This is a genomic window from Mycobacterium genavense ATCC 51234, from assembly GCF_000526915.1.
Classification (GTDB): Bacteria; Actinomycetota; Actinomycetes; order Mycobacteriales; family Mycobacteriaceae; genus Mycobacterium; species Mycobacterium genavense.
In genome coordinates, this window is the sequence record NZ_JAGZ01000009.1 from 115344 (window position 1) to 173014 (window position 57671).

Here is a 57671-nt window from a genome sequence, read left to right on the forward strand (position 1 = left end):
ACGATGGGCCGGGCCTGGCGCAACGGCCAGATCGACGCCGCGATCGGCGCGGCGGGTCTGGCTGTGCTGCACGGCTATTCGGACGCCCTGGACGAGCACGGCAACGAGTTGGTGGTCACCGAGATCGCCGTGGCCGACGAAGTGGCCGCCGCGGCCGATCTGGTCAAGGGCAAGCTGACCGCGCTGCCGGTGGCCGTCGTGCGTGGCCTGCGCGTGGTCGACGACGGCAGCACCGCCCGGAACCTGCTGCGGCCCGGCCCCGAAGACCTGTTCTGGCTCGGCACCGCCGAAGCCGTCGAGCTGGGACGCCGGCAGGCCCAGCTGCTGCGCCGGTCGGTGCGCCGGTTTAGCGACGACCCGGTGCGGCCCGAGCTGATCGAGGCGGCCGTCGCCGAGGCCCTGACCGCGCCGGCCCCGCACCACACCCGCCCGGTGCGGTTCGTGTGGCTGCGCAGCGCGGCCACGCGGACCCGGCTGCTCGATCGGATGAAGAACAAGTGGCGTGCCGACCTGGCCGGCGACGGCAAGCCGGCCGACACGATCGATCGGCGGGTGGCGCGCGGCCAGATCCTCTACGACGCACCCGAGGTCGTCATCCCGATGCTGGTGCCCGACGGCGCACACACCTATTCCGACGTCCAGCGCACCGCCGCGGAGCACACCATGTTCACCGTCGCGGTTGGCGCGGCCGTGCAGGCGTTGTTGGTCGCGCTGGCCGTGCGCGGAGTGGGCAGCTGCTGGATCGGCTCGACGATCTTCGCCGCCGATCTGGTCCGCGCCGAGCTCGAACTGCCCGACGACTGGGAGCCGTTGGGCGGCATCGCGATCGGTTATGCCGCCGAACCGGCGGGGCCGCGCGACCCCGTGAATCCCGGAGATCTGCTGATCGACAAGTGATACTGACCCGGTGACGACGTTCGCCGGCAAGGCGGCCGCATCCGCCGAGAAGGTTCGCGGCGGCTACTACACACCGGCCGCGATGGCGCGATTCCTGGCCCGCTGGGTGCGCGCGGCCGGCCCTCATCGTCGAACCGTCGTGCGGCGACGGCCGGATCCTGCGCGAGCTGGCCGCGCTGAGCGATCAGGTGCGGGGTATCGAACTCGTGCCCCAAGAGGCGCTGAAGGCACGACGATTCGCCGCGGTGGAGACCGCGAACCTGTTCACCTGGATGACCGAGTGTGGGGCCACCGGCTGGGACGGGGTGGCCGGCAACCCGCCGTACATCCGGTTCGGCAACTGGGCCCGCGAGCAGCGCGAGCCGGCGCTGGAGCTGATGCGACGCGAGGGCCTGCGCCCCAGCCGGCTGACCAACGCGTGGGTCCCGTTCGTCGTCGCCAGCACGGTAATGGTGCGCGACGGCGGGCGGGTGGGTTTGGTATTGCCCGCCGAATTGCTGCAAGTCAGTTATGCCGCCCAATTGCGCGAATTTCTGCTCACCCGGTACCGAGAAATCACTCTGGTCACCTTCCGGCGATTGGTCTTCGACGGCATCCTGCAGGAAGTCGTGTTGTTCTGCGGGGTCGTTGGTGCGGGTCCCGCGCGCATTCGCACGGTCAATCTCTCCGACGCCGACGCGCTTCAGCGCGCGGACCTCGACGTCGCATCGGCGCCCGCGCTGCTGCACGAGAAGGAGAAGTGGACCAAGTACTTCCTGGACCCCGCCGCGATCGCACTGCTGCGCAGGCTGAAACAGTCCGACACGCTGACACGGGTCGGGGCGATCGCCGACGTGGATGTCGGCATCGTGACGGGCCGCAACAGCTTCTTCACCTTCACCGATGCCCAGGCCGGCGAGCTGGGCCTGCGGGCGCACTGCGTGCCGCTCGTCTCGCGCAGCAGCCAGCTGTGCGGCCTGGTGTACGACGCCGATTGCCGGACAAGCGATATCGCGGCCGGGCACCGGACCTGGCTGCTCGACGCCCCGGACCGGCCGGTCGACGCCGCCCTGGCCGACCACCTCCACGCCGGCGAGGCGGCCGGTGTCCACCTGGGCTTCAAGTGCTCGATCCGTAAGCCGTGGTGGCGCACCCCGTCGCTGTGGGTGCCCGATCTGTTCCTGCTGCGCCAGATTCATCTGGCCCCGCGGCTCACCGTCAACGCCGCGGGGCGACGAGCACCGACACCGTGCACCGGATGCGAACCGGCCCCGGCGTCGACCCGGCGGCGTTTGCTGCCGTGTTCCACAACAGCGCGACGTTCGCGTTCGCCGAGATCATGGGCCGCAGTTACGGTGGAGGCATCTTGGAACTCGAGCCGACCGAAGCCGAGCAACTGCCCATTCCCGCCCCGGCGCTGGCCGGCGAACTCGCCGCGGATGTCGATCTGCTGTTGAAGGTCAACGAGATCGAGAAGGCGCTGGACACCGTCGACCGGTACGTGCTGATCGACGGGCTCGGCTGGTCGCCGGGGGTCGTCGCGCAGTGCCGAGCGGCGTAGCACACCCTGCGCGACCGCCGGACCCGGCGCGGCGCCCGATGAGCATCCGCGACTCGGCCATCTCGCTGCTCACCGACTGGCAGGCACCCGACCCGGCGCAGGAGTCGCTGCGGCACGCCGTGCTGGCGTTCGTGCACGGCCGCGACGATGCCTGCCGGCGCGAGTGCGCACCCGGCCACGTCACGGCCTCGACGATCGTGCTGGATGACACTGCCACCCAGGTGCTGCTGACCCTGCATGCCCGGCTGGGAAAGTGGATGCAGCTAGGTGGTCACTGCGACGAGGAGGACCCCGACATCGTGGCCGCGGCGCTGCGCGAAGCCGTCGAGGAGTCCGGCGTGCCCGATCTGCGCATCAGGCCGGAGCTGGCCGCGGTTCACGTCCACCCCGTGACCTGCTCGCTGGGTGTCCCGACCCGACACCTGGATCTGCAATTCGTCGCCCACGCCCCGGCGGGTGCGCAGATCGCGATCAGCGAGGAATCCGAGGACCTGCGGTGGTGGCCGGCCGACGCGCTGCCGCCCGGCGCGGATCACGCCCTCGCGCATCTGGTTTCACGCGCGTTGGCGCTGTAGCGCCGAGATCCCGGCCAGCTGCGCGTTGGACGCCGAGCGCTCGGCCAGCCGCGCGTTCGGCGGGCAGACGACGCTAAACGTCGCTGGAGTAGCGGATTCCGCCGTCGGGAATGGACACACCGGGCCACACCCGGGCGCCGCGCAACAGCTCGCAGCGCGCGCCGATATCGGCGCCGTCTCCGATCACCCCGTCGCGGATCAGCGCCCGCGGACCGATGCGGGCCCCGAAGCCGACGATCGAACGCTCGATGACGCTGCCGGCCTCGATCTTGACGCCGTCGAAAATCACCGCGCCGTCCAGCCGCACGCCGGGCCCGATCTCCGCGCCGCGCCCGACGACCGTGCCACCGATCAGCACCGCACCGGGCGACACCGCCGCGCCGTCGTGCACCAGCTTCTCGCCGTGATGACCCCGCAGCGCCGGCGACGTCACGATGCCGCGCACCAGGTCCGAGGAGCCGCGGACGAAGTCTTCCGGGGTCCCCATGTCGCGCCAATAGGTGGCATCCACGTAGCCGCAGACCTTGACTCCCGCGTCCGCCAGCAGCGACGGGAACACCTCGCGTTCGACGGACACCGGCCGGCCGCGGGGGATCCGGTCGATGATGCTGCGCTCGAAAACATAGGTGCCGGCGTTGATCTGGTCGGTCGGCGGATCCTCGGTCTTCTCCAAGAAGGCCAGCACCCGATCGTCCTCGTCGGTGGGCACGCAGCCGAAGGCACGCGGATCGCCCACCCGCACCAGGTGCAGCGTCACGTCGGCCGCATTCGCCCGGTGCGACTCCAGCAGCTGGGAAAGATCGGCGCCGGAGAGCACGTCGCCGTTGAACACCAGCGCGGTGTCATGGCGCAGCTTGTCGGCGATGTTGGCGATGCCGCCCCCGGTTCCCAGCGGATCGGATTCGGTGACGTAGTCGATCTCGACACCGAGCGCCGAGCCGTCACCGAACTCCGCCTCGAACACCCCGGCCTTGTAGGAGGTGCTCAGGATGACGCGCCGGACGCCCGCCGCAGCGATGCGCGACAACATGTGGGTGAGAAACGGCACTCCGGCCGTCGGCAGCATCGGCTTGGGCGCCGACAGCGTCAGCGGCCGCAGGCGAGTGCCCTTGCCGCCCACCAGAATCACCGCATCCACTGGGGTCGTCGTCAACTCAGTGCCGCCCTTCTGCCCGCTTCGCCGAACGCTGGCGGCGCGAGCTGCGCACCATCAGGGCCGAACGCAGCGCCAACGAGACCCGCAACGTCCAGCGCAGCGGAGCCAGCCACCAACCGGTATGCCGGTCGGCCAGAAAGATATAGGTACTGCGATGGTGCGCCGCGAGGTGATTGGCCGGATCGTCGCCGGTGGAGTGGCCCTTGTGGTGCAGCACCTCGGCCGACGGCACGTAGACGTTGAGCCAGCCGGCCTTGCCGAGCCGGTCGCCGAGGTCGACGTCCTCCATGTACATGAAGTAGCGCTCGTCGAACCCGCCGATCTGCCCGAAGGCCGAACGACGCAGCAACAGACACGATCCCGACAGCCAGCCCACCGGCCGTTCGCTGGGCTCGAGCCGCTCCTGGCGGTAGGCCGCCGTCCAGGGATTGCGCTTCCAGAACGGCCCGATCATCGCGTGCATGCCGCCGCGGATCAGGCTGGGCAGCAGCCGCGCCGACGGATACACCGAGCCGTCGGGGTCGTGGATCAGCGGGCCCAGCGCGCCGGCCTGCGGCCAGCGGGCGGCCGCCTCGAGCAGCGCGTCGATGCTGTTGGGACCCCACTGCACGTCCGGGTTGGCCACCAGCACCCAGTCGTCGATCTCCCCGCGCTCACCCAGGTGCTCGATCGCGCGATTGACCGCGGTGCCGTAGCCGAGGTTGCCTCCGGTGCTGAACAATCGCACATTCGGGTAGCGCTCCACGGCCGCCTCCGGGGCGCCGTCGGTGGACCCGTTGTCGGCCATCAGGACGCTGACCGGGCAGTCGGTCGCCAGCGACAGCGAAGCCAGAAAACGTTCGAGGTGGTGGCCCGGCGAATAGGTCACCGTCACGACCGGCAGGACGTCAGTCACGCGTAGAGGTTATCGGTCGGTGCACCGGGACCGGCCCCTGCGACGCGGCCAGCGCGGCGACGAGTGCGGGGCGCCAGGGCCGTAGCGGCGTCAGGCCCGCCGCCGCCGACTCCCGGCTCGACAGCGCGGAGTAGGTCGGGCGCGGTGCGGGACGGGGAAATTCCGCGGTGCTCACCGGCTTCACCCGCTCGGGGTCGGCGCCGCACTCCTCAAACACCGCACGGGCCAGGCCGAACCGCGAGACGACGCCCTCGTTGGCGGCGTGCAGGATCGGCCCGGGCACACCGTCGTCGGCCACCTGGAACAGGGCGGCGGCCAAGTCGGCGACGTAGGTCGGCGACCCGACCTGGTCGTCGACGACCTTGATCGGGCCGTCACCGGCCGCCAGCCTGCGCATGACCGCGACGAAGTCCTTGCCGGTGCCGCCGGTGTAGACCCAGGCGGTCCGCACCACGACGGCTTCCGGCAGCGCCGCCAGCACGGCGACCTCACCGGCGCGCTTGCTGCACGCGTAGACCCCGCGGGGCGTGGTCTCGTCGCTGGGTTCGAACGGGCGGGGATCGGCGTAATCCCCGGCGAACACGAAGTCGGTCGAGACGTGGATCAGCCGGGCGCCCGCCCGCGCGCAGGCCTTCGCGATGTGCGCCGGCGCGGCCTCATTGACCACGTACGCCCGCGCCTCGTCACTCTCGGCGCCGTCGACATCGGTGTAGGCGGCGCAATTGATCACGACATCGCCGCTTGTCACGATTGCCTCGGCGGCGGCCGGGTCGGTGATGTCCCACTGGGCGGAGGTCAGCGCGAGGATGTCGCGGCCCTGATCGGCGCCCTGTGCTGCCAGACAACCACCCAGCTGCCCGCCGGCCCCGGTGATCACGATCCTGCCCGACATGGTTCGAGTCTGGCATGTCTGCAAAAGGGCCGGAAAGGACGGGCCACGCCGCCGTCGGCTACTAGGGAAGCGACTGTGCCGCAAGTAGCCTAGTGTGATGTCTGTGCAACGTGTGGTTCGTGTTGTTGCCACTGTGCTAGCCGTCGCCGTCGTACTCGGCACCGGCGTCGCGTGGAACAATGTCCGAGCGTTCGAGGACGGCATCTTCCACATGTCGGCCCCGTCGTTGGGCAAGGGGGGCGACGACGGCGCGATCGACATCCTGCTGGTCGGCATGGACAGCCGCACCGATGCCCACGGCAACCCGCTGACCCCCGAGGAGCTGGCCGCGCTGAAGGCCGGTGACGAAGAAGCCACCAACACCGACACCATCATCCTGGTCCGGATACCGAACAACGGGAAATCGGCGACCGCCATCTCCATTCCGCGCGACTCCTATGTCACCGCGCCCGGTCTGGGCAAGACGAAGATCAACGGCGTCTACGGCCAAACCCGGGAAGCCAAGCGCACCGCCCTGGTCAAGGCGGGCGATTCGGCCGAGGACGCCGCCACCCAGGGCACCGAGGCCGGGCGGGAGGCCTTGATCAAGACCGTCGCCGACCTGACCGGCGTCACCGTCGACCACTATGCCGAGATCGGGCTGCTCGGTTTCGCGTTGATCACCGACGCCCTCGGTGGTGTCGATGTGTGTCTGAAAGACGCTGTGTACGAACCACTTTCGGGTGCCGACTTCCCGGCCGGCCCGCAAAAGCTGGACGGTGCCGAGGCGCTCAGCTTCGTGCGTCAGCGCCACGACCTGCCGCGCGGCGATCTCGACCGGGTGGTGCGCCAGCAGGTCGTGATGGCCTCGCTCGCCCACCGGGTGATCTCCGGTCAGACGCTGTCCAGCCCCAGCACGCTCAAGCGGCTGCAGGCGGCGGTGCAGCGCTCGGTGGTCATCTCCCAGGGCTGGGACGTGATGGATTTCGTCAAGCAGCTGCAGAAGCTGTCCGGCGGTAACGTCGCCTTCGCCACCATCCCGGTGCTCGACGGCGCCGGCTGGAGCGACGACGGCATGCAAAGCGTGGTCCGGGTGGACCCGCACCAGGTGCAGGACTGGGTCGCCGGCCTGCTGCACGACCAGGACGAGGGCAAGACCGAGCAACTGGCCTACACCCCCGCCAAGACCACCGCGAGCGTGGTGAACGACACCGATATCAACGGATTGGCCGCCGCGGTGTCAGACGTGTTGAGCTCCAAGGGATTTACCACCGGAGCCGTCGGCAACAACGACGGCGGCCACGTCAAGGCCAGCCAGGTGCGGGCCAGCAAGCCCGACGACATGGGAGCCCAGGAGGTCGCCAAGGAGCTGGGCGGGCTGCCCGTCGTACCCGATGCGTCGCTGGCGCCGGGATCGGTCCGAGTGGTGCTGGCCAACGACTACACCGGACCGGGCTCCGGCCTGTCCGGCAGCACGACGGCACCGGCCCGGGTGACAAACCAGTCGGCCACCGACCCGAATGTGCCGGCGCCCTCGCCGATCCTGACCGCCGGCAGCGACAAGCCGGAGTGCATCAACTGACCACGCTGTCCGGGGCGATCCTCGATCCGAAGCTGCGGGCCGACCCGGTCGGTCCGCGGATCACCTACTACGACGATGCCAGCGGCGAGCGCATCGAACTGTCCGCGGTGACCCTGGCCAACTGGGCCGCCAAGACCGGCAACCTGTTACGCGACGAGCTGGGTGCGGGCCCGACCAGCCGGGTGGCGATCCTGCTGCCGGCGCACTGGCAGACCGCGGCGGTGTTGTTCGGGGTGTGGTGGATCGGTGCCGAGGCCGTCCTCGCCGGGCCGGCCGACCTGGCGCTGTGCGCGGCCGAACGCCTGGACGAGGCCGACGCTGTAGTGGAACCCGGCGGAGAGGTGGCGGTGCTGTCGCTGGATCCGTTCGGCCGCCCGGCACCCGACCTGCCGATCGGCGTCACCGATTACGCCACCGCGGTGCGGGTGCACGGCGACCAGATCGTCCCCGAACTCCATCCCGGTGCCGCCCTGGCCGGCCGCTCCGTCGACGAAATCCTGGCCGACTGCGAAAACTCCGCGGCAGCAAGGGGTCTGACGGCCCGAGATCGGGTGCTGTCCACCGCCTCGTGGGCCGGCCCGACCGCGTTGGTCGACGGCCTGCTGGCGATCCTGGCCGTCGGCGCGTCGCTGGTGCAGGTGGCCAACCCCGATCCGTCGACACTGGCGCGCCGGGTCGAGACCGAGAAGGTCACCCGCGTCCTCGACGCATATTGATATAGCAATACATCAATGTTAACTTCGTGAAAGCATGGGGTGGACGGCGCGACAACTCGGCCGGTGCCGGGGAACGATCTGATAATGGTTGTTATTAATAACTAGGCGACGGGGAAGGATCCGGCAATGGCGGTATACGGGCTACTGGCAAAGGCGGCGGGAACGGTATTCACCGGTCTGGTCGGGGTGACGGCCTACGAGGTCGTGCGCAAGGCCGTGGCCAAGGTGCCGCTGCACCAGACCGCCGTGGCGACCGCGGAACTCGGATTGCGCGGCACCCGCAAAGCCGAGACGGCCGCGGAGTCGGCGCGCCTGCGGCTCGCCGATGTGATGGCCGAAGCCCGCGAACGCATCGGCGAGGAGGCACCCACCCCGTCGCTGGGCGACACCCACGATCACGACCACTGATCGCTCACCATGAGCCTCGCGATCGTTGAAGACATCGCAACCGCCAAAGACTCACCCCTCGAAGTACTTTCGGATGCCGCCGGGCGCATGCGGGTTGCCGTGCCCTGGGTGCGCTGCAGCGCCCGGCGGGCCGTCGCAGTCGAAGAGGCCGTCGCCAAGCAGACGGGCGTACGCGCCGTGCACGCCTACCCGCGCACCGGTTCGGTCGTCGTCTGGTATTCGCCGCGCCGCTGCGACCGCGCCGGGGTGCTGGCCGCGATCGACAGCGCCGAACACGTTGCCGCCGAACTGATTCCGTCACGCGCGCCACATTCGTCGGAAATCCGCAACTCCGACGTGTTGCGCATGGTGATCGGCGGGCTGGCCCTGAGCCTGCTCGGGGTGCGCCGCTACGTGTTCGCCCGGCCACCACTGCTCGGGGCGAGCGGGCGGGTGGTGGCCACCGGCGTCACGATCTTCACCGGCTATCCGTTTCTGCGCGGCGCGTTGCGCTCACTGCGATCCGGCAAGGCCGGCACGGATGCGCTGGTCTCGGCCGCCACCGTCGCGAGCCTGATCCTGCGCGAGAACGTGGTCGCCCTGACCGTGCTGTGGCTGCTCAATATCGGTGAGTACCTTCAAGATCTGACCTTGCGACGGACCCGACGGGCCATTTCGGAACTGCTGCGTGGCAGCCAGGACACGGCGTGGATCCGGCTCGTCGACGGGTCAGAAGTCCAGGTGCCGATCGACAGCGTCGAGATCGGCGACGAGGTGGTGGTGCACGACCACGTCGCGATCCCGGTGGACGGCGAAGTCGTCGACGGCGAGGCCGTCGTCAACCAATCCGCGATCACCGGCGAGAACCTGCCGGTCAGCGTCGGCGTGGGAACCCACGTGCACGCCGGCTCGGTCGTGGTGCGGGGGCGCGTCGTGGTGCGCGCACAGGCCGTCGGCAATCAGACCGCCATCGGGCGCATCATCACCCGCGTGGAGGAGGCGCAGCACGACCGGGCGCCCATCCAGACGGTCGGCGAAAACTTCTCGCGCCGTTTCGTTCCCACCTCGTTCGTCGTGTCGGCCATCACGCTGGCGATCACCGGAGACTTCCGGCGTGCGATGACCATGCTGTTGATCGCCTGCCCCTGCGCGGTGGGCCTGGCCACCCCGACCGCGATCAGCGCCGCGATCGGCAACGGCGCGCGCCGCGGCATCCTGATCAAGGGTGGATCGCACCTCGAGCAGGCGGGCCGGATCGACGCGATCGTGTTTGACAAGACCGGCACGCTGACCGTCGGGCGGCCGATTGTCACCAATATCGTTGCCATGCACTCCGATTGGCAACCCGAGCAGGTACTGGCGTATGCGGCCAGCTCGGAGATCCACTCCCGGCATCCGCTGGCCGAAGCCGTGATCCGCTCCACCGAGGAGCGCCACATCAGCATCCCGCCGCACGAGGAGTGCGAGGCGCTGGTCGGATTGGGCATGCGGACCAGGGCCGACGGCCGCACCCTGCTGCTGGGCAGCCCGTCGCTGTTGCAGTCCGAGCGGGTCAAGGTCTCCAAGAAGGCCAAGGCCTGGGTCGACAAGCTGCGCCGGCAGGCCGATACGCCGCTGCTGCTGGCGGTGGACGGCACCCTGGTCGGGTTGATCAGCCTGCGCGACGAAGTCCGCCCCGAGGCCGCCGAGGTGCTGAACAAGTTGCGGGCCGATGGAATTCGCCGCATCGTAATGCTCACCGGCGACCACCCGGACATCGCGCAGGTGGTCGCGGGCGAACTGGGCATCGACGAATGGCGCGCCGAGGTGATGCCGGAGGACAAGCTCGAGGTGGTGCGCGGGCTACAGGGCGAGGGCTTCGTCGTCGGCATGGTCGGCGACGGCATCAACGACGCCCCGGCGCTGGCGGCCGCCGACATCGGCATCGCGATGGGGCTGGCCGGAACCGACGTCGCGGTCGAGACCGCCGACGTGGCGCTGGCCAACGACGATCTGCATCGTTTGCTCGACATCCGCGATCTGGGCGCCCGGGCGGTCGACGTGATCCGGGAGAACTACGGCATGTCGATCGCCGTCAACGCCGTCGGGCTGATCATCGGCGCCGGCGGGGCCCTGTCCCCCGTGCTGGCCGCGATCCTGCACAACGCGTCGTCGGTTGCGGTGGTGGCCAACAGCTCTCGGCTGATCCGCTACCGCCTGGACTGAGCGGTCCCGGAGCCGGGGACGCCGAACGATCGCGAGACCGTATCGTTAATGTGTCTAACCAGTAATCGGCGGAAGGGGCGCATCCATGGCGCGCAGCGACAACGACACCTGGGACTTGGCGACGAGCGTGGGAGCCACCGCCACCATGGTGGCCGCCGGACGGGCCCGGGCCACCAAGGACGGACTGATCGACGACCCGTTCGCCGAACCGCTGGTGCGTGCCGTGGGCATCGACTTCTTCACCCGGTGGGCCAACGGCGAGCTCGACGCCTCCGACGTCGACGAGCCCGACGCGCCCTGGGGTATGCAGCGGATGACCGACCTGCTGGCCGCGCGCACGCGCTACATCGACGCGTTCTTCGCCGATGCCGCGGCGGCGGGTCTGCGCCAGGTCGTCATCCTGGCCTCCGGCCTGGACGCACGCGGGTACCGGCTGCCGTGGGCGCCGGGAACGACGGTGTTCGAGATCGACCAGCCGGAGGTCATCGAGTTCAAGACCACCACGATCGACGCGCTCGGCGCCAAGCCCACCGCCGAGATCCGCGCCGTCGCGGTCGACCTGCGTTACGACTGGCCATCGGCACTCCAGCAGGCTGGGTTCGATACCGGCCAACCCGCCGCGTGGGCCGCCGAGGGTCTCCTCGGCTTCCTGCCGCCCGACGCGCAGGATCGCTTGCTGGACAACATCACCGCGCTGTCGGCCGACAAGAGCCGGCTGGTGGCCGAGATCTTCATCAACACCGGCTCCAATGAGACCGCGTTGAACGCCGCCAGCCAACGGTGGCGGGAGAAGGGGCTCGACGTCGTGCTCGACGATCTGGGCTTTCCCGGCGAACGCAACGATGCGGCCGCGTATCTGCGGGACCGCGGCTGGCAGCCGGTCAGCACCCGACTGAACCAACTGTTGGGCGACAACGGATTACCGCAACAACCCGACGGCGACGACGCCCCGTTCGCCAAGAACTATTACTGCACCGCAGTTTTGCACAAGGCAGGGTAAAAGGAAGGCCTCCAGGATGCCAAACAGCCAGCCGCCCAAGCCACTTGACGGATGCCGGGTTCTCGACTTCACGCAGAACATCGCCGGGCCGCTGGCCGGACAGGTCATGGCCGACCTCGGTGCCGAGGTCATCAAGGTCGAGGCGCCCCACGGCGAGGCCGCGCGGCAGATCGTCGCGGTGCTGCCCGGCCGGCCGCCGCTGCCCACCCTGTTTTTGCCCCACAACCGGGGCAAGAAGCCGGTGGCGGTGGACCTCACCGACGACGAAGCCAAACAACAGATCTTGCGGCTGGTCGACACCGCCGACGTCGTGCTCGAAGGGTTTCGTCCCGAAGTGATGGAGCGGATGGGACTGGGCCCCGACGAGTTACGGTCCCGCAACCCAAAGCTCATCTACGCGCGTTTGTCCGCATACGGCGGCAACGACCCGGAAGGCAGCCGGCCGGGCGTCGACCTGATGGTGGCCGCCGAGTCCGGCATGACCACCGGAATGCCCACGCCGAGCGGTAAACCGCAGATCATCCCATTCCAGCTGGTCGACGCCGCCAGCGGTCACGTGTTGGCCCAGGCGGTGCTGGCCGCGCTGCTCAACCGCGAGCGCCACGGTGTGGCGGACGTGGTCCGGGTCGCGATGTACGACGTCGCGGTGGGTTTGCAGGCCAGCCAGCTCACGATTCACCTGAACAAGCCCACACCGAAGCCGGACGCGGAGCCAACTACCAAGAAGCGCAAGGGAGTTGGCTTCGCCACCCAGCCGTCGGATGCGTTCAAGGCATCGGACGGTTATCTGGTGATCAGTGCGTATGTGCCCAAGCACTGGGCGAAGCTGTGCGAATCATCGGCCGCCCCGACATGTTGGAAGACGAGCGGTTCATCGACCAGCACTCCCGCGCCATGAATTACGCCGAATTGACCGAGGAACTCGAGAAGGCGCTGGCCGCCAAGACCGCTGCCGAATGGGTTCAGCTGCTGCAGGCGGGCGGCTTGATGGCCTGCCTGGCCTACACCTGGAAACAGGTGGTCGATACCCCGCTGTTCGCCGAGAACGAACTCGCGCTGACGGTCGGCAGCGGTGACGATGAAATCACGGTGATCCGCACTCCGGCCCGCTACTCGAGCTTCGACGCGACCGCGGCCGAGCCTCCACCCGCTCCCGGCCAGCACAACGACATGTTCTTGGCCGAGCCCTGATTTCGCGGCCCGGCTTTCTTTGAATCGCCGATGAAACGAGTTGTTGTCAAACCACCGACACCTGGGTTTCTTTGAGTTGTCGATGAATCCACGTGGGCGTATCCCGGCAATCGAGCGCTCACGAAACGCGTTCTCCACCAGTTAGCCGCAGGCGGCACAACGTCTTGTCGCTCGTCCATGCGACTTGCCTTGGTTGCCAAAGCCGGTGGGCGCGCGATTGACACGCGCCGTTCTATCGGTCATAAAGGGTCGTAAGCCCGCGGTAGCGGATAGCCGCTTGCCAACTTCCTAACCGTTGGAGTAGTCCTCTTATGAATGCGCCCACAAGCAATGTCGTAGCGGCGGCCAAATCCGGGTCGCTACTGGACAATCTGCGACACGACGTACCCGCGTCGCTCGTCGTCTTCCTTGTGGCCCTACCGCTTTCGCTCGGCATCGCGATCGCCTCCGGGGCCCCGCTGGCCGCCGGCCTGATCGCCGCGGTCGTGGGCGGCATCTTCGCCGGTGCACTCGGCGGGTCGTCGGTTCAGGTCAGCGGCCCGGCCGCGGGCCTCACCGTGGTGGTCGCCGGACTGATCGATGACCTCGGTTTCCCGATGTTGTGCCTGATGACCACCGCTGCGGGCGCGCTGCAGGTCGCGTTTGGCCTGAGTCGGTTGACGCGCACCGCGCTCGCCATTGCGCCGGTGGTGGTGCACGCGATGCTGGCCGGCATCGGTATCACGATCATGTTGCAACAGGTCCACGTTCTGATCGGTGGTTCGTCGCATAGTTCCGCGTGGCAGAACCTCGTGGCATTACCCGACGGGATTCTGCACCACGAACTGCACGAGGTGATCACCGGTGGCATCGTCATCGTGATCTTGTTGCTGTGGTCGAGGCTGCCCGCAAAGGTACGGCTGATCCCCGCTCCGCTGGTGGCCATCGTCTTGGCGACCGCGCTGGCGATGGCGGCGGGGCTGGACACCGATCGAATCTCGCTGTCGGGCAACTTCTTCGACGCCGTCAACTTGCCGCACCTCTCGGGAGCCTCTCCGAAAGGCATACCGTGGCTCGACGAGGCCGAGGACATCGGCGTCGGCATCCTGACCATCGCCCTGATCACCAGTGTCGAGTCGCTGCTGTGCGCGGTCGGTGCCGACAAACTGCACAAGGGGCCACGGACGAACTTCGACCGGGAGATCATCGGACAGGGCACCGCGAACATGGTGTCCGGCTTACTGGGCGGCCTGCCGATCACCGGCGTCATCGTGCGCAGCTCGGCCAACGTCGCCGCCGGCGCGCGAACCCGGATGTCGGCGGTGCTGCACGGCGTTTGGATCCTGCTGTTCGCCTCGCTGTTCACCGAACTGGTGGAGCTCATCCCGAAGGCGGCGCTGGCCGGACTGCTGATCGTGATCGGCGGCCAGTTGATCAAGCTGGCTCATATCATATTGGCATGGCGCACAGGCAATTTCGCGGTATACGCCGTCACCATGTTGTCGGTGGTGTTCCTCAACCTGCTGGAAGGTGTGATCATCGGGCTCGCCGTCGCCATCGGCTTCCTACTGGTCAGGGTGACCCGCGCCCCGGTCGCGGTGCAACCGATCGGCGACGAAGAATCCAAGCAGTGGCGCATCGATATCGACGGCACGCTGAGCTTTCTGCTCTTACCGCGCCTGACAAAGGCTCTCGCGTCGGTCCCTGAGGGGTCGGAGGTTACGCTGAACCTGAACGCGGACTACATCGACGACTCGGTGGCCGAAACGATCGGGGATTGGCAACACGCGCACGAGGCGCGGGGCGGGGTGGTCGTCATCGTCGAGACGACGGACGCGAAGCTGCAGAACGCGCACGCGAGTCCCCCCAAGCGGCACTTCGCACCCCATCCGATCGGGTTGGTGCCGTGGCGGTCGGCGCGCAACAGAACCCAAAACGACGGCGATGCTTCCATTCTCGACCGCGTCGATGAGTACCACCGCAACGGCTCGGCCGTCTTGCATCAGCACGTCTCCGGGCTCGGCGGCGCTCACGACCCGTATGCGCTGTTCCTCACCTGCGCGGATGCCCGGATCCTGCCGAACGTCATCACCGCCAGCGGCCCCGGCGACCTGTACACCGTCCGAAACTTCGGCAACCTGGTGCCGACCGACGGGAGCGACCGATCGGTCGACGCCGCACTGGAATTCGCCGCGAGCCAGCTGGGTGTGCGTTCGGTGGTCATCTGCGGGCATTCGTCCTGTGCCGCCATGAAGGTGCTTCTCGAGGAGACCCCCGATCAAGCCGCCACCCCGATGGGTCGGTGGCTGGAATACGGCCGTGCGAGTCTGGACGCCTACCGGGACCACCATCCGGCCCGGGCGAGCGCCGAAGCCGTCGGCTATTCGGAGATCGACCAGCTGAGCATCGTCAATATCGCTATCCAACTGGAACGGCTGATCCGCCATCCGATGTTGGCCGCCGCGGTCTCCTCCGGCGACATCCAGGTGGAAGGCATCTTCTTCGACATCACGACCACCCGGGTCTACGAGGTGACTCCACACGGCATCGTGTGCCCCGAAGAACCTACACGCCCGGCAGCCGAACAACCTGAAGGAAGAACTCGTCGATCTGCCGCACCGCGCTGATGAATTGGTCGAGGTCGACCGGCTTGGCGACATAGGCGTTGGCGTGCAGCTTGTAGCTGCGCAGGATGTCTTCCTCCGCCGCGGACGTGGTGAGCACGACGACCGGGATGCGCGCCAGATCGGCGTCGGACTTCACCTTTTCCAGCAGCTGGCGACCGTCGTACTTGGGCAGGTTCAGATCCAGCAGGATGAGATCCGGTCGCGGCGCGCCTTCGAACCGACCCCGCTTGTAGAGAAAGTCCAGGCCCTCCTCGCCGTCGTGCGCGACATGCAGCCGGTTCTGAAATTTGTTGTGCTCCAATGCCTCCCGCGTGATGAGTTCGTCTCCCGCGTCGTCCTCGACCAATAGGATCTCGATTGCTCTGTTGGGGGGTGTCATTGACGCGCTCCTTCCAGGGCGGCGGGGCGTTCCGCGTCCACGGCGGCCGGAAGCGTGAATTCGAATCGGGTTCCGTCGGTGTAGGTCGAGTCGATCCGGATTGCGCCGTCGTGGTATTCGACGATCTTTTTCACCAGGGCCAGACCGACCCCCGTTCCCGGATACACCCCGCGGCCGTGCAACCGCTGGAAGATGACGAACACCTTGTCGGTGAATTCTTCGGCGATTCCGATGCCGTTGTCCGACACGGTCAACAACCATTCGCCGGTATCTCGGCGCAATTCGCAGTCGACGACGACACGGGGCAGCCGGTCGACGTGACGGAATTTGATCGCGTTACCAATCAGGTTCTGCCACAACATGGTCAGCAATGTCGGGTCTCCGACGATCCGCGGCAGCGGCTGGCTCGGGCGCACCACCTCGGTGCCCGATTCCTCGATGGCGACCGAGAGGTTGCCCATGGCCGCTTCCAGCGTCGCGTCCAGCTCGACCTGGGTTTGCTTGCTGCCCACCCGGCCGACTCGCGAGAAGGTCAGCAGGTCGTTGATCAACACCTGCATGCGTTTGGCGCCATCGACGGCATAGCCGATGTATCCGATTCCGCGCTCGTCGAGCTGGTCCGCGTAGCGCTTTTCCAGCAGCTGGCAGAACGAGGCGACCTTGCGCAGCGGCTCCTGCAGATCGTGCGAAGCGACGTAGGCGAACTGCTCGAGCTCGGCGTTGGAACGCTTCAATTCGATTGTCTGCTCGTCCAATCGCGCCCCGGCCGCCCGCGATACGTCCAGCGCCGAAACGATGCGCTGCCGCATGTTCTCGACGTCGATCGCCATGTCGCGAATGTCCTTGGGCCGCCGCGGCGGCGTGATGGTTTCGGTAAAGTTGCCCTCGGTGATCCGCCGGCACGACGCGGCCAGCGCCGCGAGCGGGAGGGTGATGGCGCGGCGGGTCAGCAACCCCAAGGTGATGGCGAGACCGAAGAACACCAGTACGACCGCGCCAAGCACCCGGTCCCGCCAAGCCCTGATGTCCTTCAATTCGTCAGCCGCATGCGCCGACGCTGCTTCCAGATCGGAATTCTGTGTATCGAAAAGTCCTCGCAAATGGTCGAATTCGGCTTTTCCGCGATCGGCGACCCGGGTGCTCACCACGTCGGGAGCGTTCGGCGTCAGGCTCGCGATCAGCGGCTCGGCCGAGCTGGCCCGCCAGTTGGCCGCGGCCCGCTCGATCGCGTCCAGATCGTTGGCCAACTCCACGCGGTCACCGACCAACCGCCGGATATCCTCGGCCGCTGCGTGTTCGGCCTGCTGCCCGTCGTAATAGGGCGTCAGGAACTGCCGGTCGGCCGCGATCGCGTAGCCACGCACACCCGTCTCCTGGTCGCGCAACGCCGCCTGCAGCCCGAATGCGGCCACCCGCGCGGGCTGAAGCTCTTCGCTCAGGCCGTGCGATACCTCGTCGAAGCGGTTCAGCAGCAGCGCGCCGGCCACCGCGCCGGCGAGCACCAGCAAGCCCATGCTCAACAGCACGAGGAACAGCCATCCCCGGACGGTCAGCTGGGCCCACGGGTGCGCGTCGGTGTTCATGTCGCGGTCCGCTCGACGCGTACCACGGCGATGTCGTCGGTGAGGCCGCCGCGCGGCTCCGCGAGTTCTCCGGTGCCGTCGATCAGCGCGTCGACGAATGCCGCACCGGGTAAGCCACCGTGGGTCCGCGCCAGTGCCAGCAAGCCATCCTCCCCCAGTCGCTCGTTGCCGGTTCCGCAGTATCCCTCGAACAGGCCGTCGGTGAGCAGCAACAGCCCCTGCCCCAGCGGCAGTTCCAGTTCGGACTGCGGCCAGTCGTCGGCACCCAGTCCCAGCGCCGGCCCGGCCGGCGGTTCGATCCACTCCACCGTTGCGGCGCCTTGGCGCAACATACCCGGATGCCCGGCCCGGATACAGCTGATGCGGCCGGTGTCGGGCGCGAACTCGAGCGACAGGACCGTCGCGAAGATGCCGCTGCCCATGCGTTCGGCGTGCAGCACCCGCTCCAGCTGCCGCATCGATTCAGCGGCCCGCACCCCGGCGAACGTGAGTGCGCGCCAAGCGATCCGCAGCGCCGCACCCAGCGCGGCCTCGTTGGGCCCGTGCCCGGCGACGTCTCCGATCAGGACGTGCACGACCCGGTCCGGCGTCTGCACGACGTCGTAGAAGTCACCGCACAGCAGCGCGTCAGCACGACTCGGCCGGTACCGGGCCACGATCGCGACGCCCGGGTCCTCCAGCAGCAGCGGCGACGGCAGCAGGCCGCGTTCGAGCAGGGCGTTCTCGCGGGCCCGAAGCTGTGTCGCGTGCAGGTCCGCGGCGATGATCTCCACCCGCTTGCGCTCGATCGCGTACAGCAGCGCACGACGCAGCATGTCGGCTTCGACGCGGCCCTTGACCAGATAATCCTGTGCCCCCGCCGCGACCGCCGAGGCGCCGAAGAATTCGTCGTTGAAACCGGTCAGCACCACGATCGGCACGGTCGCATCGTGTTTGGCGATGCGGTCCAGGGCTTCGATGCCGCTGGCGTCGGGCAGCTGCAGGTCCAGCAGCACGCAGTCGGGCCGCGCGGTGGCCAGCTCACGCTCGGCGTGCGCCATCGACTGCGCCCAGGTCACCCGGATGTCGTCGACCCCGCTGGAGATCAGGTCTTCGACCAGCACCGCGTCGGCGCGGTCGTCTTCGACCAGGAGCAACGACAATGTCTGCCAGCTCGCCGCCGGGGTGACTGGGCTAAGCATTCCCCACCCCTTGCCGCAGTCGTAACCTGCTCATTGGCGCTACGCGTGGCCGTTACCCTCCAAACGGCGCTTGGTCGTAGCGCACGATCCTATCCCGAAAAACACTCAGCGCAGCAGCGCCCGCGACATCACCACGCGCTGAATCTGATTGGTGCCCTCGTAGATCTGGGTGATTTTGGCGTCGCGCATCATCCGCTCGACGGGAAAGTCGACGGTGTAGCCGGCGCCGCCGAACAGTTGCACGGCGTCGGTGGTGGCCTCCATCGCGACGTCGGAGGCAAAGCACTTGGAGGCCGCCGAGATGAACCCCAGATTGGACTCGCCGCGTTCGGCCCGCGCGGCGGCGCTGTAGACCATCAGCCGAGCCGCCTCCACCTTCATCGCCATGTCGGCCAGCATGAACTGCACGCCCTGGTTGTCGCTGATCGGGCGGCCGAACTGCTTGCGATCCTTGGTGTAGGCGATGGCGGCGTCCACCGCGCCCTGCGCGATCCCGACGGCCTGCGCCCCGATGGTCGGGCGGGTGTGGTCCAGGGTGGCCAGCGCCGTCTTGAAACCAGTGCCGGGCTCGCCGATGATCCGGTCGCCCGGGATGCGACAGTTCTCGAAGTACAGCTCGGTGGTCGGTGAGCCCTTGATGCCGAGCTTGCGCTCATTCGGTCCCACGCTGAATCCCTCGTCGTCGGCGTGCACCATGAACGATGAGATGCCGTTGGCACCCTTGTCGGGATCGGTCACCGCCATCACGGTGTACCAGGTTGACTTGCCGCCGTTGGTGATCCAGCACTTGGCGCCGTTGAGAATCCAGTCGTCGCCGTCGGCCTTGGCGCGGGTGCGCATCGACGCCGCGTCACTGCCGGCCTCCCGCTCGCTCAGGGCGTAGGACGCCATCGCGCTGCCATCGGCGATCGACGGCAAAACCTGCTTTTTCAGCTCTTCGGAGCCGCGCAGGATCAGGCCCATGGTGCCGAGCTTGTTCACCGCCGGAATCAGCGAAGCCGACGTGTCGACCCGGGCGACCTCCTCGATCACGATGCAGACCGCGACGGAGTCCGCGCCCTGACCGCCGTACTCCTCGGGCACGTGCACGGCGTTGAAGCCCGATGCATTCAGCGCGTCGAGCGCCTCGGACGGGAAGCGGGAATTCTCGTCCACGTCGGCGGCGTGCGGAGCGATTTCCTTTTCCGCCAGCGCCCGAATCGCCGCCCGCATTTCCTGGTGTTCCTCGGGCAGTTGGAACAGATCGAAGTCGGGGTGTCCGGCCCATGCAGCCATCTTGAAATCTCCTTGCTAGTCGCCGGTAACTTTACCCTGGAGCTGTTGCAGGGCCTCATTCTTGGCCCGCACGCTGTCGGCCAGCTGTTGCTGGAATGCCACCACCCGGGCCCGCAGGGCCGGGTCGAAGGCGCCGAGAATCCGCACCGCCAGCAAGCCGGCGTTGCGGCCCCCGCCGATCGAGACCGTGGCCACCGGCACGCCGGCGGGCATCTGCACGATCGACAGCAGCGAATCCAGCCCGTCGAGGCGGGCCAGCGGCACCGGCACCCCGATCACCGGCAGCGGTGTCGCGGCGGCGACCATGCCGGGCAGGTGCGCGGCGCCCCCGGCGCCGGCGATGATGACCTCGATGCCGCGGTCGGCCGCGCCCCGGGCGTAGTCAAACATCACGTCCGGGGTGCGATGCGCGGAGACCACGCGGACCTCGGCCGGGATATCAAATTCGGCCAGCGCCGCGGCGGCGTCGGCCATCACCGACCAGTCGCTGTCGCTGCCCATGATCACCCCGACGCGGGGGGTTTCACTCATCGGCGCCGCTCCTCATGTGGATCCCATCCGTCCGCCCACTGCCCATGTGCCAACCAGTGTGCCGCCAGCTCGGCGCGTTCACGAAGCGTCGGCAGGTCGGCGGCGTCGTCACCCAGAAAGTTGACGTGCCCAACCTTGCGGCCCGGACGCTCGCCCTTGCCGTACAGATGCACCCGGGCATCGGGCATCCGCGCGTACAGATGATGCAGCCGCTCGTCGACGGTCATCTCCGGCGGCTGCGCGGCGCCCAGCACGTTGGCCATCACCGTCACAGGCGCGATGGCATCGGTCGTGCCGAGCGGGTAGTCCAGCACCGCCCGCAGGTGCTGTTCGAACTGGCTGGTGCGCGACCCGTCCATGCTCCAGTGCCCGGAGTTGTGCGGCCGCATCGCCAGCTCGTTGACCAGCAGTTCGCCGTCGGTGGTCTCGAACAGCTCGACGGCCAGCAGACCGACGACGCCGAGTTCGGCCGCCAGCCGCAGCGCCAGCTGCTGCGCGGCCGCGGCCACGCCTTGGGGCAGCTCCGGGGCGGGCGCGATCACCAGCACGCAGATGCCGTCGTCTTGCACCGTCTCGACCACCGGCCACGCCGCGCCCTGGCCGAACGGCGAGCGCGCCACCAGCGCCGCCAGTTCGCGTCGCAATTCGACCTTTTCCTCGAGCACCACCGACACCCCGTCGGCCAGGTACGAGCGGGCGATCTCCCACGCATCCGCCGGGTCGCGCGCCAGCCGCACGCCCCGGCCGTCGTAACCCCCGCGGGCCGCCTTGACCACCAGCGGGGGCTCGACATGGCGCGCGAAGGCGTCCAGCTCGTCCAGGCGGTCCAGCGAATCCAGGCCGAGATAGCGCGGCACCGCGGCGCCGAGGGCGTCCAGCTTGCGGCGCATCACGAGCTTGTCCTGGGCGTGCACCAACGCCTGCGGCGGCGGTGCCACGTTGACGCCCTCGGCGACCAGCTTCTCCAGCAGCTCCGTCGGGACGTGCTCGTGGTCGAAGGTCAGCACGTCGGCACCGGCGGCGACCCGGCGCAGGTCGTCAACATCGGCATGCGAACCGATTACCACGTCGGGGGTGACCTGGGCGGCAGGCTCGTCGGCGGCGGTCGCCAGCACCCGCAGGCTTTGCCCCAGCGCGATCGCGGCCTGGTGCGTCATCCGGGCTAGTTGACCACCGCCGACCATCGCGACCACCGGAGCGCGTGTACTCGGCACGGCCATCATGGTGTCACGGGACGACAGTTCCGTGCTCAGGGCGTGTTGACCGGCAGTGACGCGAAATCGTTAGCTACCATTTTGCGCCGTTTTCGAGTCCGTCCGTACACTCACGTCTTGTGTCCTTCGCCGATGCCACAATCGCGCGCTTGCCGCAGGCCATTCAGCCCTATGCACAGCGCCATCATGAATTCATCAAATTCGCCATCGTCGGGGGCACCACTTTCGTCATCGACTCGGCAATTTTCTACACGCTGAAGCTGACGATTCTGGACACCAAGCCGGTGACGGCCAAGGTCATCGCCGGCATCGTCGCGGTCATCGCGTCCTATGTGCTGAACCGGGAGTGGAGCTTCCGCGACCGCGGCGGCCGCGAGCGCCATCACGAGGCGCTGCTGTTCTTCGCGTTCAGCGGGGTGGGCGTGCTGCTGAGCATGGCGCCGCTGTGGATTTCCAGCTACATCCTGCAGTTGCGTGAGCCGACGGTGTCGCTGACGGTGGAGAACATCGCGGACTTCATCTCCGCCTACATCATCGGCAACCTGCTGCAGATGGCATTTCGGTTCTGGGCGTTCCGGCGCTGGGTGTTCCCCGACCAGTTCGCCCGCAACCCCGACAAGGCACTGGAGTCCGCGCTCACCGCGGGCGGGATTGCCGAGGTATTCGAGGACGAGGTCGAGTCCGGCAACGTCACCATGCTGCGCGCCTGGCGCAACCGGCGCGGCCGCATCAGTCAGCTCGGTGACTCCCCGACTTCAGGGGAACCCAGGGTGTCGAAAACTTCGTGATACAGCAGCGCGTGCACCTCGCGTAGCCGCGGAATGTTGTAGAACTCCAACGGATCCTGGGATGCCGACTCGATGATCAGGGTGCCGGTGCGAAACGGGCGCTCCCAGATCTTGTCCCGGAATTCCACGCTGTTGATGCGCGCCAACGGGATGTCGATACCACTGCGGGTCAGCAATCCGTGCCGATACATCACGCGGCGATTGGTGACGACGAAATGTGTGGTGAGCCAAGTTAAGAACGGCCACAGCGTCAGCCAGCCGACGATCACCAACCAGATGCCCCAAATGACGCCGTGGATGATGTTTTTGGCCAGCTGCTCCCAGTGCGTGGAGTTGACGTAGCCGGACCCGAACGCCGCCAGGCCGGTCACCAGAATGAAAACCGCGACCGGCCCGATCAATCGCTTCCAGTGCGGGTGGCGATGGATGACGACCTGTTCGCCGGCGGCCAGGGCGTTGTCGGGATAGCTCATGTGGTGACATTAGCCCCGCAAATGCACGACGTCACCGGCGGAGACGACGACAGTCTCGTTCGCGGCGTCCAGACACAGCCGGCCGTGATCGTCGATTCCGCTGGCGGTGCCGACGATTTCCCGGCCGCCGGGCAGCTGTACGCGCACCCGGGTGCCGAGGGTCAGGCTGCGCGCCCGGTAGTCGGCGGCTAACTGCCAGTCCGCCCCGCGCGCGGCCTGCCACGCGACGATGCGGCCGCCGAGTTCGCGCAACACCGCGCACACCAGCCGATCCCGGTCCGGGGCCGCCACGCCCAGGTCGAACAACGACGTCGCGCCCGGCCCGTCGACCTCCTCGGGCGGCTGGGTCACGTTGAGCCCCAAGCCAATTACCACAACCGGCCGGGCGACCTCGGCGAGGATCCCGGCCAGTTTGCCCCCGCCGGCCAGCACGTCGTTGGGCCACTTGAGGCCCAGCTCGACATTGCTGCCCCGCAGCAGCGGGGCCACGGCGTCGACGACCGCCACCCCGGTGGCCAACGGCAGCCAGCCCCACCCGGTGACCGGGACGTCGACGACGCTGACCGCGACCGACATGGTGATCTGCGCGCGCGGCGAGGCCGACCAGCCGCGGCCGTGCCGCCCGCGCCCGGCGGTCTGGTGTTCGGCGATCAGCACCGCTCCGGCGATGTCGGTGCCGTCGGCCGCGCGGGCCAGCAGATCGGCATTGGTCGAACCGGTCTGTTCGACGACATCGAGTCGCCGCCAACCCAATCCGGTGCCGACCAGCTCGGCGCGCAGCACGGCCGCATTCAACGGAGTTCGGAACTGATGTCGGTCGGTCACCGGATCCAGCGTAGAGGTCAGCGGCGCCGCTCTCGCGTGTCGTTGAGCATTTCCAGGACGGCCAGGTGGCTGAACAGCATGCTGGTCCCGATCGGGTTGCCGCCGCCGGGATAGGTCAGCCCGCTGGGGGCGGCCATCGTGTTGCCCGCGGCGTACAGCCCGGGAATGGGGTCGCCGGCGGTGTCGAGGACGCGCGCGGCCGCGTCGGTGCGCAGGCCGCCCTTGGTGCCCAGATCCGAAAGCCCGAACTGCGCGGCGTGGTACGGCGGCGTGGCGATCGGCACCAGCGGTGAGGCGCCCGCCGAGAACGCCCGATCGAAAGCCTCCTCGCCCCGGCCGAAGTCCACGTCGACACCGGCGGCGGCAAAGTCGTTGAACCGGGCCACCGTTGCGGCCAGCCGATCGCCGGGCACCCCGATCTTGGCGGCCAGCTCCTCGAGGGTGTCGGCGGTGTGCCACAGGCCGGCGGCGACGTACTTCTCGGTCTCGACGATGGACACATTGGCCGCCTTGACCGGCGGCACCTCGCCCTCGGAGTCGTCGTAGATCCTCCAGTACGGCAACGACATCGAGCCGTCTTGCAGCTGCGCGATGATCTCGCGCCCGACCCGGTCGTAGGCCCGGGACTCGTTGACGAATCGGTTGCCGTGCTGGTTGACGAAGATGCCGCCGGTGAACCACAGCGCGAACGCGCAGCGACCGTCGGGATGCGCCATGCCCGGTGACCACCAGGCCTGGTCCAGCAGGTCGGTGTCGGCGCCCGCGGCGATGCCGGCCTGCAGCGCCAGGCCGCGACTTCCCGGGCCGCCCATGGTGTCTCGGGCCACGCCCGGCACGCCGTATGCGCGACGCAATTCCTCGTTGGCTTCGAAACCGCCGGCGGCCAGCAGCACGCCCCGGCGGGCCCGGATGGCGCGGCGCTGCCCAGCGGTCTCGACGATCGCTCCGGTCACGGCACCGTCGGCCAGCACCAGCTCGACCAGCGCGGTGTCGCGGTGCAGCGACGCGGCCGGGTACTGCGCGATGGCGTTGAGGAATCGCGCGATCAGCGCGCGACCGCCGAGGTAGTAGTCGGCCGGGGTTTCGGCGCCGAGCCGGTCGGTGTCCAGCGGCCCGCGGATCGCGTCGCGCAGTTCGGGGGCGGCGGCCACCTTCAACGGCTTTGCGGCAATGTGCCGCTGACCGTCCAGGCGCGCCTTCGGCGCCTTGCCGTAGTAGTCGGGCCACGGCAGCGGCACGAACTTGATGTTCGGGTCTTGCTCGAGGTACTCGATCAGCGGCGCGCAGCCGCGCACGAACGTCTCCTGCAGCTCGCGGGGAGTGCGGTCACCGACCACGGCGCGGTAATAGGTCAGGGCGTCCTCGATGGTGTCGTCGGTGCCGGCCCGCACCAGCACGGGATTGCACGGGAACCAGACCCCGCCCCCGCCGGAGTAGGCCGTCGTGCCGCCGAACTTGTCGGTCGCCTCGACCAACACCACCTCGAGGCCTTCGCGGGCCGCGGTGTAGGCGCCGGTGACCCCGCCGCCGCCCGACCCGGCGACCAGCACGTCGCACTCGTCGCTCCACTGCATCGTGCCCATAGTCAGCGCAGCCTATCCCGCCGCTAAGCTCGACTCCCATGACGAGCGTTACCGACCACAGCGCGGAGCCCGCTGCCGAGCACACCATCGACATCCACACCACCGCGGGCAAGCTGGCCGAACTGCACAAGCGCCGGGAAGAGTCGCTGCACCCGGTCGGTGAAGAGGCCGTCGAGAAGGTGCACGCCAAAGGCAAGCTGACCGCCCGCGAGCGCATCCTGGCCCTGCTCGACGAGCACTCGTTCGTCGAGCTCGACGCGCTGGCCAAGCACCGCAGCACCAACTTCGGGCTGGAGGCCAACCGGCCGCTCGGCGACGGTGTGATCACCGGCTACGGCACCATCGACGGCCGCGACGTGTGCATCTTCAGCCAGGACGCCACGGTGTTCGGCGGCAGCCTCGGCGAGGTCTACGGCGAGAAGATCGTCAAGGTGCAGGAGCTGGCCATCAAGACCGGCCGCCCGCTGATCGGCGTCAACGACGGCGCGGGCGCACGCATCCAGGAGGGCGTCGTCTCGCTGGGCCTGTACAGCCGCATCTTCCGCAACAACATCCTGGCCTCGGGCGTCGTCCCGCAGATCTCGCTGATCATGGGGGCCGCCGCCGGTGGGCACGTCTACTCCCCCGCCCTGACCGACTTCGTGATCATGGTCGACCAGACCAGCCAGATGTTCATCACCGGCCCCGACGTGATCAAGACCGTCACCGGCGAGGACGTCACGATGGAGGAGCTCGGCGGCGCGCACACCCACATGGCCAAGTCGGGCACCCTGCACTACGTCGCCTCCGGCGAGCAGGACGCCTTCGACTGGGTCCGCGACCTGCTGGGCTACCTGCCACCGAACAACTTCACCCATGCGCCCCGCTACCAAGCCGAGGTTCCGGTGGGGTCCATCGAAGACAACCTCACCGACGAGGACCTCGAGCTGGACACGCTGATCCCGGACTCGCCCAACCAGCCCTACGACATGCACGAGGTGATCACCCGGATCCTCGACGACGACGAGTTCCTGGAGATCCAGGCCGGTTACGCGCAGAACATCGTCGTCGGGTTCGGGCGGGTCGACGGCCGGCCGGTCGGGATCGTGGCCAACCAGCCAACCCAGTTCGCCGGCTGCCTGGACATCAACGCCTCGGAGAAGGCCGCCCGGTTCGTGCGGACCTGCGACTGCTTCAACATCCCGATCATCATGCTGGTGGACGTACCGGGCTTCCTGCCGGGCACGGGTCAGGAATACAACGGCATCATCCGACGCGGCGCCAAGCTGCTGTTCGCCTACGGCGAGGCCACCGTTCCGAAGATCACCGTGATCACCCGCAAGGCCTACGGCGGTGCCTACTGCGTGATGGGTTCCAAGGACATGGGCTGCGACGTCAACCTGGCCTGGCCGACGGCGCAGATCGCGGTGATGGGCGCCTCGGGTGCGGTCCGCTTCGTCTATCGCCAGCAGCTCAAGGAGGCCGCCAAGGAAGGCCGCGACGTCGACGAGCTGCGGCTGCAGTTGCAGCAGGAGTACGAGGACACGTTGGTCAACCCGTACGTCGCCGCCGAGCGCGGCTATGTCGACTCGGTCATCCCGCCGTCGCACACCCGCGGTTACATCGCCACGTCGCTGCGGCTGCTGGAACGCAAGATCTCCCACCTGCCGCCGAAGAAGCACGGGAACATTCCGCTATGAGTTCAGCCCCAGTCAGCGACGAGGACGGACAGTCGACGACGCCGCACCGGCCGCACATCCAGATCCTGCGCGGCCACCCCACCGACGCCGAACTCGCCGCGTTGGTCACCGTGCTGGGCAGCGTCGGCGGCGGGCCGGCGCCCGAACCCCCGGAGAAGACCCGCTGGGGCCTTCCGGTCGACAAGCTGCGCTACGCGATCAGCAATTACCAGCGCATCACCCTGCAGGAACGCATCCACATGCAGCGATGACCCGCGCCGACGACGATGGCGCCGGGGTCGAGGGGCGGCGTCATTGACCCGCGTGGTGCTCGGGTCGGCCTCCAGCGGGCGCCTCAACGTGCTGCGCCAGGCCGGCATCGACCCCTTGGTCGTCGTGTCCGGAGTCGACGAGGATCGGGTGATCGCCGATCTGGGACCGAACGCCTCACCGAGTGACGTGGTGCGCGCGCTGGCCCAGGCCAAGGCCGAGCAGGTGGCCGGCGAACTGGATCGCAGCGTGGCGGCGGATTGCGTTGTCATCGGCTGTGATTCGATGCTTTTTCTCGACGACAAGCTGTGCGGCAAGCCGGAGTCCGTCGACGCCGCGCGCCAACTCTGGCAGTCGATGGCCGGACGCTCCGGGCAGCTCTACACCGGCCACTGCGTGATCCGGGTGCAGAACGCCGATATTGTGCATTGTGAAGCCCAAACATCAATCACCACAGTGTATTTCGGCACGCCAGCGCCCGATGACCTGGAGGCGTATCTTGCCGACGGCGAATCGCTGCGGGTGGCCGGCGGCTTCACCCTGGACGGCCTGGGCGGCTGGTTCATCGACGGTGTCGACGGTGACCCCTCGGCCGTGGTGGGAATCGGGCTGCCGCTGACCCGCACGCTGCTGCGCCGCGCGGGCGTGTCCATCGCGACGCTGTGGGCGGATAATCCACTCGGCTGACCCCATACGCCGGAGCCGCTCCGCGGTCACGACGATTTGGTAAGTCCGGCTATATTGATGGCCATGTGGACGGCCGACTGCCGCACGAAATCTGCGCCGCGGTGGTTGAAGCGGTGAGCCGCACCCAGCCTGGCGTAGCGTTCGACGAACTGGAAGCCAAGATCAAAGCGGGCATGGCCGCCTACGCGATCCCGGGCGTCGCGGGTGCGGTCTGGGCCGGTGGCCAAGAGTTCGTGCGGGGCTACGGGGTCACCAACGTAGACCATCCGACACCCGTCGACGGCGACACCGTATTCCGAATCCGCTCCACCACAAACACTTTCACGGGAACGGTGATGATGCGGCTGGTTGAGCAGGGCAAGGTGGACCTGGACTCCCCGTGCGCCGCTACCTGCCCGACTTCGCGGTGGCCGGCCGCATCATCGAGGTGCTCACCGGAACCACCTACGAGTCGGCGGTGCAGAGGCTGCTGCTCGACCCGCTGCAGCTGACGCACACCCGCTACTTTTCCGACCAGATAATCGGCTTGAAGGTGGCGGCATCGCACCGGGTGGCCAACGGCAGACCCGTTGTCGATACCAACTTTTGGGCATTTCCACGCAGTTGCAACCCCACCGGCGGGTTGATGTCCACGGCGCGAGATCAGCTGCGCTACGCACAGTTTCACCTCGGTGACGGCACGGCACCCGGCGGCGAGCGGATTCTGAGCCGGGAGTCACTCGAGGCGATGCGGTCGAACCCGGGTGCGGGCGGGACACTTTGGGTCGAGCTGACCGGGATGGGCATCACCTGGATGCTGCGGCCCTCCGCGCAGAACGTGACCATCGTCGAGCACGGCGGCACCTGGACGGGCCAACGCTCCGGTTTTTTCATGACACCCGATCGCGACTTCGCCATGACCGTGCTGACCAACTCCGATGGCGGATTCGATCTGATCAACGACCTGTTCTCCTGCGACTGGGCGTTGCGCAGATTCGTCGGACTGACCAACATGCCCACCACGCCGCTCCACCTGGACGCCGTCGACCTGGCGGCCTATGCCAGCCGGTACGTCGCCGAGCAAGTCTGTCAGGACGGCAGCATCGAGCAAACCGTCATCGAGCTCTACCCCAGCGACGGCCGGCTCACCGGAAGCATGAGCATCGGCGACACCAGCCGCACCTGGCTGGGCCTCGCGCTCTACCGGACCGACTACGGGCTCGACCTCGGACCCGACGACCAACCCACCGGCAGCCGCTCCAACTTCGTCCGTGCACCCGACGGTGACATCGCCTGGTTATGCAGCCAGCACGGGCGCCTGTTCCGACGCCAATAGGACGCGCGGTGCGGGCAGCTGACCGGGCACGGTCGCGGTTACGCTGAGCGCGTGGCGCGCACCGACGACGACTGGGATCTGGCCTCCGGTGTCGGCGTCACCGCGACCATCGTCGCGGCCGGGCGCGCGATGGCCACCAGGGATTCGCGCCAGTTGATCAACGATCCGTTCGCCGAACCTCTGGTCCGCGCGGTGGGGCTGGACTTCTTCACCAAGATGATGGACGGCGAACTCGACATGACCGCGATCGGGGATGTCTCACCGACCGTGGCGCAGGCGATGGTCGACGGAAACGCGGTGCGCGACAAGTACTTTGACGATTACCTTCGCACCGCCACCGACCGCGGGATTCGGCAAGTGGCCATTCTCGCGTCCGGGCTGGACGCCCGGGCCTACCGCCTGCCGTGGCCGACCGGGACCGTTGTCTACGAGATCGACCAACCACGAGTGCTGAACTTCAAGACGACGACCCTGGCCGACCTGGGGGCCGCGCCCCGCGCCACCCAACGCTGCGTGCCCAGCGACCTGCGCGCCGATTGGCCGACGCCGCTGCAAGCCGCCGGCTTTGACCCGGCAGCACCGACGGCATGGCTGGCCGAGGGTTTGCTGATCTCTCTCAAGCCGGAGGCCCAGGACCGGCTGTTCGACAACATCACCGCCCTGAGTGCGCCCGGGAGCATGGTGGCCACCGAATTCGTGTGCAGCATCGTCGATTTCGATGCCGAGCGAGCGCAAACCATCTCCAGCCCGTTCCGCGAACATGGCATCGACGTCGATTTGGCTTCGTTGATCTACACCGGCCAGCGCAACCACGTCCTCGACTACCTCGCCGCCTTGGGCTGGCGGCTCGAGGGCGTGCCACTGACAGAACTGTTCGAGCGCAGCGGCCTCGATGCCGGCCACGGACGACGACACCGTCTTCATCAGTGGCGCGCTGACCGACGACGGTTAGCGCCGGCCGTGTCCCCCGATCCGGGGACAGAGCCGTTCATCACCTACGTGGGCCGATCGGTGGAGTTGCGCCGCGGCAGATCTTCCTAGTTTCGACGTATGCGATTCGTGAATCCAGGGAGGCGGATTTGTGATGCGTAGAGACGGCGATAGCTGGGATCTGGCCAGCCATGTCGGCGCGACCGCCACGCTGGTGGCCGCGGGCCGCGCCCGGGCCACCAATTCGGCCGAGCCGTTGATCGAGGACCCGTTCGCCGAGCCGTTGGTCCGCTCGGTGGGCATCGAATTCCTTACCAAATGGGCCACCGGAGAGCTCTGCGCGTCCGAGGTCGACGAGCCGGAGGCGGCCTGGGGTCTTGCCCGCATGACCACCGATTTGGTGGCCCGCACTCGCTACTTCGATCGATTCCTCGCCGACGCGACGGCCACCGGAATCCGCCAGGCGGTGATCCTGCGTCCGGGCTCGACGCGCGCGGCTACCGGCTGCCGTGGCCGCCCGGCACGGTGGTGTTCGAGATCGACCAACCGGACGTGCTGCGGTTCAAGGCCGCAACGCTGGCACGGCTGGGTGCCAAGCCCACGGCGCAGCTGCGGATGGTGCCGGCCGACCTGCGCGACGACTGGCCGACCGCGCTGCTGCGCAGCGGATTCGACCCGGCGTTACCGACGGCCTGGATCGCCGAAGGGCTTTTCGGTTACCTGCCCCCGCAGGCTCAGGATCGCTTGCTGGACAACGTCACCGGCCTCAGCGCGCCGGGAAGTCGGATGGCCACCGAGGCGTTCGTGGGGTCACCGGAACTGGACTGCGGGCGGGTCCAAGAGATGATCCGCAACGCGACTCGCACCTGGCGTTACCATGGATTCGATCTGGACATCTGCGCGCTGAACTATCCGGGGGCCCGCAGCGAGGTCGCGGCTACCTCGACAGCTTCGGGTGGCGGTCCACGGGGACCACGGCCACGCAGCTGCTGGCCGATGACGGCCTGCTGGGCTGGCCGGGCGGCCACGCAACGCCGGCCGGCCAGCCCAGCTACTACACATCGGTTCTCGCGGCGTAGTGCACGACGGGCTTGTCGCGGCGCACCCACGGCCGGACAACCCGGAGCTGAGTAGGCTTTGCTCTGTGCCGCTACCTCCCGATTCAAGCCCGACGCTGTCGGCCTACGCCCACCCCGAACGCTTGGTCACCGCGGACTGGTTGTCCGGCCACCTAGGCTCGCCCGGGCTGGCGATCGTCGAATCCGACGAGGACGTGCTGCCCTACGACGTCGGGCATATCCCCGGCGCGGTCAAGATCGACTGGCACACCGACCTCAACGATCCTCGGGTCCGCGACTACATCTCCGGCGAGCAGTTCGCGGAACTGATGAACCGCAAGGGCATCTCGCGCGACGACACCGTGGTGATCTACGGCGACAAGAGCAACTGGTGGGCCGCCTACGCGCTGTGGGTGTTCACGTTGTTCGGCCACCCGGATGTGCGGCTGCTCAACGGCGGGCGTGATCTGTGGCTGTCCGAGCGGCGCGACACCACCCTCGAGGTGCCCACCAAGACGTCGACGGGCTACCCCGTAATCGCGCGCAACGACGCACCGATCCGCGCCTACAAGGACGACGTGCTGGACATCCTGGGCAGCCAACCGCTGATCGACGTGCGCTCGCCCGACGAGTACACCGGCAAGCGCACCCACATGCCCGACTATCCCGAGGAGGGCGCGCTGCGCGCCGGCCACATCCCGACCGCCCGGTCGATCCCGTGGGGCAAGGCGGTCGACGAGAGCGGCCGGTTCCGCAGCCGCGAGGAACTCGAAGAGCTGTACGGCTTTTTGAAACCCGACGACAAGACCGTCGTCTACTGCCGCATCGGCGAGCGATCCAGCCACACCTGGTTCGTCCTGACCCACCTGCTGGGCAAGGCGGGTGTGCGCAACTACGACGGGTCCTGGACCGAGTGGGGCAACACCGTGCGGGTGCCGATCGTCGCGGGCGAAGAACCGGGAGCCGTGCCGACCCGATGACTCTGCCCGCTCCGCTAGCCGAGGTGGTGTCCGACTTCGCCGAAGTGCAGGGCCAGGACAAGCTGAGGCTGTTGCTGGAGTTCGCCGACGACCTGCCCGACCTGCCCGACGATCTGGCCGAGGCGGAGATGGAGCCGGTGCCCGAATGCCAGTCGCCGCTTTTCTTGCATGTCGACGCGCACGACCCGAACCGGGTGCGGCTGTATTTCAGCGCTCCCGCCGAAGCGCCGACCACCCGCGGTTTTGCCTCGATCCTGGCCGCCGGCCTCGACCAGCAACCCGCCGCCGACATCCTGGTGGTGCCCGAAGATTTTTACGGCGAGCTGGGCTTGGCCGCCCTGATCAGCCCGCTGCGGCTGCGCGGCATGTCGGCGATGCTGGCCCGCATCAAGCGCCGATTGCGCGAGTCGGCTTGAGAGGTACCAGGTATCAGCGCTTCGGGCGCGCCGCCTAAACTTCCCCCGACAAGACTTGTAAGAAATTCTCTTAGAGACGACGACTTCAGCCATACACAGGAGGCGCAGGTGCCTAGTCACGCCAGCTCGAGGATCGCCAAGGTGCTCGCTGCCAATCGCGGCGAAATCGCTGTCCGGGTGATCCGAGCGGCCCGCGACGCGGGCCTGTCCAGCGTGGCGGTGTACGCCGAGCCCGACGCCGACGCGCCGCACGTGCGGCTGGCCGACGAGGCGTTCGCCCTGGGCGGTCAGAATTCGGCCGAGTCCTACCTGGATTTCGGCAAGATTCTCGACGCGGCGGCCAAGTCCGGCGCCAACGCCATCCACCCCGGCTACGGATTTCTTTCGGAGAACGCCGATTTCGCGCAGGCGGTCATCGACGCCGGTCTGATCTGGATCGGGCCCAGCCCGCAGTCGATCCGCGACCTCGGCGACAAGGTCACCGCCCGCCACATCGCCGCCCTGGCGCAGGCCCCGCTGGTGCCCGGCACCCCGGACCCGGTCAAGGATGCCGACGAGGTGGTGGCCTTCGCCAAGGAATACGGCGTGCCGATCGCGATCAAGGCGGCCTTCGGCGGCGGCGGCCGCGGCATGAAGGTGGCCCGCAGCATCGAGGAGATCCCCGAGTTGTTCGAGTCGGCCACCCGTGAGGCCGTCGCGGCGTTCGGTCGCGGCGAATGCTTCGTCGAGCGCTACCTCGACAAGCCGCGCCACGTCGAGGCCCAGGTGATCGCCGATCAGCACGGCAACGTCGTCGTCGCCGGCACCCGCGACTGCTCGCTGCAGCGCCGCTTCCAGAAGCTGGTCGAGGAGGCCCCGGCACCATTCCTGACCGACGCGCAGCGCAAGGAGATCCACGAGTCGGCCAAGCGGATCTGCAAGGAGGCGCACTACTACGGCGCCGGCACCGTCGAGTACCTGGTCGGCCAGGACGGCCTGATCTCGTTCCTCGAGGTCAACACCCGGCTGCAGGTCGAGCACCCGGTCACCGAGGAGACCGCCGGCATCGACCTGGTGCTGCAGCAGTTCAAGATCGCCAACGGCGACAAGCTGGACATCACCGAGGACCCGGCACCGCGCGGGCACGCGATCGAGTTCCGGATCAACGGCGAGGACGCCGGGCGCGGCTTCTTGCCCGCCCCCGGCCCGGTGACCCGCTACGACATCCCCACCGGCCCCGGTGTCCGGCTGGACTCCGGCGTCGAGGCGGGCTCGGTGATCGGCGGCCAATTCGACTCGATGCTGTCCAAGCTGATCGTGCACGGGGCAACCCGCGAGGAGGCGCTGGCGCGCTCCCGGCGGGCGCTGGACGAATTCCACGTCGAGGGCCTGGCCACGGTCATCCCCTTCCACCGCGCCGTGGTGCGAGACCCGGCGTTCGTCGGCGACGACAACGGCTTCGCGGTGCACACCCGGTGGATCGAGACGGAGTGGGACAACACCATCGAGCCGTTCACCGGGGGCGAGCCCCTCGACGAGGACGACGCCCAGCCGCGGCAGAAGGTCGTCGTCGAGGTCGACGGGCGCCGGCTCGAAGTGTCGCTGCCCGGCGACCTGGCGCTGTCCAACAGTAGCGGCGTGACCGGCGCCGGCGTGATCCGCAAGAAGCCGAAGCCGCGCAAGCGCGGCGCGCACGGCGGAGCGGCGGCCTCGGGCGACGCGGTCACCGCGCCCATGCAGGGCACCGTGGTCAAGGTCGCGGTCGAGGAGGGCCAGCAGGTCGCCATCGGTGACCTGGTGGTGGTGCTCGAGGCGATGAAGATGGAGAACCCGGTCACCGCGCACAAGGACGGCATCATCACCGGTCTCGCGGTCGAGGCGGGCATCGCCATCACCCAGGGCACGGTGCTCGCCGAGATCAAGTAGCCGACCAGGCTTCCTGGCAATCAGCTAAGGAAACGTTGTCGGTCTCCGGCAGCGCGGGTAGGGTGCGAGGCAGATTGAGTTCACAGCCGCCCGGACCACGTCAGCGCCGCGCGGAAGGCGAATTCCCTACCTTCGAGCATTGCCTCGCCGTTGACGTAGTCCCCACACCGATCCTCGGTTGAGGGAGTGAAGCAATGTCTGTGACCCGATCCTGGCAACAATGCCGAACGGCCCAATTCAACGCCACGTGGAGCGCCGCGGGCACCGTCGTCACCGTCGACGGCGAGCTCGACGCCGCGAACGCCGATCAGCTCGCCGGCTACATGCAGCGCAATGCGCGCCATGCCAAGCGGCTGATCCTCGATCTGCGCGCGCTGAATTTCATTGGTACTGTTGGCTTTTCAGCGCTGCACCGGATCAACGTGGTGTGCTCGGGCGCGCGGCTGAGCTGGGCGCTGGTACCCAGCCCGGCGGTCTGCCGGCTGTTGCGGGTCTGCGACCCCGACGGCACCCTGCCGGTCACGACCTCGGTCGAGGAGCCGCTGCTCGAGACGGTGGTGCCGACGGGACCCGATGCGCGGCCGCTACTCCAACTGGTCACGCAGGCACGCTAGGGATTTCGCCAGCAACCGCGATACGTGCATCTGCGAGATGCCGACCCGCTCGGCGATCTGAGTCTGTGTCATCGACTCGAAGAACCGCAGCACCAACACCGTTCGCTCGCGCTCGGGCAGGCTCTCCAGCAACGGGCGCAGCGACTCGCGGTCCTCGATGCGATCGAGGCCGGCATCGACGTCGCCCAACATGTCGGCGATGGCACGGGCGTCCTCGTCGTCGCCGCCGCCCCCGCCGCTGTCGATCGACAGCGTGTTGTACGAGCTGCCCGCCACCAGACCCTCGACGACCTCGGCGCGGTCCATCTCCAGCTCGGCCGCGAGTTCGGTGGCCGTCGGCGCCCGGCCGAGGCGTTGCGACAGGTCGGCGGTGGCGCTGCCGAGCCGCAGATGCAGCTCCTTGAGGCGCCGCGGCACCTTGACCGACCAGCTGTTGTCGCGGAAGTGCCGGCGGACCTCACCCATGATCGTGGGCACCGCGAACGACACGAAGTCCGATCCGGCCTCGACGTCGAAACGGACCACCGCGTTGACCAAACCGACGCGCGCGACCTGAACCAGGTCGTCGCGTGGTTCACCGCGGCCCTCGAACCGGCGGGCGATGTGATCGGCCAGCGGCAGGCACCGCTCGACGATCTTGTCCCGTTGACGCTGGAATTCCGCCGAGCCGGCCGAGACCGTCGCCAGCTCATCGAACATATCCAAAACATCGGCGTATTCGTTTGGGCGTGACGCGCCCGAACCGCCGTCAGCTTGCGCTGTCACCGGCTAGCGGCCGCCCGTCGCGCCGTCAGCGTGATACCGAATACGCTGCCGGTTTCGTTGGGTTCGCGCCCGTCGTGGAAGGTCTGGACGTCGTCGGCCAGCGACGTCAGGACATGCCAGCTGAAGCTGCCCGGCGACACCACGTCGTGGGTTGCGCACGCCGCGGATGCCTCGACCACCAATTCGTCGTCGCGGGGGTCGACCACCACGCTCAGCGTCGCGTCCGGGGTGGCCGAGCGGATCAACCGGGTGCATACCTCGTCCACCGCGAGCCGCAGATCCGCCACGGCGTCGAAATCCAGGTCTTCGTAGGTGCCGATCGCACCCACCAGCGTGCGCAGCATCGCCAGGTTTTCCAGGCACGCAGCGACGTGAAGTTCGACAGCTCTGCGGCCGCGTTGACGTTTGTCAGCGCGCGATCCGATATCGGTCATATGGTCTCCCGGCAACGTTTGGCTCACACTACCCCTCGCTTTGGAGCGCGCCACCGGTCGCGACAGCTCACCCCGTCAGCCCTCATCGCGGCCGGGTATGTCACTCAGGGACGCGCCAGACAGCACCGGCAAACCCGGGACACACACACTGGGGCGCATCGCTTTGCTTGCCGGAATTACTCTGGTCCTTCTGATTGTCATTGCAGTCAGCATCTATGTCGGTGCTTTCCTGATTCTTTGCCCCATGATGGGGTGAGCGCTGCGAGCAGGAAAAACGTCGCGGGCGCTCATCATGGTTTACACCAGATACCCACTCGACGATGCGGATAACCTACGAATTTTCGGGTGCGCGGGGCCGCGCGTCAGCTGTCGGGCGATTGCCTGGCCGCGTCGGGATGTTCGAGGTACCACCGATCGAAGATCCGGCGTACCCGCCGGTGCTCGGCGGCCAGCCACACCAGGCCCACCACCGTGACGACGACGGCCGTCACACCCGCGGTCATGCTCTCATGCTGATGTCCGGTGCCGAAGGCAGCCAGGCGCCGCACACCGCGACCACGCCGGCCACCACCATCAGGTATCCGGGCCAGTGCAATACGTCGATCAGTGATTCCCCGGCGAGTGGCCGCGTAGTCCGCAAATGGTCGACGGGGTCGTGGTAGGTGTCTCCCACGGCTGCACCCTCTCCATTTGTAGGGCTCGCACCCAACAATTATGCGAGCCCCAGCACCGGCCCGGCAATGGCCGGAACACCCATGGAGACGGTGACGATCATCAGCGTCAGCAAAAACCAGCCCGCGCCGTGCCATCCCCACCAGGTGCCCTCGGCGCGCCAGACCCGGTAGGTCCGCACGAACGCCCACAGGCCGGCGACCAGCAGGATCAGCGGCCCACCGATGGCCAGCAGGGTCCGCTGCGGTGCACCGCACGCCACGGTGTCCACGCCCGTGGCGGGACAGGTACTGACCCACAAGGCCGCCATCACCACGAATCCGACCGCCGTGACCGTCGCCAAGGCGGTAAAGCGGATCGCGGCGCGCACCTCGCCGTCTTCGGAACCCAGGCGATCACCCCGTGATCGCTCATCTGCCTTCGGCATGAGACCTCCGCGTGCTGACTGCATCCAGTTATTCGTCCGCGACGACGGATTAGTTACGTGTGGTCAGGTACCCGCATTCACGGCCACCAACACGTGACGCAGCGCGGCGACGGCCGCGTCGATGTCCGCCCGCGACACCGTCAAAGCGGGACGGAATCGAACGCCGTCGGTGCCGGTGGCCAACACGATTACGCCCCGCTGCCACAGCCGGCGGATCACCTCGTCACGGTCGGCGGTGCTCGGCAGGCTGAACGCGCACATCAGTCCGCGGCCACGGGGATCCAACACCGTCGCGGGGAACTCGTCGGCGAGCTCGACCAGCCGGTCGCGCAGGTAGCGGCCCAGCTCGGCGGCGCGCGCGCACAACCCGTCGACCTCGATCATCTCCAGGATGCGGCGCGCCCGCACCATGTCGGTCAGATTGCCACCCCACGTCGAGCTGATCCGGGAGGCGACCGCGAACACGTTGTCGGCGATCTCGTCGACCCGCCGGCCCGCCATCACCCCGCACACCTGTGTCTTCTTGCCGAACGCCACCAGGTCGGGTGGCACCCCCAATTGCTGGTAGGCCCAAGGGGTTCCGGTCAACCCGCAGCCGGTCTGCACCTCGTCGAAGATCAGCAGCGCGTCGTGTTCGTCGCACAACTGGCGCATCGCGGCGAAGAACTCCGGCCGGAAGTGGCGATCGCCGCCCTCACCCTGGATCGGCTCGGCGATGAAGCAGGCGATGTCGTGCGGGTGGGCCTCGAACGCCGCCCGGGCCTGGCGCAGCGACTCGGCTTCGACCGCGTCCATGTCGCGCCCATTCAGGCCCGGCCGGATGTAGGGCGCGTCGATGCGCGGCCAGTCGAACTTCGGGAAGTGGGCCACGGTGACCGGCTTGGTGTTGGTCAGCGACAGGGTGTAGCCGCTGCGGCCGTGGAAGGCGCCGCGGAGATGCAGCACCCGGGTGCCGAGTTCGGGGTCGAGGCCGTGCTTTTCGTTGTGCCGGCTCTTCCAGTCGAAGGCCGCCTTGAGCGCGTTCTCCACCGCCAGGGCGCCGCCGTCGACGAAGAACAGATGCGGCAGCGCCGGGTCGCCCAGGACCCGGACGAAGGTCTCGACGAAGCCGGCCATCGCGACCGTGTACACGTCGGCGTTGCTCGGTTTGTTCAGCGCGGCTTGGCCGAGCTCGGCGCGGAATTCTTCGTCGTCGGCCAACGCCGGATGGTTCATCCCCAGCGCCGACGAGGCGAAGAAGGTGAACATGTCGAGGTAGCGGCGTCCGTCGCGGGCGTCGACCAGATACGACCCGGACGAGGCGGCCAGGTCGAGCACGAGATCGAAACCGTCGACCAGCATGCTGCGCGACAGCACCTGGTGGACGCGATCGGGTTCGGGCTGCACGCCGGTGAGCGAGTTCAGGACGGCAGTCATACCGCCATGCTAGCTTAGTTTTTACGGATCTATGACGCTATTGCCATAACGTTTACGGTACGTGCTGGCGATTACTGTAAAAAGTATTGAGGATGATGGTGCTGCGGGTCTGGACGTTGGCGGCGGTCCGGATGCGCTGTAGCAGGTCCTCGAGCGCCCGCGCGGACGCGACGCGCACCAGCAGGACGTAGCTTTCCTCGCCCGCCACCGAATGGCACGCCTCGATCTCCTCGAGGTGCGCCAACCGGGCGGGCGCATCATCGGGTTGGGAAGGATCCAGAGGGGTGATGGCCACGAACGCCGACAGCAGCTGCCCGACCGCCTCCGGGTTGATCCGCGCGGAGTATCCGGCCACCACGCCGCGGGCCTCCAGCCGGCGCACCCGGGACTGGACCGCCGACACCGACAGCCCGGCACTGGCGGCCAGCTCCGCCAGCGTCGCCCGGCCATCCGCGACCAGCCGGCGCACCAGGATCTTGTCGATGTCGTCGAGCGACTCACCCATGGCCGGGAATTATCCATGAGTCGGCGCAAGAGGCTGCTGACCTGGCAGCTGCGCGAGCGCTTCGCGGCGGGGCTGTCGGCCACCTACGCCGCCGAAGTGCCCGCCTACGGCACCCTGGTCGAGGTCAGCGGTCAGGTCAACGCCGACTACGTCGCACACCATCCCGGCGCCGAACGGCTCGGCTCGTTGCACCGTGTTACCGCCGAACGGCACGGCGCCATCCGGGTGGGCAGCCCGGCCGAGCTGGCCGCCGTCGCCGACTTGTTCGCCGCGTTCGGCATGGTGGCGGTCGGGTACTACGACCTGCGCCGCGCCCGCTCGCCGATTCCGGTGGTATCGACGGCATTTCGGCCGATCGACGCAAAAGAGCTGGCGCGCAACCCTTTTCGAGTGTTCACGTCGATGCTGGCCACCCGCGACGCCCGGTACTTCGAGCCCGACCTGCGCAGCCGCGTCGAGACGTTCGTCGCGCGCCGCCAGCTTTTCGACCCCGCGCTGCTGGAGCGCGCCCGGATCATCGCCGCCGAGGGCGCCTGCGATGCCGAGGAGGCCGACGCGTTCGTCGCCGCCGCGGTGGAGGTCTTCGCGCTGTCACGCGAACCGATCGACAAGCACTGGTACGACGAGTTGTCGCGGGTCTCCCCGGTGGCCGCCGACATCGCGGGGGTGTGTTCCACCCACATCAACCACCTGACGCCGCGGGTGCTCGACATCGACGAGCTCTACCGGCGGATGACCGACCGGGGCATCGCGATGATCGATGCCATCCAGGGCCCGCCCCGCACCGAAGGTCCCCCAGTCTTGTTGCGCCAGACGTCATTTCGCGCACTCGCCGAACCATGCCTGTTCCGCGGCCGGGACGGCACCGTCAGCGCGGGCACCCTGCGGGTGCGGTTCGGCGAGGTCGAGGCGCGCGGTTTGGCACTGACCCCGCGCGGGCGGGCGCGCTACGACGCGGCGATGGCCCGGCTCGTGGGGGAAGCGGATCCGGCCCGGGTCTGGAACGAGTACTTCCCGTCGACCGACGAGGAGATGGCCGCCGCGGGTCTGGCCTACTACCGCGGCGGCGACCCGGCGGCACCGATTGTGTACGAGGACTTCCTGCCCGCGTCGGCGGCGGGCATCTTCCGGTCCAACCTGGATCGCGACACCCGGGCGGGGCCCAAAACCCGGCACGCCGTCGACGACTCCGGTTACGACGCGTCGTGGCTGGCCGGGGCGATCGGCCACCATATCCATGACCCCTATGTTCTCTACCAGGAGGCATCGGCATGACGACCTCTGACCAGTTGCGCGAGGCGGCCCGGCGGGCGTTGCGGGCGATCGGCGCCGACGTCAGCCTCGGCGAACCCGGCGAGCATGGGCTCGCGGCCGGCACGCCGATCAGCGGCGAGGTGCTGTTCACCGTGCGGCCCACCGCCGACGAGGAGGCCGACCGCGCCATCGCTGCGGCCGCCGAAGCCTTCGCCACGTGGCGCCGCACCCCGGCGCCGGTGCGCGGCGCGCTGGTGGCCCGGCTGGGCGAGCTGCTCGTCGCGCACTGCACCGACCTTGCGACGCTGGTGACCGTCGAGGTCGGCAAGATCACCTCCGAGGCCCGGGGCGAAGTGCAGGAGATGATCGACATCTGCCAGTTCGCGGTGGGGTTGTCCCGCCAGCTCTACGGCCGCACCATCGCCTCGGAGCGACCCGGGCACCGGCTGGCCGAAACCTGGCACCCGCTGGGCGTGGTCGGGCTGATCACCGCGTTCAACTTCCCGGTCGCGGTGTGGGCCTGGAACACCGCGGTGGCACTGGTCTGCGGGGACACCGTGGTGTGGAAACCCTCGGAGCTGACGCCGTTGACCGCGCTGGCGTGTCAGGCGCTGATCGGCTGGGCCGCCGCCGACGTCGGCGCGCCGCCCGCGGTGAGCGGGCTGGTGCTGGGCGATCGCCGGCTGGGCGAGCGGCTCGTCGACGACCCACGGGTCGCACTGGTGTCCGCGACCGGCTCGGTGCGGATGGGCCGGCAGGTCGGTCCGCGGGTGGCCGCGCGCTTCGGGCGGGTGCTGCTGGAGCTGGGCGGCAACAACGCGGCGATCGTGACGCCGTCGGCCGACCTCGATATGGCGGTGCGCGCGATCGTGTTCGCCGCCGCCGGCACCGCCGGGCAGCGGTGCACCAGCCTGCGCCGGCTGATCGTGCATCGCTCGGTGGCCGACTCGGTCGTGCAGCGAGTGGCGTCGGCGTTCGCGACGTTGCCCATCGGCGATCCGACCGCCCCCGACACGCTGGTCGGCCCGCTGATTCACGAGACCGCGTACCGCGACATGGTCGGTGCGCTGGAACAGGCGCGCGCCGACGGCGGCGAGGTGATAGGCGGCGACTTCCAGGACGCCGCGGCCGCCGGACATCCCGGCGCCTACTACGTCGCACCGGCGCTGGTACGCATGCCAGCCCAGAGCGACATCGTGGCGACCGAGACGTTCGCGCCGATCCTCTACGTGCTGACCTACGACCACCTGGACGAGGCGATCGCGCTCAACAACGCGGTGCCGCAAGGGCTCTCGTCGGCCATCTTCACTACCGACCTGCGCGAGGCCGAGCGCTTCCTGGACGGGTCCGACTGTGGTATCGCCAACGTCAATATCGGTACGTCGGGCGCCGAAATCGGGGGGGCGTTCGGCGGCGAGAAGCAAACCGGCGGCGGACGGGAATCCGGTTCGGATGCGTGGAAGGCCTACATGCGGCGCGCCACCAACACCGTCAATTACTCCAGCGAGCTGCTGCTGGCTCAAGGTGTGGAGTTCGGATAAACGCAAGCTGAATTGTCGGTCCGGGTTCGTGGGTACTATTTGACACATGCCTACGGCTAGGAGGCGGTTGTCCCCCGAGGACCGACGCGCCGAACTGCTTGCGTTAGGGGCGGAGGTCTTCGGGAAGCGGCCCTACGACGAAGTCCGCATCGACGAGATCGCCGAGCGCGCGGGCGTCTCGCGCGCCCTGATGTATCACTACTTCCCGGACAAGCGAGCGTTCTTTGCCGCGGTGGTCAAGGACGAGGCCGATCGGCTCTACGAGGCGACGAACAAAGAGCCGATGACCGGGCTGACGATGTTCGAAGAAGCGCGGATGGGCGTGTTGGCCTACATGGCCTACCACGAACAGAACCCGGAAGCCGCCTGGGCCGCCTACGTCGGCCTCGGCCGGTCCGACCCGGTTCTGCTCGGCGTCGAGGACGACGCCAAGAACCGCCAGCTGGAGCACATCATGAGCCGCATCCAGGACGTGGTGGCCGCGGTTCCGGGCGCGAAGCTGGGCCCGGATGTCGAGCGGGACCTGCGGGTGATCCTCAACGGCTGGATCGCGTTCACCTTCGAGCTGTGCCGGCAACGCATCATGGACCCGACGACCAGTGCCGAGCGGCTGGCCGACTCGTGCGCGCACACGCTGCTCGACGCGCTCACCCGGGTGCCCGAGATTCCCGAGGAGTTGGCGCACGCGATGGCGACCGCTCGCCATCAACCGCAGTAGGGACGTTGTTGTCGGTGTCTGTTGGCACCATGGCTAGGTGAGCACCGAAGCACTCGCGAAGTTCAGTGAGATCACCCGCGAGTGGTTCAACAGCACCTTCCCCGCCCCGACCACCGCGCAGGCGGCGGCCTGGGACGCCATTGCCGACGGCAACAACACGCTGGTCATCGCCCCGACCGGGTCCGGCAAGACGCTGGCGGCGTTTCTGTGGGCACTCGACCGTCTTGCCGAGTCGGCCGACAGGCCGGCCCGCGGCACCCGGGTGCTGTACGTCTCCCCGCTCAAGGCGCTGGCGGTCGACGTCGAGCGCAACCTGCGCACCCCGCTGGCCGGGCTGGGGCGAATCGCGCAGCGACGCGGCCTGCCCGCCCCCGATATCAGCGTCGGGGTCCGCTCGGGTGACACCCCGCCGGCGCAGCGTCGCCAGCTGATCAACTCCCCGCCCGACGTGCTGATCACCACGCCGGAGTCGCTGTTTCTGATGCTGACCTCGGCCGCTCGCGAGACGCTGGCCGGCGTCGAGACGGTGATTGTCGATGAGGTGCACGCCATCGCCGCCGGCAAACGCGGCGCGCACCTGGCGGTATCGCTGGAGCGGCTCGACGATCTGCGGGACGGGCGGCCCGCCCAGCGCATCGGGTTGTCGGCGACGGTGCGCCCGCCCGAGGAGCTGGCGCGGTTCCTGTCCGGCGACGCCCCGACCACGATCGTGTCGCCACCGTCGGCCAAGTCCTTTCAACTCACCGTGCAGGTGCCGGTGCCCGACATGGCCAACCTGACCGACAACACCATCTGGCCCGACGTCGAGGCCCGGCTGGTCGACCTGATCGCGGCGCACGGCTCGACGATCGTGTTCGCCAACTCGCGGCGGCTGGCCGAACGACTTACCGCACGGCTCAACGAGATTCACGCCGATCGCAGCGGGGTGGAATTGGCGGCCCCGGAAAATTTGAAGGCGAACCGGAAGGTGCCCGGCGGGGCGCCGGCGCACATCATGGGCAGCGGCCAGACCTACGGCGCCGACGCGGTGCTGGCCCGCGCCCACCACGGCTCGGTCAGCAAGGAGCAGCGTGCCCTGGTCGAAGAGGACCTCAAGCGCGGGCTGCTCAAGGCGGTGGTGGCCACGTCGAGCCTGGAGCTGGGCATCGACATGGGCGCGGTCGACCTGGTGATCCAGGTGGAGGCGCCGCCGTCGGTGGCCAGCGGCCTGCAGCGCATCGGGCGGGCCGGCCACCAGGTCGGCGAGGTGTCGCAGGGAGTGCTGTTCCCCAAGCACCGCACCGATTTGATCAGTTGCGCGGTGGCCGTGCAGCGGATGCTGGCCGGGCAGATCGAGACCATGCGGGTGCCCGCCAACCCGCTCGACATCCTGGCCCAGCAGACCGTCGCGGCGGCCGCACTGGAACCGCTGGACGCCGACCGCTGGTTCGACACGGTGCGCCGCAGCGCGCCGTTTGTGACCCTGCCGCGCAGCGTGTTCGAGGCCACCCTGGACCTGTTGAGCGGCAAGTACCCGTCCACCGAATTCGCCGAGCTGCGACCGCGGCTGGTCTACGACCGCGACGCCGGCACGCTGACCGCCCGGCCCGGCGCGCAGCGGCTGGCCGTGACCTCCGGCGGCGCGATCCCCGACCGCGGGATGTTCACCGTCTATCTGGCCAGTGAGGCCGAAAAGCCTTCGCGGGTAGGCGAACTCGACGAGGAGATGGTCTACGAGTCGCGCCCGGGTGACGTCATCTCGCTGGGGGCGACCAGCTGGCGGATCACCGAGATCACCCACGACCGGGTGCTGGTGGTGCCGGCGCCGGGTTTGCCAGCCCGGCTGCCGTTCTGGCACGGCGACGGCGTGGGCCGCCCGGCCGAGCTCGGCGCGGCACTCGGTGCGTTCACCGGCGAGCTGGCCGGACTGGATCGCGAGGCATTCGCAAAACGTTGTGCTGCATTAGGTTTCAATGACTACGCGACCGACAACCTGTGGGTGTTGCTCGACGACCAGCGCGCGGCCACTGCGGCGGTGCCCACCGACACGACGCTGCTGGTCGAGCGATTCCGCGACGAGTTGGGCGACTGGCGGGTGATCCTGCACTCCCCGTACGGGCTGCGGGTGCACGGGCCGCTCGCGCTGGCGGTGGGCCGGCGACTGGCCGAACGCTACGGCATCGACGAGAAGCCGACCGCCTCCGACGACGGCATCGTGGTGCACCTGCCCGACACCCTCGAGGAATCCCCGGCCGGCGCCGAGCTTTTCGTCTTCGACGCCGACGAGATCGACCCGATCGTCACCGCCGAGGTGAGCGGCTCGGCGCTGTTCGCGTCCCGGTTCCGCGAATGCGCGGCGCGCGCACTGCTGCTGCCCCGCCGTTACCCCGGCCGCCGCTCGCCCCTGTGGCACCAGCGCCAGCGCGCGGCCCAATTGCTGGACGTGGCACGCAAATACCCCGACTTCCCGATCGTGCTGGAGACCGTCCGCGAGTGCCTGCAAGACGTGTACGACGTCCCGGCGCTGGTCGACTTGATGACCGGCATCGCCACGCGTCGGGTCCGGGTGCTCGAGGCCGAAACGGCCAAGCCGTCGCCGTTCGCGGCCTCGCTGCTGTTCGGCTATGTCGGGGCGTTCATGTACGAGGGTGATTCCCCGCTGGCCGAACGCCGCGCCGCGGCGCTGTCGCTGGACAGCACGCTATTGGCCGAGCTGCTCGGGCGCGTCGAGCTGCGCGAACTGCTCGATCCCGACGTCGTCGCCGCGACCGGGCGCCAGTTGCAGCATCTGAGCCCCGACCAGGCCGCCCGCGATGCCGAGGCCGTCGCGGACCTGCTGCGGCTGCTGGGCCCGCTGACCGAAGACGAGGTCGCCGCGCGGTCCGAGGCCGCCGACGTCGGCGGTTGGCTGGAAGGCCTGCGGACCGCCCGGCGTGCGCTGACGGTGTCGTTCGCCGGGCGCAACTGGTGGGTAGCGATCGAGGACATCGGACGGCTGCGCGACGCGGTCGGCGTGGCCGTCCCGCTGGGCGTACCGGCCACGTTCACCGAGGAGGTGGCCGACCCGCTCGGCGAGCTGCTGGGCCGCTACGCGCGCACCCACACCCCGTTCACCACGGCCGAGGCCGCCGCCCGATTCGGTCTGGGACTGCGGGTGACGGCCGACGTGCTGGGCCGGCTGGCCGGTTCGGGAGGGTCCGGGGCCCGGCTGGTGCGCGGCGACTTCGTTGCACCCGAAAACGAGTCCCGCGGTGTCGGCGGCGAGCAATGGTGCGACGCCGACGTGTTGCGGATCCTGCGGCGGCGTTCGCTGGCCGCGCTGCGCGCCCAGGTCGAGCCGGTCAGCACCGCCGCCTACGGGCGGTTTCTGCCCGCCTGGCACCACGTGTCCGCGGCCCAGTCAGGCATCGACGGCCTGGTCTCCGCGATCGACCAGCTGGCCGGCGTGCGGATCCCGGCGTCGGCGCTCGAACCGCTGGTGCTGGCGCCGCGGGTGCGCGACTATTCACCCGCGATGCTCGACGAGCTGCTGGCCACCGGCGAGGTCACCTGGTCGGGCGCCGGGTCGATCTCGGGCAGCGACGGGTGGGTTGTGTTGCACGCCAGCGATTCCGCCCGGTTGACCCTGACCGCGCCCGACGAGATCGACTTCACCGACACCCATCGCGCGATTCTGGACACGCTATCCGGCGGCGGGGCGTACTTCTTCCGGCAGCTGGCCCCCGGCCTCGGCGACACAGCGCACAAAGATGCGCTGTGGGAACTGATTTGGGCCGGCTGGATCACCGGCGACACCTTCGCCCCGGTGCGCGCGCTGCTCGCCGGCACCGGTGCCCGCAAGCGCTCGGCCCCGGCGCACCACATCCGCCGGCCGCCGCGGCTGAGCCGGTACAGCGTCGCGCATCCGCAGGCCCGCACCACCGATCCCACCGTGGCCGGCCGCTGGTCGGCGCTGCCGACCCCGGAGCCCGACTCCACCCTGCGCGCCCACTACCAGGCCGAGCTGCTGCTGAACCGGCACGGCGTCCTGACCCGCGGCGCGGTGACCGCCGAGAACGTGCCGGGCGGATTCGCCACGTTGTACAAGGTGTTGAGCACATTCGAAGAGGCGGGCCGGTGTCAGCGCGGCTACTTCGTCGAGTCGCTGGGCGGCGCCCAATTCGCCGTCGCCTCGACCGTCGACCGGCTGCGCGGTTACCTCGACGGGATCGACCCGGAGCGGCCCGAATACCGGGCGGTGGCGCTGGCCGCCGCCGACCCGGCGAACCCGTACGGGGCCGCATTGCCTTGGCCCGCAACCGATGAGGGTGCACGCCCGGGCCGCAAGGCCGGTGCGCTCGTCGTACTGGTCGACGGCGAGCTGGCCTGGTTCCTCGAGCGCGGCGGGCGGTCGATGCTGACCTTCGCCGACGATCCCGGCGCCCACCACGCGGCGGCGCAGGCGCTGGCCGACCTGGTCACCGCGCGACGCGTCGAGTCCATCCTCGTCGAACGCATCGACGGGGTGTCGGCGCTGCAGCCGCTGGCCGGCGGGCCCGGTCCCGTCGTCGAGGCACTGGCGCAGGCCGGCTTCGCGCGCACCCCACGCGGCATGCGGTTGCAGTGACGACCGATGCCCGAGGGTGACACCGTCTGGCACACCGCGGCCTTGCTGCGCGAGCACCTGGCCGGACGGACGCTGACCCGCTGCGACGTTCGAGTGCCGAAATTCGCCACGGCGGATCTCACCGGCAGTGTGGTCGACGAGGTGGTCAGCCACGGCAAGCATCTGTTCATCCGGGTGGGACCAGCCAGCATTCACTCACATCTGAAGATGGACGGCAGCTGGCGCGTCGGAAACCGGCCGGTGCGGATAGACCATCGGGCTCGAATCATTCTGGAAGCCAACGATATTCGGGCGGTCGGCATCGACCTGGGTGTACTGGAGATCCGCGACCGCGACCACGACGGCGAAGCGGTCGCGCACCTGGGGCCGGATCTGCTGGGCCCGGATTGGGATCCCGGGGTCGCCGCCGCCAATCTCGTCGCCGACCCACAGCGCCCGATTGCCGAGGCGTTGCTCGACCAGCGGGTGCTGGCCGGGGTGGGCAACGTGTACTGCAACGAGTTGTGCTTTGTCGGCGGACACCTGCCCACCGCGCCGGTCAGCGCGATCGCCAATCCGCGCCGTTTGGTCTCCCGAGCCCGGGATATGTTGTGGGCCAATCGTTTCCGCTGGAACCGGTGCACCACCGGCGACACCCGGGCGGGCCGACAGCTGTGGGTCTACGGCCGCGCCGGGCAAAGTTGCCGTCGCTGCGGCACGCGCATCAACGTCGACGCCCCCGGCGCCCGGGTGGCCTACTGGTGCCCGTCCTGTCAGCGCTAATCGCGGGCGTGCGCCAGGAAAAACTGCGCGATCGATTCCGATCCGTCCAGCGCGCGGGTGGTCGGTCCGATGACCGCCCTGGGCAGATACTGCTTGCCGCCCGGCCAGGTGTGCCCGCCGTTGTCGATCTGGTAGAAGACCACCTCGGTGGCCGCAGCGCACGCGGTCGAATCGATGCGGCGCACGATGGTGCCGTCGCCGACGCTGGGCAGCACCTGCACTACCGGGTCACCTTGGCAGCCGTCGGCCGAACGCCACTTGTCCACCATGCTTTTGGCCGAGATGGAGTGGCTGGGGCTACCGCGACCGCGTACGTCGCCACCGGTGAAATGCACCAGCGGATCGGCGGTCCCGTGCGCCGCCCACACCGAAACCGGCTGCGAGGGATGGCACGTGACCCCCACGCCCAGCGTGCCCGCCACGGGCGCGATCGCGGAAAAAACATCAGCCCGATCGCAAGCCAGTCGGTTGGACATGAAGCCGCCGTTGGACATTCCGGTGACAAAGACGTGCCCCGGGGCGATGTTGTAGTCGTTGCGCAGCTTTTCGGCCAGCCCGACCAGGAAGCCCACGTCGTCGATGTGGCGGCGATCGGCGGGCGACGCCCCGCGCCCGTCGGCCCAGCTCTTGTCGTAACCGTCCGGGTAGACCACCAGCAGGTTGTTGGTGTCGGCCACGGCGTCGAAGTCGGTCAGACCCTTCTGGCCTTTTCCGCTGCCACCGCCGCCGTGCAGGCTGAGCACCAGGCCGACGGGATCGCCCGGCGGCAGGTGCAGCACGTAGGTGCGGTCCATGCCGCCGGATCGAAACGTCCCGGCCAGATCGCGAGGCGTGGCCGCCGAGACGTGCTGGACGCCGCAGCCGACCAAACAGAACGCCAGCAGCGCCGGCGACAACCAGCGTCCGTACGGCATGGGGTCAAATTACCCACCCGGTGTCCGCGTGCCGAAAACGGCCGTGTTCAACACCTGGCCGGACTTACTCGCGTTGGCAACGATCGCGATACGAGAGATGATGAGGGACGTGAAAATTGCCAAGCCCGGACCCGTGAAAATCCCGTCGGGCACTCGACTTGTAGCTGCGATGGTCGTGTCGCTCGGCGTGCTTGGCGCAGGCGTGGCCCCTGCCGCCCATGCCGACGCAAACGATGACAAATTCATTCAGCTGCTGATTTCCGACGGCATCACCCATGAGTCCGTCCCGGCTGCCATCGCGGCAGCACGGAAGGTCTGCGACTACCTCGCGGAGGGGATGACGCCCAACGAGGTCGTCATCGACGTGATGAACAGCAGCAGCCTGCCGGACTACGACGCCGGCTACTTCGTCGGCGCGGCCATCCGCGCCTACTGCCCGCAGTACAAGCCGGCGCCGGAGCCGCCACCTCCGGCCGTCTAACGAAACGGCCACAACACACCACAAAACGGCGCGCCAGTGCCGCCACGCTTCCGTCCGTGCGTACACTTTAACGGCACGTGAACGGATGGAGGCTTACAAATGATCGCGAAGATAATAATTGGTAGCGCAGTCGTTCTGGGTGCCGCGGTCGGACTCGCCGCACCGGCCGGCGCGGACGTGGTGTTCAACCAATTTTCCTGTACCTGCGGGGCACCGGCCCCGTTCGCCAGCCCGCTGGCCACCGACCGCATCGAGCAGGGCATTCACGACGCCCTGACCCGCGCGCTGCCCGGTGACAACAACTAAACACCGACTAGACACGGCTGCACAAAGGCTCGACAGCGCCTGCTAACCGGCCGCGCCCTGCCCCACCGCTTGGACGGACGCGTGCTGATGCAGCGCCTGCTCGGCGTTCACCGGAACCGGCATCAGGTCGAAGACGACCTCCTTGACGGTTCCGGTGAACGCATACGGCGCGCGGTCCTGGTAATCCCGGTCCATGACCAACCCGTTGTCGCGGCCGATGTCCATCCCGGCATACGACGTGAAGGACAGGCTCACCGTTTGGGGCAGCTCGCCCTCGCCGATCATTCGATCGTCGGCCCATAATGTCACGCGCCCACCGGAACCGACGACGGGCTGCGCGGATTCGAACAGCATCCGCACGGTGAGGTCGCCGACGGGCAGGGGCTCCGTCGACACCTGCCGATAGGTCTGCACGCCGAGGAACGAATACGTATGGCGCAGTTTGCGTTCCTCGTCCACCCACAACGCCAACCCGCCCATGAAGTCGGCGTTGGCCACCAGCACCCCCTGCGCGCCGGCGTCGGGATGTGCAGCCGCGCTTCGATCGCGTAGGAACGGCCGAAGATGCGCGGCACCATGCCGCGCTGGATGTTCTGCACGTCGCCGGCGAAACGGAATCGCGTGGTGGTGGGCAGCGGTGGCAGATCGCCGAACATCACTGCGAGGCCCCCGAGAAGCGGTAGTACGCGGTTCTTTTCGGCTTCTCGCCACCACAGTTCGATCAGCTCGGCGAGCTTGTCGGGATTTTCGGCAGCCAGGTTGTCGGCCTGGGAGAAGTCGTCGGGCAGGTAGTACAGCGCCCAGACGTCGTCGTCGGGGTTGTAGTTGCCGGGGGCGAACCGCTGCATCGTCTGCGGCGACAAGTCCCACGGCGCCTTGTCCAGCCGGGCGCAGGCCCACCAGCCGTCGTGGTAGATCGCGCGGCTGCCGAAGTTCTCGAAGTACTGCACGGTGTGCCGCTCTTCGGCGGCCGCGTCGTCGAAGGTGTGGATGAAACTGGTGCCGTCCATCGGCTCCTGCTCGACGCCGTCGACACTGCTAGGTTCCGGTAAACCGATGGCCTCCAACACCGTTGGCGCAATGTCGATGCAGTGCGTGAACTGGTCGCGGACTGCTCCGTCGGGCCGGATCCAGCTGGGCCAGGCCACCACCATCGGATCGCGGGTGCCGCCGAGGTGACTGCCCATCTGTTTGCCCCATTGGAAGGGGGTGTTGTTGGCGTGCGCCCAGGCGCTCGCGAAATGCGGTGCGGTGTCCTCGTTGCCCAGCGCTTCGATCCCGCCGTATTGCTCGATGAGCCGCAACTGCTGCTCGGCGGACAGGTCGAGGCCGTTGATGAACGTCATCTCGTTGAACGAACCGGTGTTGGTGCCTTCCATGCTGGCGCCGTTGTCGCCCCAGATGTAGAAGACCAGCGTGTTGTCGGATTCGCCCAGCTCGTCGACCGCATCCAGCAGACGACCGACGTTCCAGTCGGCGTTTTCTCGAGAACCCCGCGAACACCTCCATCTGCCGGGCATAGAGTTTGCGCTGGGTCTCCGACAGGCTGTCCCACGCCGGGAACAGATCGGGCCGCTCGGTGAGTTCGGCGTCGGCGGGAATGATCCCGAGCTACTTTTGCCGTTCGAATGTCTTCTGCCGGTACACATCCCAGCCCTCGTCGAACTGGCCGCGGTACTTGTCGGCCCACTCGGCGAACACGTGGTGCGGCGCGTGGGTGGCGCCGGTGCAGTAGTACATCATCCACGGCTTGCTGGGGTTGGCGGCACGCACGGTGTGCAGCCACTGCACCGCCTTGTCGGTCAGGTCGTCGGGGAAGTAATACGGGCGGCCGCCTTCTCCCGTTGGACTGTCGGGTATGCCGAGCACGGAGTTGTCCTGGGTGATGATCGGGTCGTACTGGCCGGCGGCGCCCGACGGGAATCCCCAGAAGTGGTCGAAACCCCAACCGAGCGGCCAGTTGTCGAACGGCCCCGCCGCTCCCTGCACGTTGTCCGGTGTCAGATGCCATTTGCCGAAAGCGCCTGTGACATAACCGTTGTCGCGCAGTATGCGCGGTAGCGCCGCACAACTTCGTGGCTTGGCCGTCGAGTAGCCCGGGTAGGGGCCCGGAAACTCGCAGACCGATCCGAAGCCGACCCGGTGATGGTTGCGGCCGGTCAGCAACGCCGCACGGGTCGGCAAGCATACCGCGGTGACGTGAAACCGGTTGTAGGCCAACCCGGTTCGCGCCAACCGGGACAGTGTCGGGGTACGGATGGCGCCGCCGAAGGTGTCCGGGCCGCCGAAGCCGGCGTCGTCGATCAGCACGATCAGCACGTTCGGTGCGCCGTCGGGTGCGGCGGCGCCGGGCACGATCGTCCAGTCGCCGACCGACTCCGCCACGGTGCGGCCGATGGTGCCGCCGAAGCTGCGCTGGGGTATCGGCAGCCGGGTGCGGTCCGGGTTGAACTTGACCATCGCCTCCTGCAGCGCCGCGCCGACACCGCGCGGTGTCGAACGGCTCAGCTCCGCAACCGATTTCATCGGCGAGCCGGCCAGCACCTGCTCGACCGTCAGCCGTGACACGGCCGGGGCCACGACGATGATCACGGCGCCGTCGGCGGCCAGCTGCTCCCCGATCTGGTCGGACAGCCCGGCCTTGATCTTCTGATTCACGAGGCTCGCCAGGGCGCCGGCACGCCACTTGGCGCCGCGCCGGGGAAGCCGATCGCCGCCGTCGACGAACACGCGATTGCCCTGCGCGTCCTTGCCGACCAGCACCGAGTCGCGCACCGTGAGGCTTTGGCTCCCGGCGCGGTCGGTCAGCGTTTCAAAGTCGTGACGGGCCGCATCGAGGCCCTGATAGCCGGCAACGATGACCAGCACGGGTTCTTGGCTCATAACCAACTTATAGACGTCGAATCGCCGCGCGGCGGCCGATTGCCGTCAGTACACCGATATCTCGTCGTCGGCCGGCAGCACACCACTCGTTATGAAGATGACGCGCCGGCCGATCTCCACGGCGTGGTCGGCGAAGCGCTCGTAGAAGCGGCCCAGCAATGCCGTCTCGACACCGGTGAGGACACCGTGCTGCCATTCCCGATCTATCAGCACTCCGAACAGCTCGCGGTAAAGGTCGTCCATCGCGTCGCCTTGCTCGTGAAGCAAACCGGCTTGTCGCGGATCGCTGGATATCAGCGCGCATTTCGCACTGTCGCCCAATGCAATTGCCACCTTGGCCATGGCCGCGAAGTACTCGCTGACTTCGGCGGGCAACACGTGCTTCGGGTGATCTCGCCGGGCGATCTTCGCTATGTGCACCGCCAGCACGCTTATCCGTTCCACGTCAGCGATGATTTGTATCGAGCTGAACACCGCCCGTAATTCGCTGGCGACGGGTTGTTGCAACACCAGCAACGCGAAGGCTTCCTTTTCCACTTGGGCCCGCAACGCCACGATTCGCTGGTGGTCGCGCATCACCTGCTCGGCGGCATGGACGTCAGCCTCGAGCAGAGCCTGCGTCGCTAGCTTCATCGCGGCGCCGGCCAGACCGCATATTTCGCCCAGTTGCGTGGTCAGCTCGGCCAGCTGTTTGTGATAGGCGCTACGCAACGGTGCAACCTCCCTGAACGTGAGTTGTCGCGCAGCAGAACGAAAAACGCGAGGCGCCCGACACAAATGTTCGCCGTATTCGGAGACCTCGCACAAGTGACGAAAGCCCCCGAAGGAGGGTCTTACGGCTCCTCTGATCCACGCCGCCGGCGAATAGTCTGACGACGTGATCGCACCGCGTGGGTTGCCGGGTTCTTCTCTGGTGGCAAGCACCCTGCGCAATGCCGTGAGCGGTACCCAGCTGGCACTCACCGCAGGCGTTGTCGCGGCGGCCGAGGTTGCACACACCACGCTCGCCGGCACCGGCGTGGCGCTCGGCATGGGCAAGTCGTTAACCGATGCCGCGCCGGATGTTTCGTCGCTCACCCGCGCGGCGGCGGGCGTCGTGATCGAGGCGCTGGGCGGTCCCGCGGCACGCCGTACCAGCCGCAGCGGACCGCGGTGCTGGATCGAGGTGCGGGGTCTCGGCGGAGAGCATGCCGCGGCCATCGCTACCGACGTACTGGCCGCCGTCCGCGGCACGGCGGGCGTTCGTGCGGCGTTCCTCAACCGCGCCCTGGCGCGGATCGTGATCACCCTGGATACCGAAGCCGCCCACGTGCCCTCGCGGACCGAACTGTGCCGGATCGTCGAGAATGCCGAATCACGCGACGGAATCGGCGTCGCGTGACAACACCCCACCACCCTGCCGGGCGACGATGCGCTGATGATGGCGCGGATGCTCGCGGCTACCGCCGCCACCGTGGGCCTCGGCCTTTCTTTGACCGGCAGCCTGCTCCGGTTGCCCCGACTGCCCGATTTGGTGGCCGTGGCACCGACGCTGGCCGATCACCTGTCGCGAGTACGCCGAGAGCTGGAGCAACGCCTCGGGCCCGAGGGAACCGATGTGCTCTTCGGTTTGGTCAACGCCGCTACCGCCGCGCTGACACTGTCGCCGACGGCGGCGGCCGCGGAGGCCACTACCAACACGCTGCTGGCGGTGGAGGCGTGGACCTGCCGGCTGGCATGGACCCCGCACGAACCCGCGCTGAGCTGCCAACCGATTCCGGACGACGCGCCGTTGGCGCCACGCGATCGCCCCCGCTCGCCCGACGGTCCCGCCGAGCACTACGCGAACCGCATCGGCCTGGCCGGCATCGGTGCCGGCGCCGTGGTCGGTCTGCTGTCACGAAATCTCGACATGGCCGGTGCCACGGCGCTGAGTACCGTCCCGAAGCCGTTGCGCACCGTGCGTGAGGCATTCGCCTGTGCGATGAGCAGCGGCCTCAACGTCCACCGTGACGCGCTGGTGCTACACCCCCGCGTGTTGCGGTCACTGGATCGGATTGACGCGATCATGATCGACCCGCGAGCGCTCTACACCGATGAGCTGATGGTCATTCGCGTTCTGGGCGTGGAGAATTCGGCACGTTCCCACGCGTGGGAAGCGGTGCGGGCCGCACTGGAAAACGACGGCCTGGAGCCGGGATGGCACCAGCTGGCCGACATCCCGGGCGCCGGCAATGTCGGCCAGGCGCTGATCAGCCCGGTCCGCGATCCGTTCGCCGCGGCGGTGCTGACCGAAGCGCGCCGCTCCCAACCGCGGATCTTCTCCCTGGATGACGATGGATTACGTTCTCTAGCAAGGGGATTCGACCAACTCTATCCCACCGACGGTTCGATCGACCACGCGGTGGCGGCGGCGGTGGCCGAACTGAAGGCCGGCGGCGCCACCGTGGCGTTGTTGACCACGGCGGAGATGCGGGCCGCGCACCGGTCCGACATCACAATCGGCGTGCTGCGCGATCGGTTGCCTCCGCCCTGGGGCACCGACGTGATGGTCGACGACCTAACCGGTGCCTGGCGTGTGCTGCACGCACTGCCCGCCGCCCGCTCCGCCACCGAGGGTGCCGTCCGGCTGTCCGCCTCGGCTTCGGCGCTGGGCGCCTTGATGCTGATTCCCGGTGTGCCCGGACGCAGTTCGACATCGGTCAACATCGGCATGGTCACCAGTCTCTGGATCGGATACCGGGCAGCCGCGAAGGCGTTTCGCGATCCGCTGCCCGAGCCGGAGACCAGCCACGAATGGCACGCGCTGCCCGTTACGGAGGTGCAGCGGCTGTTGCCCCGCCCGACCGACCAACGTCCGAGCGAAGCCCCGGCGTGGTGGTCGCAGCGGCCGGCGGTTCGTGCGCTGCACGATGCCGCCGCGACCTCGTGGGGTCTGCTGCGCGATTTCGCCGGCGAGATGCGCGGCGACCTGTCGGACCCGATCACCCCGCTGCTGGCCACCGGGGCGCTGGCCAGCGCGCTGCTCGGTTCCCCGCTGGATGCAGTCCTGGTCGGCAGTGTGCTGTTGTCCAACGCAGCGTTGTCCGCCGAGCAGCAGCTGTACGCCGAACGCACACTGGATCGCCTGCTGGCCGTGCAGGATCCGCCCGCGCGCCGATTTGTGGGCCCCGTGAAGGCGCAGCGCCACGAGAAGATTCCCACTCGGCGACTGCGGCTCGGCTACATCATCGAGGTCCATGCCGACGAGGTGGTCCCCGCCGACGCCCGGCTGTTGCACACGACCAATGTCGAAGTCGACGAATCCACACTGACCGGCGAATCGCTGCCGGTGGCAAAGCAGCCCGAGCCAACACCGGGGGCTCCGCTCGCCGAGCGCCTGCATGATCTATGCCGGCACCACGATTGTCGCGGGCACGGCGGCGGCCGTGGTAACCGCGGCGAGCTCACGCTCGGAGATGCGCCGAGCGTTGGCGATGGCCCCGCGGAAGTTGCAGGAAGTCGGCCTGCAGCGGCAGCTGCGACATATCACCGGCCGGGCGTTGCCATTCAGCTTTGCCAGCGGCGGCTTGGTCGGGCTGATCAGCCTGATGCGGGGCACCTTGTTGCGCGACGCGGTGTGGTCACATTGGTCGTCGCGGCCGTTCCGGAGGGGTTGCCGTTGGTGGCCACCCTGGCGCAGCTGTCCGCTGCCCGCCGCCTCACCGACCGATCGGTCCTGATCCGTAATCCGCACTCGATCGAGGCGCTGGCCCGGTTGAACGTGGTCTGCTTCGACAAGACCGGAACGCTCAGCGAAAACCGGCTGAGCGTCAAATCGGTGCGCCCGCTGCCGGGTTACACCGCGGCGCAGGTGCTCGACGCGGCGATGAGCACCAGCTACGCCAGGCACACCCACCGTGTCGACCACGCCACCGACGACGCGATCACCCAGGCCGCCGACGACCCGGAGCTGCGGGGCGACGGGCTGCCACCTCGACCCCGGCAGAGCCGCGACGCGTTCCTGCCGTTCCAGTCGTCCGGCCGGCCGTTCGCCGCCGCGCTGGTCGGCACTCGACTGACCATCAAGGGCTCACCCGAGGCACTCGCGTCAGCGCTGCGGCACAACAACCAGCCATTGGCACAGCAGGTCGACGAGATGGCGGCCAACGGTCTTCGAGTGCTGGCGGTGGCCGAGCGCGAACTCACCTCGCACCAAGCAGCCGCCGCGGCGGCCAACCCCGGCTATCTGGAAAGCGTGTGCACGTCCCAGCTCACCCCGATCGGTCTGATCGGGTTGGCGGATACTCCGCGGCCGATGGCCCGCGCCCTGCTGCAGAGCCTTTCCGAGCGCGGTATCGGGGTCCGGCTGATCACCGGCGATCATCCCTCCACCGCGATGGTGATCGCTCGCGAGCTGGGCATCGAGGTGAACGCCGATCAGGTGATCACCGGCAGCGACTGGGAAGCGCTCTCCGCCGACGAGCGGGCACAGACCGTCGCGTCGTGTCTGGTCTTCGCCCGGATGACGCCGGAAGACAAGATCGACGTGGTCCAAACCCTCGAGCGGGCCGGCCTCGTCACGGCGATGGGCGGCGACGGTGTCAACGACGCCGCCGCGATCCGGGCGGCGAGCGTGGGCGTCGGGGTGGCTGCTCGCGGCAGCGATGCGGCGCGCAGTGCGGCCGACGTGGTGCTGCTCGACGAACGGATCGAAGCGCTGCTCGATGCTCTCGACGAAGGCCAGCAGCTGTGGCAGCGAGT

General features: G+C 68.4%; 42 protein-coding genes and 8 pseudogenes (2 of these 50 cut by a window edge). 29 read left to right on the top strand and 21 right to left on the bottom strand.

What is annotated here, in order from left to right; all coding sequences use genetic code 11:
* The 3 genes and pseudogenes from T428_RS0118785 to T428_RS0118795 form a co-directional block, all read left to right on the top strand.
* A protein-coding gene (locus tag T428_RS0118785) for a coenzyme F420-0:L-glutamate ligase (protein ID WP_025737694.1) crosses the window boundary here: on the top strand, positions 1–897 show its 3' portion. Its footprint begins 456 nt before the window's first position; the window shows 897 of its 1353 coding nt (coding positions 457–1353); its start codon lies beyond the left edge, outside the window; it ends in the stop codon at positions 895–897.
* Positions 898–907: 10 nt separating this feature from the next.
* A pseudogene (locus tag T428_RS29415) lies at positions 908–2437 on the top strand (Eco57I restriction-modification methylase domain-containing protein).
* A 38-nt stretch (positions 2438–2475) separates the two neighbouring features.
* Complete coding sequence (locus T428_RS0118795) at positions 2476–3012, top strand: NUDIX hydrolase (RefSeq protein WP_025737695.1); 537 nt, start codon at positions 2476–2478, stop codon at positions 3010–3012.
* Between the two features lie 73 nt (positions 3013–3085).
* Here T428_RS0118795 and manB read toward each other — a convergent pair whose 3' ends face one another.
* The 3 genes from manB to rfbD are packed head-to-tail and all read right to left on the bottom strand — an operon-like array spanning position 3086 to position 5955.
* Positions 3086–4165: a mannose-1-phosphate guanylyltransferase gene (manB, locus tag T428_RS0118800; RefSeq protein ID WP_025737696.1), complete on the bottom strand. Its 1080-nt coding sequence runs from the start codon at positions 4163–4165 to the stop codon at positions 3086–3088.
* A gap of 1 nt (position 4166) precedes the next feature.
* Entirely contained in the window at positions 4167–5063 is an 897-nt protein-coding gene (locus T428_RS0118805) for a glycosyltransferase family 2 protein (protein ID WP_025737697.1), read from the bottom strand.
* Positions 5056–5955 carry a dTDP-4-dehydrorhamnose reductase gene (gene rfbD / locus T428_RS0118810; RefSeq protein WP_025737698.1) on the bottom strand — a complete coding sequence of 300 codons (900 nt, stop codon included), beginning with the start codon at positions 5953–5955 and terminating at the stop codon, positions 5056–5058. Before rfbD ends, T428_RS0118805 begins: the two co-directional genes overlap by 8 nt.
* Before the next feature lie 94 nt (positions 5956–6049).
* Here rfbD and T428_RS0118815 point away from each other — a divergent pair, with 94 nt between their 5' ends.
* The 7 genes and pseudogenes from T428_RS0118815 to T428_RS0118845 all read left to right on the top strand — a co-directional run bounded on the left by T428_RS0118815 (position 6050) and on the right by T428_RS0118845 (position 15621).
* Positions 6050–7516, top strand: coding sequence for an LCP family protein (locus T428_RS0118815; protein WP_025737699.1), 1467 nt, complete (start codon positions 6050–6052; stop codon positions 7514–7516).
* A complete protein-coding gene (locus T428_RS0118820) occupies positions 7504–8232 on the top strand; it encodes a TIGR03089 family protein (RefSeq protein WP_025737700.1) in 729 nt (242 codons plus the stop codon). Before T428_RS0118815 ends, T428_RS0118820 begins: the two co-directional genes overlap by 13 nt.
* A gap of 126 nt (positions 8233–8358) precedes the next feature.
* Positions 8359–8640, top strand: coding sequence for a DUF1490 family protein (locus T428_RS0118825; RefSeq protein ID WP_025737702.1), 282 nt, complete (start codon positions 8359–8361; stop codon positions 8638–8640).
* A 9-nt stretch (positions 8641–8649) separates the two neighbouring features.
* Positions 8650–10824, top strand: a complete 2175-nt coding sequence (gene ctpC, locus T428_RS0118830) for a manganese-exporting P-type ATPase CtpC (protein WP_025737703.1) — start codon at positions 8650–8652, stop codon at positions 10822–10824.
* Between the two features lie 85 nt (positions 10825–10909).
* Entirely contained in the window at positions 10910–11824 is a 915-nt protein-coding gene (locus T428_RS0118835; RefSeq protein ID WP_025737704.1) for a class I SAM-dependent methyltransferase, read from the top strand.
* Between the two features lie 16 nt (positions 11825–11840).
* Positions 11841–13015 (top strand): annotated as a pseudogene (locus T428_RS29420) (CoA transferase).
* Between the two features lie 311 nt (positions 13016–13326).
* Entirely contained in the window at positions 13327–15621 is a 2295-nt protein-coding gene (locus T428_RS0118845; RefSeq protein ID WP_025737705.1) for a SulP family inorganic anion transporter, read from the top strand.
* Here T428_RS0118845 and T428_RS0118850 read toward each other — a convergent pair.
* From T428_RS0118850 to T428_RS0118875, 6 genes are all read right to left on the bottom strand, one after another.
* Positions 15560–16000 carry a response regulator gene (locus tag T428_RS0118850; protein ID WP_025737706.1) on the bottom strand — a complete coding sequence of 147 codons (441 nt, stop codon included), beginning with the start codon at positions 15998–16000 and terminating at the stop codon, positions 15560–15562. The two genes, T428_RS0118845 and T428_RS0118850, sit on opposite strands and share 62 nt — an antisense overlap.
* Entirely contained in the window at positions 15997–17583 is a 1587-nt protein-coding gene (locus T428_RS0118855) for a sensor histidine kinase (RefSeq protein WP_025737707.1), read from the bottom strand. The genes T428_RS0118850 and T428_RS0118855 overlap by 4 nt, the downstream gene beginning before the upstream one ends.
* Positions 17580–18764: a PP2C family protein-serine/threonine phosphatase gene (locus T428_RS0118860; protein WP_051465281.1), complete on the bottom strand. Its 1185-nt coding sequence runs from the start codon at positions 18762–18764 to the stop codon at positions 17580–17582. The genes T428_RS0118855 and T428_RS0118860 overlap by 4 nt, the downstream gene beginning before the upstream one ends.
* Positions 18765–18869: 105 nt before the next feature.
* Positions 18870–20039, bottom strand: a complete 1170-nt coding sequence (locus tag T428_RS0118865) for an acyl-CoA dehydrogenase (RefSeq protein WP_025737709.1) — start codon at positions 20037–20039, stop codon at positions 18870–18872.
* Positions 20040–20054: 15 nt separating this feature from the next.
* Positions 20055–20570 (bottom strand): 5-(carboxyamino)imidazole ribonucleotide mutase, encoded by a 516-nt coding sequence (gene purE / locus T428_RS0118870; protein WP_025737710.1) that lies wholly within the window; start codon positions 20568–20570, stop codon positions 20055–20057.
* A complete protein-coding gene (locus T428_RS0118875) occupies positions 20567–21793 on the bottom strand; it encodes a 5-(carboxyamino)imidazole ribonucleotide synthase (protein WP_051465282.1) in 1227 nt (408 codons plus the stop codon). The genes purE and T428_RS0118875 overlap by 4 nt, the downstream gene beginning before the upstream one ends.
* 110 nt (positions 21794–21903) lie before the next feature.
* Here T428_RS0118875 and T428_RS0118880 point away from each other — a divergent pair, with 110 nt between their 5' ends.
* The gene (locus T428_RS0118880; protein WP_025737712.1) at positions 21904–22572 is read left to right on the top strand and encodes a GtrA family protein; all 669 of its coding nucleotides are present in this window, start codon (positions 21904–21906) and stop codon (positions 22570–22572) included.
* Here the strand turns inward: T428_RS0118880 and T428_RS0118885 are convergent.
* Genes T428_RS0118885 through T428_RS0118895 form a run of 3 tightly spaced genes read right to left on the bottom strand, consistent with a single transcriptional unit; the run spans position 22518 to position 25453 of the window.
* Positions 22518–23045 carry a PH domain-containing protein gene (locus tag T428_RS0118885; protein ID WP_025737713.1) on the bottom strand — a complete coding sequence of 176 codons (528 nt, stop codon included), beginning with the start codon at positions 23043–23045 and terminating at the stop codon, positions 22518–22520. The two genes, T428_RS0118880 and T428_RS0118885, sit on opposite strands and share 55 nt — an antisense overlap.
* 9 nt (positions 23046–23054) lie before the next feature.
* On the bottom strand, positions 23055–23870 hold the full coding sequence (locus T428_RS0118890; RefSeq protein ID WP_025737714.1) for a biotin--[acetyl-CoA-carboxylase] ligase: 816 nt from the start codon (positions 23868–23870) through the stop codon (positions 23055–23057).
* Positions 23871–23887: 17 nt separating this feature from the next.
* A complete protein-coding gene (locus T428_RS0118895; RefSeq protein ID WP_025737715.1) occupies positions 23888–25453 on the bottom strand; it encodes an FAD-binding protein in 1566 nt (521 codons plus the stop codon).
* 38 nt (positions 25454–25491) lie between these two features.
* Here T428_RS0118895 and T428_RS0118900 point away from each other — a divergent pair, with 38 nt between their 5' ends.
* The 10 genes and pseudogenes from T428_RS0118900 (at position 25492) to T428_RS0118945 (ending at position 35286) form a co-directional block, all read left to right on the top strand.
* The gene (locus T428_RS0118900; RefSeq protein ID WP_025737716.1) at positions 25492–27132 is read left to right on the top strand and encodes an acyl-CoA carboxylase subunit beta; all 1641 of its coding nucleotides are present in this window, start codon (positions 25492–25494) and stop codon (positions 27130–27132) included.
* Positions 27129–27383, top strand: coding sequence for an acyl-CoA carboxylase subunit epsilon (locus T428_RS0118905; protein WP_025737717.1), 255 nt, complete (start codon positions 27129–27131; stop codon positions 27381–27383). Before T428_RS0118900 ends, T428_RS0118905 begins: the two co-directional genes overlap by 4 nt.
* A gap of 43 nt (positions 27384–27426) precedes the next feature.
* Positions 27427–28068, top strand: a complete 642-nt coding sequence (locus T428_RS0118910; RefSeq protein ID WP_025737718.1) for a Maf family protein — start codon at positions 27427–27429, stop codon at positions 28066–28068.
* 53 nt (positions 28069–28121) lie between these two features.
* Positions 28122–29383 (top strand): annotated as a pseudogene (locus tag T428_RS29425) (serine hydrolase domain-containing protein).
* Positions 29384–29434: 51 nt separating this feature from the next.
* Positions 29435–30335: pseudogene (locus tag T428_RS29430) on the top strand (class I SAM-dependent methyltransferase).
* A 129-nt stretch (positions 30336–30464) separates the two neighbouring features.
* Positions 30465–31392, top strand: a pseudogene (locus T428_RS29435) (class I SAM-dependent methyltransferase).
* Positions 31393–31457: 65 nt separating this feature from the next.
* Positions 31458–32351 carry a sulfurtransferase gene (locus T428_RS0118930; protein ID WP_036468420.1) on the top strand — a complete coding sequence of 298 codons (894 nt, stop codon included), beginning with the start codon at positions 31458–31460 and terminating at the stop codon, positions 32349–32351.
* Complete coding sequence (locus T428_RS0118935) at positions 32348–32767, top strand: SufE family protein (RefSeq protein WP_025737720.1); 420 nt, start codon at positions 32348–32350, stop codon at positions 32765–32767. Before T428_RS0118930 ends, T428_RS0118935 begins: the two co-directional genes overlap by 4 nt.
* 108 nt (positions 32768–32875) lie before the next feature.
* Entirely contained in the window at positions 32876–34672 is a 1797-nt protein-coding gene (locus T428_RS0118940) for an acetyl/propionyl/methylcrotonyl-CoA carboxylase subunit alpha (RefSeq protein ID WP_025737721.1), read from the top strand.
* Between the two features lie 194 nt (positions 34673–34866).
* Entirely contained in the window at positions 34867–35286 is a 420-nt protein-coding gene (locus T428_RS0118945; protein ID WP_036468422.1) for an STAS domain-containing protein, read from the top strand.
* Here T428_RS0118945 and T428_RS0118950 read toward each other — a convergent pair.
* The 6 genes and pseudogenes from T428_RS0118950 to T428_RS0118975 form a co-directional block, all read right to left on the bottom strand.
* Entirely contained in the window at positions 35257–36051 is a 795-nt protein-coding gene (locus T428_RS0118950; protein WP_025737723.1) for an RNA polymerase sigma factor SigF, read from the bottom strand. The two genes, T428_RS0118945 and T428_RS0118950, sit on opposite strands and share 30 nt — an antisense overlap.
* Positions 36048–36485: an anti-sigma factor gene (locus tag T428_RS0118955; RefSeq protein ID WP_025737724.1), complete on the bottom strand. Its 438-nt coding sequence runs from the start codon at positions 36483–36485 to the stop codon at positions 36048–36050. The genes T428_RS0118950 and T428_RS0118955 overlap by 4 nt, the downstream gene beginning before the upstream one ends.
* Positions 36486–36847: 362 nt before the next feature.
* Positions 36848–37158 (bottom strand): annotated as a pseudogene (gene usfY / locus T428_RS29440) (protein UsfY).
* Positions 37159–37197: 39 nt separating this feature from the next.
* Positions 37198–37584 (bottom strand): hypothetical protein, encoded by a 387-nt coding sequence (locus T428_RS0118965; RefSeq protein WP_025737725.1) that lies wholly within the window; start codon positions 37582–37584, stop codon positions 37198–37200.
* Positions 37585–37647: 63 nt separating this feature from the next.
* A complete protein-coding gene (gene lat, locus T428_RS0118970; RefSeq protein ID WP_025737726.1) occupies positions 37648–39000 on the bottom strand; it encodes an L-lysine 6-transaminase in 1353 nt (450 codons plus the stop codon).
* A gap of 52 nt (positions 39001–39052) precedes the next feature.
* Entirely contained in the window at positions 39053–39505 is a 453-nt protein-coding gene (locus tag T428_RS0118975) for an Lrp/AsnC family transcriptional regulator (protein WP_025737727.1), read from the bottom strand.
* A gap of 15 nt (positions 39506–39520) precedes the next feature.
* Between T428_RS0118975 and hglS the strand changes: the two genes are divergently transcribed.
* From hglS to nei2, 5 genes are read left to right on the top strand one after another with little or no spacing between them, the layout of a single operon-like run.
* Complete coding sequence (gene hglS / locus T428_RS0118980) at positions 39521–40780, top strand: 2-oxoadipate dioxygenase/decarboxylase (RefSeq protein WP_025737728.1); 1260 nt, start codon at positions 39521–39523, stop codon at positions 40778–40780.
* Positions 40777–42300, top strand: a complete 1524-nt coding sequence (gene amaB / locus T428_RS0118985) for an L-piperidine-6-carboxylate dehydrogenase (RefSeq protein WP_036468424.1) — start codon at positions 40777–40779, stop codon at positions 42298–42300. Before hglS ends, amaB begins: the two co-directional genes overlap by 4 nt.
* A 46-nt stretch (positions 42301–42346) precedes the next feature.
* Positions 42347–43018: a TetR/AcrR family transcriptional regulator gene (locus T428_RS0118990; RefSeq protein WP_025737730.1), complete on the top strand. Its 672-nt coding sequence runs from the start codon at positions 42347–42349 to the stop codon at positions 43016–43018.
* A 37-nt stretch (positions 43019–43055) separates the two neighbouring features.
* The gene (locus tag T428_RS0118995; protein WP_025737731.1) at positions 43056–47603 is read left to right on the top strand and encodes an ATP-dependent helicase; all 4548 of its coding nucleotides are present in this window, start codon (positions 43056–43058) and stop codon (positions 47601–47603) included.
* A 6-nt stretch (positions 47604–47609) separates the two neighbouring features.
* Positions 47610–48365: an endonuclease VIII Nei2 gene (gene nei2 / locus T428_RS0119000; RefSeq protein ID WP_025737732.1), complete on the top strand. Its 756-nt coding sequence runs from the start codon at positions 47610–47612 to the stop codon at positions 48363–48365.
* On the opposite strand, the gene T428_RS0119005 is transcribed toward nei2, so the two are convergent.
* Positions 48362–49279, bottom strand: coding sequence for an extracellular catalytic domain type 1 short-chain-length polyhydroxyalkanoate depolymerase (locus T428_RS0119005; protein WP_025737733.1), 918 nt, complete (start codon positions 49277–49279; stop codon positions 48362–48364). The two genes, nei2 and T428_RS0119005, sit on opposite strands and share 4 nt — an antisense overlap.
* Positions 49280–49388: 109 nt before the next feature.
* Here T428_RS0119005 and T428_RS0119010 point away from each other — a divergent pair, with 109 nt between their 5' ends.
* Both T428_RS0119010 and T428_RS0119015 read left to right on the top strand, forming a co-directional pair.
* Positions 49389–49760 carry a DUF732 domain-containing protein gene (locus T428_RS0119010; protein ID WP_245604986.1) on the top strand — a complete coding sequence of 124 codons (372 nt, stop codon included), beginning with the start codon at positions 49389–49391 and terminating at the stop codon, positions 49758–49760.
* A gap of 99 nt (positions 49761–49859) precedes the next feature.
* Positions 49860–50066, top strand: a complete 207-nt coding sequence (locus tag T428_RS0119015) for a hypothetical protein (protein ID WP_025737736.1) — start codon at positions 49860–49862, stop codon at positions 50064–50066.
* 42 nt (positions 50067–50108) lie between these two features.
* Here T428_RS0119015 and T428_RS29445 read toward each other — a convergent pair.
* Both T428_RS29445 and phoU read right to left on the bottom strand, forming a co-directional pair.
* Positions 50109–52949: pseudogene (locus T428_RS29445) on the bottom strand (arylsulfatase).
* Between the two features lie 45 nt (positions 52950–52994).
* Positions 52995–53660, bottom strand: a complete 666-nt coding sequence (phoU, locus tag T428_RS0119025; protein WP_025737737.1) for a phosphate signaling complex protein PhoU — start codon at positions 53658–53660, stop codon at positions 52995–52997.
* A gap of 241 nt (positions 53661–53901) precedes the next feature.
* Here phoU and T428_RS36170 point away from each other — a divergent pair.
* Positions 53902–57671 (top strand): annotated as a pseudogene (locus T428_RS36170) (cation-translocating P-type ATPase) (it continues 624 nt past the right edge of the window).

What these genes read in the sequence shown, in the direction of transcription:
- T428_RS0118860 (WP_051465281.1), bottom strand. Translation starts at nt 18,764, where the DNA reads ATGCTTAGCCCAGTCACCCCGGCGGCGAGCTGGCAGACATTGTCGTTG.
- rfbD (WP_025737698.1), bottom strand. Translation starts at nt 5,955, where the DNA reads ATGTCGGGCAGGATCGTGATCACCGGGGCCGGCGGGCAGCTGGGTGGT.
- T428_RS0118900 (WP_025737716.1), top strand. Translation starts at nt 25,492, where the DNA reads ATGACGAGCGTTACCGACCACAGCGCGGAGCCCGCTGCCGAGCACACC.
- T428_RS0118795 (WP_025737695.1), top strand. Translation starts at nt 2,476, where the DNA reads ATGAGCATCCGCGACTCGGCCATCTCGCTGCTCACCGACTGGCAGGCA.
- T428_RS0118935 (WP_025737720.1), top strand. Translation starts at nt 32,348, where the DNA reads ATGACTCTGCCCGCTCCGCTAGCCGAGGTGGTGTCCGACTTCGCCGAA.
- T428_RS0118835 (WP_025737704.1), top strand. Translation starts at nt 10,910, where the DNA reads ATGGCGCGCAGCGACAACGACACCTGGGACTTGGCGACGAGCGTGGGA.
- T428_RS0118975 (WP_025737727.1), bottom strand. Translation starts at nt 39,505, where the DNA reads ATGGGTGAGTCGCTCGACGACATCGACAAGATCCTGGTGCGCCGGCTG.
- T428_RS0119015 (WP_025737736.1), top strand. Translation starts at nt 49,860, where the DNA reads ATGATCGCGAAGATAATAATTGGTAGCGCAGTCGTTCTGGGTGCCGCG.
- purE (WP_025737710.1), bottom strand. Translation starts at nt 20,570, where the DNA reads ATGAGTGAAACCCCCCGCGTCGGGGTGATCATGGGCAGCGACAGCGAC.
- nei2 (WP_025737732.1), top strand. Translation starts at nt 47,610, where the DNA reads ATGCCCGAGGGTGACACCGTCTGGCACACCGCGGCCTTGCTGCGCGAG.
- T428_RS0118875 (WP_051465282.1), bottom strand. Translation starts at nt 21,793, where the DNA reads ATGATGGCCGTGCCGAGTACACGCGCTCCGGTGGTCGCGATGGTCGGC.
- T428_RS0118895 (WP_025737715.1), bottom strand. Translation starts at nt 25,453, where the DNA reads ATGGGCACGATGCAGTGGAGCGACGAGTGCGACGTGCTGGTCGCCGGG.
- hglS (WP_025737728.1), top strand. Translation starts at nt 39,521, where the DNA reads ATGAGTCGGCGCAAGAGGCTGCTGACCTGGCAGCTGCGCGAGCGCTTC.
- ctpC (WP_025737703.1), top strand. Translation starts at nt 8,650, where the DNA reads ATGAGCCTCGCGATCGTTGAAGACATCGCAACCGCCAAAGACTCACCC.
- T428_RS0118845 (WP_025737705.1), top strand. Translation starts at nt 13,327, where the DNA reads ATGAATGCGCCCACAAGCAATGTCGTAGCGGCGGCCAAATCCGGGTCG.
- amaB (WP_036468424.1), top strand. Translation starts at nt 40,777, where the DNA reads ATGACGACCTCTGACCAGTTGCGCGAGGCGGCCCGGCGGGCGTTGCGG.
- T428_RS0118825 (WP_025737702.1), top strand. Translation starts at nt 8,359, where the DNA reads ATGGCGGTATACGGGCTACTGGCAAAGGCGGCGGGAACGGTATTCACC.
- T428_RS0118905 (WP_025737717.1), top strand. Translation starts at nt 27,129, where the DNA reads ATGAGTTCAGCCCCAGTCAGCGACGAGGACGGACAGTCGACGACGCCG.
- T428_RS0118945 (WP_036468422.1), top strand. Translation starts at nt 34,867, where the DNA reads ATGTCTGTGACCCGATCCTGGCAACAATGCCGAACGGCCCAATTCAAC.
- T428_RS0118885 (WP_025737713.1), bottom strand. Translation starts at nt 23,045, where the DNA reads ATGAGCTATCCCGACAACGCCCTGGCCGCCGGCGAACAGGTCGTCATC.
- T428_RS0118865 (WP_025737709.1), bottom strand. Translation starts at nt 20,039, where the DNA reads ATGGCTGCATGGGCCGGACACCCCGACTTCGATCTGTTCCAACTGCCC.
- T428_RS0118965 (WP_025737725.1), bottom strand. Translation starts at nt 37,584, where the DNA reads ATGCCGAAGGCAGATGAGCGATCACGGGGTGATCGCCTGGGTTCCGAA.
- T428_RS0119005 (WP_025737733.1), bottom strand. Translation starts at nt 49,279, where the DNA reads ATGCCGTACGGACGCTGGTTGTCGCCGGCGCTGCTGGCGTTCTGTTTG.
- T428_RS0118990 (WP_025737730.1), top strand. Translation starts at nt 42,347, where the DNA reads ATGCCTACGGCTAGGAGGCGGTTGTCCCCCGAGGACCGACGCGCCGAA.
- T428_RS0118850 (WP_025737706.1), bottom strand. Translation starts at nt 16,000, where the DNA reads ATGACACCCCCCAACAGAGCAATCGAGATCCTATTGGTCGAGGACGAC.
- T428_RS0118955 (WP_025737724.1), bottom strand. Translation starts at nt 36,485, where the DNA reads ATGACCGATATCGGATCGCGCGCTGACAAACGTCAACGCGGCCGCAGA.
- lat (WP_025737726.1), bottom strand. Translation starts at nt 39,000, where the DNA reads ATGACTGCCGTCCTGAACTCGCTCACCGGCGTGCAGCCCGAACCCGAT.
- T428_RS0118855 (WP_025737707.1), bottom strand. Translation starts at nt 17,583, where the DNA reads ATGAACACCGACGCGCACCCGTGGGCCCAGCTGACCGTCCGGGGATGG.